The organism is Oligella sp. HMSC09E12, assembly GCF_001808505.1.
In the GTDB taxonomy this organism is placed as follows: Bacteria; Pseudomonadota; Gammaproteobacteria; order Burkholderiales; family Burkholderiaceae_B; genus Oligella; species Oligella urethralis.
Genome location: NZ_KV793615.1, coordinates 258,172 through 315,842, shown reverse-complemented (window position 1 = coordinate 315,842; position 57,671 = coordinate 258,172). Strand labels below are relative to the sequence as shown.

50 protein-coding genes (1 of these 50 running past the window's edge) are annotated in these 57,671 nt (G+C 48.2%); 25 read left to right on the top strand and 25 right to left on the bottom strand.

The genetic code is table 11. The features are described from left to right. Window positions 1–302 carry the 5' portion of a TlpA family protein disulfide reductase gene (locus HMPREF3179_RS11530; protein WP_231552477.1) on the bottom strand. 253 nt of this gene lie to the left of the window's left edge, so only the first 302 of its 555 coding nucleotides appear in the window; the start codon lies at window positions 300–302; its stop codon lies off the left edge, out of view. 176 nt (window positions 303–478) lie between these two features. On the opposite strand from HMPREF3179_RS11530, the gene mpl reads away from it, so the two are divergent. From mpl to HMPREF3179_RS11505, 5 genes are read left to right on the top strand one after another with little or no spacing between them, the layout of a single operon-like run. Continuing rightward, a complete protein-coding gene (mpl, locus tag HMPREF3179_RS11525; RefSeq protein ID WP_070471338.1) occupies window positions 479–1,891 on the top strand; it encodes a UDP-N-acetylmuramate:L-alanyl-gamma-D-glutamyl-meso-diaminopimelate ligase in 1,413 nt (470 codons plus the stop codon). Window positions 1,892–1,895: 4 nt separating this feature from the next. After that, window positions 1,896–2,468: a YqiA/YcfP family alpha/beta fold hydrolase gene (locus HMPREF3179_RS11520; RefSeq protein ID WP_070471335.1), complete on the top strand. Its 573-nt coding sequence runs from the start codon at window positions 1,896–1,898 to the stop codon at window positions 2,466–2,468. A gap of 50 nt (window positions 2,469–2,518) precedes the next feature. Further along, on the top strand, window positions 2,519–5,380 hold the full coding sequence (gene aroE / locus HMPREF3179_RS11515; RefSeq protein WP_070471331.1) for a shikimate dehydrogenase: 2,862 nt from the start codon (window positions 2,519–2,521) through the stop codon (window positions 5,378–5,380). A 42-nt stretch (window positions 5,381–5,422) separates the two neighbouring features. Then, window positions 5,423–6,574, top strand: a complete 1,152-nt coding sequence (lptG, locus tag HMPREF3179_RS11510) for an LPS export ABC transporter permease LptG (RefSeq protein ID WP_070471329.1) — start codon at window positions 5,423–5,425, stop codon at window positions 6,572–6,574. Further along, the gene (locus HMPREF3179_RS11505; RefSeq protein WP_244912561.1) at window positions 6,567–7,532 is read left to right on the top strand and encodes a symmetrical bis(5'-nucleosyl)-tetraphosphatase; all 966 of its coding nucleotides are present in this window, start codon (window positions 6,567–6,569) and stop codon (window positions 7,530–7,532) included. The genes lptG and HMPREF3179_RS11505 overlap by 8 nt, the downstream gene beginning before the upstream one ends. Before the next feature lie 13 nt (window positions 7,533–7,545). Here the strand turns inward: HMPREF3179_RS11505 and HMPREF3179_RS11500 are convergent, their stop codons facing one another. Genes HMPREF3179_RS11500 through HMPREF3179_RS11470 form a run of 7 tightly spaced genes read right to left on the bottom strand, consistent with a single transcriptional unit; the run spans window position 7,546 to window position 12,367 of the window. Further along, the gene (locus tag HMPREF3179_RS11500; protein WP_083290764.1) at window positions 7,546–8,307 is read right to left on the bottom strand and encodes a lysophospholipid acyltransferase family protein; all 762 of its coding nucleotides are present in this window, start codon (window positions 8,305–8,307) and stop codon (window positions 7,546–7,548) included. Next, entirely contained in the window at window positions 8,304–9,596 is a 1,293-nt protein-coding gene (locus HMPREF3179_RS11495; RefSeq protein WP_018025585.1) for a dihydroorotase, read from the bottom strand. Before HMPREF3179_RS11495 ends, HMPREF3179_RS11500 begins: the two co-directional genes overlap by 4 nt. Next, on the bottom strand, window positions 9,596–10,549 hold the full coding sequence (locus tag HMPREF3179_RS11490) for an aspartate carbamoyltransferase catalytic subunit (RefSeq protein ID WP_018025584.1): 954 nt from the start codon (window positions 10,547–10,549) through the stop codon (window positions 9,596–9,598). Before HMPREF3179_RS11490 ends, HMPREF3179_RS11495 begins: the two co-directional genes overlap by 1 nt. Next, the gene (gene pyrR / locus HMPREF3179_RS11485) at window positions 10,542–11,099 is read right to left on the bottom strand and encodes a bifunctional pyr operon transcriptional regulator/uracil phosphoribosyltransferase PyrR (protein WP_018025583.1); all 558 of its coding nucleotides are present in this window, start codon (window positions 11,097–11,099) and stop codon (window positions 10,542–10,544) included. The genes HMPREF3179_RS11490 and pyrR overlap by 8 nt, the downstream gene beginning before the upstream one ends. Window positions 11,100–11,146: 47 nt before the next feature. Next, window positions 11,147–11,584: a Holliday junction resolvase RuvX gene (ruvX, locus tag HMPREF3179_RS11480; RefSeq protein ID WP_070471328.1), complete on the bottom strand. Its 438-nt coding sequence runs from the start codon at window positions 11,582–11,584 to the stop codon at window positions 11,147–11,149. A 3-nt stretch (window positions 11,585–11,587) separates the two neighbouring features. After that, window positions 11,588–12,202: a YqgE/AlgH family protein gene (locus HMPREF3179_RS11475; RefSeq protein ID WP_070471326.1), complete on the bottom strand. Its 615-nt coding sequence runs from the start codon at window positions 12,200–12,202 to the stop codon at window positions 11,588–11,590. Next, entirely contained in the window at window positions 12,203–12,367 is a 165-nt protein-coding gene (locus tag HMPREF3179_RS11470; RefSeq protein ID WP_026156731.1) for a rubredoxin, read from the bottom strand. It abuts the gene before it with no gap. A 117-nt stretch (window positions 12,368–12,484) separates the two neighbouring features. Here HMPREF3179_RS11470 and thiE point away from each other — a divergent pair, with 117 nt between their 5' ends. The 7 genes from thiE (at window position 12,485) to proB (ending at window position 19,414) form a co-directional block, all read left to right on the top strand. Next, window positions 12,485–13,150, top strand: coding sequence for a thiamine phosphate synthase (gene thiE / locus HMPREF3179_RS11465; RefSeq protein WP_018025579.1), 666 nt, complete (start codon window positions 12,485–12,487; stop codon window positions 13,148–13,150). A 26-nt stretch (window positions 13,151–13,176) separates the two neighbouring features. Then, window positions 13,177–14,457, top strand: coding sequence for a glutamate-1-semialdehyde 2,1-aminomutase (hemL, locus tag HMPREF3179_RS11460; protein ID WP_036558163.1), 1,281 nt, complete (start codon window positions 13,177–13,179; stop codon window positions 14,455–14,457). A gap of 149 nt (window positions 14,458–14,606) precedes the next feature. Continuing rightward, window positions 14,607–15,830 carry a bifunctional glutamate N-acetyltransferase/amino-acid acetyltransferase ArgJ gene (gene argJ, locus HMPREF3179_RS11455; RefSeq protein ID WP_070471324.1) on the top strand — a complete coding sequence of 408 codons (1,224 nt, stop codon included), beginning with the start codon at window positions 14,607–14,609 and terminating at the stop codon, window positions 15,828–15,830. Window positions 15,831–16,108: 278 nt separating this feature from the next. Further along, window positions 16,109–16,420 carry a 50S ribosomal protein L21 gene (rplU, locus tag HMPREF3179_RS11450; protein WP_018025576.1) on the top strand — a complete coding sequence of 104 codons (312 nt, stop codon included), beginning with the start codon at window positions 16,109–16,111 and terminating at the stop codon, window positions 16,418–16,420. Between the two features lie 33 nt (window positions 16,421–16,453). Continuing rightward, window positions 16,454–16,714: a 50S ribosomal protein L27 gene (gene rpmA, locus HMPREF3179_RS11445; RefSeq protein WP_018025575.1), complete on the top strand. Its 261-nt coding sequence runs from the start codon at window positions 16,454–16,456 to the stop codon at window positions 16,712–16,714. A gap of 195 nt (window positions 16,715–16,909) precedes the next feature. Beyond that, entirely contained in the window at window positions 16,910–18,172 is a 1,263-nt protein-coding gene (gene obgE / locus HMPREF3179_RS11440; protein WP_036558158.1) for a GTPase ObgE, read from the top strand. A 105-nt stretch (window positions 18,173–18,277) separates the two neighbouring features. Continuing rightward, the gene (gene proB, locus HMPREF3179_RS11435; protein WP_018025573.1) at window positions 18,278–19,414 is read left to right on the top strand and encodes a glutamate 5-kinase; all 1,137 of its coding nucleotides are present in this window, start codon (window positions 18,278–18,280) and stop codon (window positions 19,412–19,414) included. A gap of 75 nt (window positions 19,415–19,489) precedes the next feature. Here proB and ppc read toward each other — a convergent pair whose 3' ends face one another. The 3 genes from ppc to HMPREF3179_RS11420 all read right to left on the bottom strand — a co-directional run bounded on the left by ppc (window position 19,490) and on the right by HMPREF3179_RS11420 (window position 25,442). Next, window positions 19,490–22,450, bottom strand: a complete 2,961-nt coding sequence (gene ppc / locus HMPREF3179_RS11430; RefSeq protein ID WP_081941495.1) for a phosphoenolpyruvate carboxylase — start codon at window positions 22,448–22,450, stop codon at window positions 19,490–19,492. 121 nt (window positions 22,451–22,571) lie between these two features. Next, on the bottom strand, window positions 22,572–24,440 hold the full coding sequence (gene ilvD, locus HMPREF3179_RS11425) for a dihydroxy-acid dehydratase (protein ID WP_048767804.1): 1,869 nt from the start codon (window positions 24,438–24,440) through the stop codon (window positions 22,572–22,574). Between the two features lie 21 nt (window positions 24,441–24,461). Then, a complete protein-coding gene (locus tag HMPREF3179_RS11420; protein ID WP_036558153.1) occupies window positions 24,462–25,442 on the bottom strand; it encodes a polyprenyl synthetase family protein in 981 nt (326 codons plus the stop codon). A 321-nt stretch (window positions 25,443–25,763) separates the two neighbouring features. Here HMPREF3179_RS11420 and HMPREF3179_RS11415 point away from each other — a divergent pair, with 321 nt between their 5' ends. The 4 genes from HMPREF3179_RS11415 to HMPREF3179_RS11400 all read left to right on the top strand — a co-directional run bounded on the left by HMPREF3179_RS11415 (window position 25,764) and on the right by HMPREF3179_RS11400 (window position 29,562). Next, window positions 25,764–26,609, top strand: coding sequence for an ATP-binding protein (locus HMPREF3179_RS11415; protein WP_070471384.1), 846 nt, complete (start codon window positions 25,764–25,766; stop codon window positions 26,607–26,609). Between the two features lie 34 nt (window positions 26,610–26,643). Next, window positions 26,644–27,627 carry a Nudix family hydrolase gene (locus tag HMPREF3179_RS11410; RefSeq protein WP_070471322.1) on the top strand — a complete coding sequence of 328 codons (984 nt, stop codon included), beginning with the start codon at window positions 26,644–26,646 and terminating at the stop codon, window positions 27,625–27,627. Window positions 27,628–27,782: 155 nt separating this feature from the next. Continuing rightward, a complete protein-coding gene (locus HMPREF3179_RS11405; RefSeq protein ID WP_018025567.1) occupies window positions 27,783–29,027 on the top strand; it encodes an NnrS family protein in 1,245 nt (414 codons plus the stop codon). Between the two features lie 34 nt (window positions 29,028–29,061). Continuing rightward, window positions 29,062–29,562: an RrF2 family transcriptional regulator gene (locus tag HMPREF3179_RS11400; RefSeq protein WP_018025566.1), complete on the top strand. Its 501-nt coding sequence runs from the start codon at window positions 29,062–29,064 to the stop codon at window positions 29,560–29,562. A gap of 146 nt (window positions 29,563–29,708) precedes the next feature. Here HMPREF3179_RS11400 and HMPREF3179_RS11395 read toward each other — a convergent pair whose 3' ends face one another. From HMPREF3179_RS11395 to gcvH, 3 genes are all read right to left on the bottom strand, one after another. Beyond that, complete coding sequence (locus tag HMPREF3179_RS11395) at window positions 29,709–30,776, bottom strand: YkvI family membrane protein (protein WP_048767797.1); 1,068 nt, start codon at window positions 30,774–30,776, stop codon at window positions 29,709–29,711. Between the two features lie 102 nt (window positions 30,777–30,878). Then, entirely contained in the window at window positions 30,879–32,132 is a 1,254-nt protein-coding gene (locus HMPREF3179_RS11390; protein WP_018025564.1) for a D-amino acid dehydrogenase, read from the bottom strand. A gap of 291 nt (window positions 32,133–32,423) precedes the next feature. Continuing rightward, a complete protein-coding gene (gene gcvH / locus HMPREF3179_RS11385; protein WP_018025563.1) occupies window positions 32,424–32,798 on the bottom strand; it encodes a glycine cleavage system protein GcvH in 375 nt (124 codons plus the stop codon). A gap of 379 nt (window positions 32,799–33,177) precedes the next feature. Between gcvH and HMPREF3179_RS11380 the strand changes: the two genes are divergently transcribed. After that, window positions 33,178–33,519 (top strand): GrlR family regulatory protein, encoded by a 342-nt coding sequence (locus HMPREF3179_RS11380; protein ID WP_070471320.1) that lies wholly within the window; start codon window positions 33,178–33,180, stop codon window positions 33,517–33,519. 56 nt (window positions 33,520–33,575) lie between these two features. Here HMPREF3179_RS11380 and HMPREF3179_RS11375 read toward each other — a convergent pair whose 3' ends face one another. The 6 genes from HMPREF3179_RS11375 to apbC form a co-directional block, all read right to left on the bottom strand. Further along, window positions 33,576–34,820, bottom strand: coding sequence for a BaiN/RdsA family NAD(P)/FAD-dependent oxidoreductase (locus HMPREF3179_RS11375; RefSeq protein WP_070471382.1), 1,245 nt, complete (start codon window positions 34,818–34,820; stop codon window positions 33,576–33,578). An 11-nt stretch (window positions 34,821–34,831) separates the two neighbouring features. Beyond that, window positions 34,832–37,093, bottom strand: a complete 2,262-nt coding sequence (locus HMPREF3179_RS11370) for an arginine/lysine/ornithine decarboxylase (RefSeq protein WP_070471318.1) — start codon at window positions 37,091–37,093, stop codon at window positions 34,832–34,834. 110 nt (window positions 37,094–37,203) lie between these two features. Beyond that, window positions 37,204–37,767, bottom strand: coding sequence for a dCTP deaminase (dcd, locus tag HMPREF3179_RS11365; protein ID WP_018025557.1), 564 nt, complete (start codon window positions 37,765–37,767; stop codon window positions 37,204–37,206). Between the two features lie 96 nt (window positions 37,768–37,863). After that, window positions 37,864–44,019 carry a translocation/assembly module TamB domain-containing protein gene (locus HMPREF3179_RS11360; RefSeq protein WP_246824460.1) on the bottom strand — a complete coding sequence of 2,052 codons (6,156 nt, stop codon included), beginning with the start codon at window positions 44,017–44,019 and terminating at the stop codon, window positions 37,864–37,866. A gap of 10 nt (window positions 44,020–44,029) precedes the next feature. After that, a complete protein-coding gene (locus HMPREF3179_RS11355; protein ID WP_070471314.1) occupies window positions 44,030–45,961 on the bottom strand; it encodes an autotransporter assembly complex protein TamA in 1,932 nt (643 codons plus the stop codon). A gap of 32 nt (window positions 45,962–45,993) precedes the next feature. Beyond that, window positions 45,994–47,118 (bottom strand): iron-sulfur cluster carrier protein ApbC, encoded by a 1,125-nt coding sequence (apbC, locus tag HMPREF3179_RS11350; protein ID WP_018025554.1) that lies wholly within the window; start codon window positions 47,116–47,118, stop codon window positions 45,994–45,996. A gap of 103 nt (window positions 47,119–47,221) precedes the next feature. Between apbC and HMPREF3179_RS11345 the strand changes: the two genes are divergently transcribed. The 5 genes from HMPREF3179_RS11345 (at window position 47,222) to lysM (ending at window position 51,985) form a co-directional block, all read left to right on the top strand. Further along, window positions 47,222–47,530 carry a hypothetical protein gene (locus HMPREF3179_RS11345; RefSeq protein ID WP_070471312.1) on the top strand — a complete coding sequence of 103 codons (309 nt, stop codon included), beginning with the start codon at window positions 47,222–47,224 and terminating at the stop codon, window positions 47,528–47,530. Between the two features lie 106 nt (window positions 47,531–47,636). Next, on the top strand, window positions 47,637–49,724 hold the full coding sequence (gene metG / locus HMPREF3179_RS11340) for a methionine--tRNA ligase (RefSeq protein ID WP_070471309.1): 2,088 nt from the start codon (window positions 47,637–47,639) through the stop codon (window positions 49,722–49,724). Window positions 49,725–49,740: 16 nt separating this feature from the next. Next, window positions 49,741–50,475 carry a tRNA (guanosine(46)-N7)-methyltransferase TrmB gene (gene trmB, locus HMPREF3179_RS11335; protein WP_070471307.1) on the top strand — a complete coding sequence of 245 codons (735 nt, stop codon included), beginning with the start codon at window positions 49,741–49,743 and terminating at the stop codon, window positions 50,473–50,475. A 3-nt stretch (window positions 50,476–50,478) separates the two neighbouring features. Next, a complete protein-coding gene (gene pip / locus HMPREF3179_RS11330) occupies window positions 50,479–51,417 on the top strand; it encodes a prolyl aminopeptidase (RefSeq protein ID WP_070471305.1) in 939 nt (312 codons plus the stop codon). A 133-nt stretch (window positions 51,418–51,550) separates the two neighbouring features. Then, window positions 51,551–51,985, top strand: a complete 435-nt coding sequence (gene lysM, locus HMPREF3179_RS11325) for a peptidoglycan-binding protein LysM (protein ID WP_036558121.1) — start codon at window positions 51,551–51,553, stop codon at window positions 51,983–51,985. Window positions 51,986–52,086: 101 nt separating this feature from the next. Here lysM and ffh read toward each other — a convergent pair whose 3' ends face one another. After that, window positions 52,087–53,589: a signal recognition particle protein gene (ffh, locus tag HMPREF3179_RS11320; protein WP_036561080.1), complete on the bottom strand. Its 1,503-nt coding sequence runs from the start codon at window positions 53,587–53,589 to the stop codon at window positions 52,087–52,089. An 82-nt stretch (window positions 53,590–53,671) separates the two neighbouring features. On the opposite strand from ffh, the gene HMPREF3179_RS11315 reads away from it, so the two are divergent. Genes HMPREF3179_RS11315 through ampD form a run of 3 tightly spaced genes read left to right on the top strand, consistent with a single transcriptional unit; the run spans window position 53,672 to window position 55,505 of the window. Then, window positions 53,672–54,517, top strand: a complete 846-nt coding sequence (locus HMPREF3179_RS11315; RefSeq protein WP_036561078.1) for a cytochrome C assembly family protein — start codon at window positions 53,672–53,674, stop codon at window positions 54,515–54,517. 21 nt (window positions 54,518–54,538) lie between these two features. Next, on the top strand, window positions 54,539–54,781 hold the full coding sequence (locus HMPREF3179_RS11310) for a PP0621 family protein (protein ID WP_018025546.1): 243 nt from the start codon (window positions 54,539–54,541) through the stop codon (window positions 54,779–54,781). Between the two features lie 34 nt (window positions 54,782–54,815). Further along, window positions 54,816–55,505: a 1,6-anhydro-N-acetylmuramyl-L-alanine amidase AmpD gene (gene ampD / locus HMPREF3179_RS11305; RefSeq protein ID WP_018025545.1), complete on the top strand. Its 690-nt coding sequence runs from the start codon at window positions 54,816–54,818 to the stop codon at window positions 55,503–55,505. A 16-nt stretch (window positions 55,506–55,521) separates the two neighbouring features. On the opposite strand, the gene HMPREF3179_RS11300 is transcribed toward ampD, so the two are convergent. From HMPREF3179_RS11300 to HMPREF3179_RS11285, 4 genes are all read right to left on the bottom strand, one after another. Continuing rightward, window positions 55,522–55,821, bottom strand: a complete 300-nt coding sequence (locus tag HMPREF3179_RS11300; protein WP_018025544.1) for a LuxR C-terminal-related transcriptional regulator — start codon at window positions 55,819–55,821, stop codon at window positions 55,522–55,524. 16 nt (window positions 55,822–55,837) lie between these two features. Then, entirely contained in the window at window positions 55,838–56,059 is a 222-nt protein-coding gene (locus tag HMPREF3179_RS12310; protein WP_018025543.1) for a response regulator transcription factor, read from the bottom strand. Window positions 56,060–56,575: 516 nt separating this feature from the next. Continuing rightward, the gene (locus HMPREF3179_RS11290) at window positions 56,576–56,914 is read right to left on the bottom strand and encodes a helix-turn-helix domain-containing protein (protein WP_070471302.1); all 339 of its coding nucleotides are present in this window, start codon (window positions 56,912–56,914) and stop codon (window positions 56,576–56,578) included. Between the two features lie 306 nt (window positions 56,915–57,220). Beyond that, window positions 57,221–57,442 carry a hypothetical protein gene (locus HMPREF3179_RS11285; protein ID WP_048767784.1) on the bottom strand — a complete coding sequence of 74 codons (222 nt, stop codon included), beginning with the start codon at window positions 57,440–57,442 and terminating at the stop codon, window positions 57,221–57,223. Between the last annotated feature and the right edge of the window lie 229 nt (window positions 57,443–57,671).

Below are 57,671 nucleotides of genomic sequence, written 5' to 3'. Positions count from 1 at the left end.
TCATGCGCCTGATGGATCGCTGCTAAATCCGGCATTTCTTCAACACAAGGTGGGCACCAACTCGCCCAAAAATTAAGCACGATCACCCTATCTTGATAATCGCTAATACGGATGGCTTCACCCGCAAGATTCATTAAGGGTGTATTGAGTAGATGCGCTAAGCTCTCTCTGTCCACCTCGGCAGCTGTGAATGGTTGCAGCTTTAAGGGCGTCGCCTGAACCGGGCTCGACGGCAAACCCAGCGCTACCGTCATCACCAGTGCCGAAGCTGCCATCACGGATAAGGAAACAAGCTTAGCCACAAGGCCCTTGAGCCTAGTTAAGAAGCGACTTTTTTTGCTTGCAAAGCCTCTTTTTAAAATTATCATGGGGCTACAAAAAAATTGGTACATAATGGATGATTTTAGCCATTCCCGAAGGAATAAAGCGGCAGACTGTTTAAAAAGCTTAAAATACTAGTCCGCAGGAGAGATTTTTTATGCACATTCATATTTTAGGTATTTGTGGTACGTTTATGGGCGGACTAGCACTCATTGCGCGTGCTGCTGGCCATCGAGTGACCGGTTGTGATATGGCGGTCTATCCGCCCATGAGTACACAGCTTGAAGAGCAAGGGATTGAGCTGATTGAGGGCTACGGTGCCGAGCAACTGGCATTAAAGCCCGATTTATTTATTATCGGCAATGTTGTTAGCCGAGGTAACCCCTTGATGGAGGCCATTCTTAACGAGGGGCTGCCCTACACCTCAGGACCGCAGTGGTTGGGTGAGCAGATCTTGCGCCAACAGCATGTCTTAGCGATTGCCGGTACGCATGGCAAAACCACCACCTCCTCCATGTTGGCGTGGATTTTACAATACGCCGGTTTAGCGCCGAATTTCTTGATTGGCGGTATTGCCCAAAACTTTGGTATCTCTGCACGCTTTGATGCAGCACAACGCTACTTTGTCATTGAAGCGGATGAGTATGACACCGCTTTCTTCGACAAACGCTCTAAGTTCGTGCACTACCGTCCACGCACGGCGGTACTGAATAACTTAGAATTTGATCATGCCGATATTTTTGAAAATCTGGCCGCCATTCAAAAGCAGTTCCATCATTTAGTGCGCATCATTCCCCAGCAGGGACGTGTCATTTATCCTGCGGCCGATCAGGCGCTGCAGGAGGTGTTGGCGATGGGCTGCTGGAGCGAGCAATGCAGCTTGGGCAGCGGTCTGGCGCATAAGCATGACCATGCCAGTGACCCTAAAACCACGTGGAATGTCCGCCTCATTGAGGCCTCAGGCAGTCAGTTTGAAGTGCTCCATGGCGCAGAAGTGATTGCCACCATTGAGTGGTCATTGATCGGTTTACATAATGTACAAAATGCGCTGGCGGCAATTAGTGCGGCCGAGCATATCGGCGTCGCCCCAACGCTTGCTTGTGAGGCTTTGAGCCATTTTGAAGGTATTAAACGGCGCATGGAATTACGAGCGACCGTTCAAAACATTGCCGTTTACGATGATTTTGCACATCATCCAACAGCGATTAGTACGACCCTAGCGGGTTTACGCAAGCAAGTCGGTGATGCACGCATTATTGCGGTGCTTGAGCCACGCTCCAATACGATGAAATTAGGCACCATGTCAGCGCGCCTACCAGCATCACTACAAGAAGCCGATTTGCTCTTTTGCTATAACGAAACCCAGGGTAAACACAGCATTCACTGGGATGCAGAGCGTGTTTTTGCCACTATGTCACAACCCACCGAGGTCCATCATGATTTAGAGCAATTAGTGCAAGCCGTAGCCGCAGCGGCACAACCCGGCGATCATATTTTGGTGATGAGTAATGGCGGCTTTGGTGGCTTTCACGACAAACTTATTAGCAAGCTAAAGCAAAAATATAGTTAAGACGATGATTTTATACCTACACGGATTTCGTTCTTCGCCACAGTCCACCAAAGCGCAGCTTATGGCTCAGGCCATGGCAGAGCGAGGCTTATCGGCACAGTTTTTTATGCCGCAATTACCCTCCTCACCGGCAGCAGCCATACGCCTTTGCGAAGCCTTGATTGCCGAGCAGCACGATGGCCAGCAGCCCTTAACCATTATCGGTTCGTCTTTAGGCGGGTATTATGCGACCTATTTAGCGGAGCAACACGACTGTCGCGCTATTTTGATTAATCCAGCAATTTACGCCACCCGTGATTTATCAACCCAATTAGGTCAGCTACGCTATTTCCATGATGACCGGCCCTTTCAATTTACCCTCAAGGATTTATGTGAATTAAGGCCCTTATTCCGGGCGCAAATCAAGCCCGAGCGCTATTTTTTATTAGCGGGTGACCGTGATGAGGTGTTGGATTGGCAGGAAATGAGCAAACGCTATGCCGGTGCCAAGCAAATCGTGGTACCCGGCATCGATCATAGTTTCAGCTGCTTTAGCGACTATATACAAGATATATTTGCCTTTGCCTGCTTAGCCTAGACCCCAACCCTTTTTCAGCACCCTTTGCCCTATCACCGAGTGAAATCAGCATGAATGTTATTTTTGAGGAAAGTGGCCAGTTCAAAGTTGCCCGCATTCTTTCCGAAACCGAAGCCAATTATCAGATTGAATTAAGCACCGGTAAACGCAGCAAACTAAAACGCAGTCATGTCATTTTCGAATTTGATAAAGCCCCTTGCACCTTAAGCGAGCTCATTCCTACCGCAGAAAATCTAGCCGCAGAGATGGATCCCGCTTTTTTATGGGAATTTGCGCCGCCAGAGGACTTTAGGGCGGAGGATTTGGCCGAGGATTACTACGGTCATGAACCAAGCATTATTGAAAAACTAGCGCTTTTAGTGCGCCTACACGGCTCGCCGGTTTATTTTCATCGCCGGGGCAAAGGGCTGTATAAAGCTGCGCCGCCAGACATTCTTGAAGCGGCACTAGCGGCCATTGAGAAAAAGCGCTTACAGGAGGAATTGCAAGCACAATGGGTTGAAAGCTTAGTTAATTTCGAAATCCCTGACGCCATGCGTGAGGACCTAAACACCTTCCTAAGCCATCCGAATAAAAACACCATGGCCTGGAAAGCCTTTGAATCCGCGCTTTCACGAAGCGGTTTAGGTATTAAGGAAATGCTACTCAAACTCGGGGTTTATCAAGACGAACTGGCAATTACCTTGGCTAGCTTTTGCGAAAAATTTCTGCCCAAAGGTTATGAGGCGCCGGAGCTTGCGATACCGAGTTTGCCTGAACTACCCATCGCCGAGGTGGAGGCCTATTCCATTGACAATGACTCAACCACGGAAATTGATGATGCTTTTTCGATTAAACAGATTGCCGATGACACCTATCAATTCGGGGTGCATATTGCCGCCCCTGCACTTGCGGTAAGTAAGGATTCCGAGCTAGACCTAGCCGCCCGTAAACGCATGTCCACCATCTATTTGCCGGGCAAAAAAATCACCATGCAAAGTGCGGCCTTGGTGGATGCCTTTTCGCTGAATGCGGGTGCAATTAAGCCTTGTATTTCCCTTTATGTGGTGGCAGATCTTAGCACTGGCGACATTATTAGTGAGGAGAGCAAGGTAGAAAGTATCTACATCAAGGAAAACCTACGCCTATCACAATTTGATGAGACGCTCCTCAGCCGAGAAAATCTGGCTGATGAATCGGTGGACATGCCCTATGCTTTTTTACTCCGCCCCTTGTGGCGCTTAAGCCAGCACCTTAGCGCCAAGCGTGACGAGCTACGCGGCTACCCTGAAAAGCACCAAGGTATTGAGTTTAGCGTTGAGCTAGCAGGCGACTGGCGAGATCAGAACGCTAAGGTACAGTTAATACCTCGCCGCCGCGATAATCCTCTGGATCTGATGATAGGTGAAATGATGATTTTCACCAATGTGGTTTGGTCCGGGATGTTGAGTCGCTTAAAGGTCCCAGGCATTTTCCGTACCCAGCAATTTGGTCGCGCTAAACTAAGCTCACACCCCGTAGCACATCAAAGCATGAGGGTACCACAATATGCTTGGATGACCTCACCGCTACGACGCTATGTGGACCTCTTAAATCAACAACAATTAATCAGCGCCATTAACCATGGTGTGTCAGCGCCCTTGGTCGCTCCTTATAAACCTAAGGATCTCGATTTACTAAAGATAATGACGCAATTCGACACTTTGATTCAGCAATGGCGCCATTTCCAAGACAGCATGGAGCGCTTTTGGAGCTTGCGTTGGTTACAGCAACAAGGCATCACCGAAGCCGAGGCAAAGGTGCTACGCGATGATGTGGTGCGTCTCATCAATGCGCCCCTCAGCCTGACGGTCAGTGATATGCCGGCGTATGAGCGCGGCACCTTGGTAAAGATTAAGATTGATGGCATCAATTTGCTTAAACTTAAAGCCAACGCTCATTTTCTTGAGTTTATCGCCGCCCCTGAGATAGATGATGCGGCGACAGATGAGGATGAGGAGCTCTTCGACGACGCCCTTGATGAGGCCCTTGATGGCGACACCTTGAATGGCGTGACTGCAAGCGAGATTGACCCTGAACGAGCGGCAGAAACAGTACGTTGTGCCGTCTACGGTTACCCCATTGCGCAAAGTCTCTCACCCACCCTCCACGCCATTGCCGCGTCACACTGTGGCTTGCAACTCCGCTACGACAAGGTAGAGGTAAAGCCAGAGGATTTTGTGACAACGGTGCAGCAGTTTTTTGCCGACGGCGGTCGCGGCTTGAATATCACCATTCCATTTAAGCTGGAGGCCTTTGAACTCGCTAAAAATCACTTAAGCGAGCGCGCCAAGGCGGCGCAGGCGGTTAATACCTTGTGGACTGAAGAGGGTGAAATCCACGGTGACAACACCGATGGCATCGGCTTAGTCAATGATATTCAAAGCCATGGTCACACCATTCAGGGCAAAAGAATCCTCTTAATAGGTGCTGGCGGGGCCGCCCGTGGCGCCCTCTTACCTTTGCTAACGGCGGGCTGTGTCGCCTTACATATTGCGAATCGCACGGCCAGCAAGGCGCAGACCTTGGCCGAACAAGCGCAAGCCTTGGATAAGAACGACACAGCCATTAGTGCCAGCGCTTTAGATGACATCCCTGGGCAATGGGATATTGTGATCAATGCCAGTGCCAGTAGCTTAGAGGATGCGCCCTTGGCTATTCCTGCGACCATTTTTGCGGACAATGCGCTGGCCTATGATATGGTTTATCGCCCTAGCGGCAGCACCGCTTTTCTGGAGCAAAGTAAGCGCTTAGGTGCCAAGCATGTATTAGACGGTCTTGGTATGCTAGTTGCGCAAGGCATGGAGAGCTTTAGGATCTGGCATGGCTTAGAAGTCGACGCAACTCAAGTATTGCGTGAACTACGTCTGGCCATACAAGCGCCACAGTCATGATACGAATCGGCTAAAATGGCCTTTTGACCCTTTAAAGCTTTTATGAAAACAGCGCGTCGATACATTGCCAGCGAAATCTACCGTAGCACCATTGCAGTCACGCTTGTCTTGGTGGGTTTATTCATGTTTTTCGACATGATCGAAAACCTCGACAATCTTAATGAGCGTTTTACCTTCGGCTCCCTGCTATTGCTACAGCTCATGCAGATACCAACACGGCTCTATGATCTGCTCCCCATTGCGCTCCTTATCGGTGCAATCATTGCCTTAGCCGGTTTGGCGCAACGCAATGAGCTGGTGGTGCTGCGTGTTTCCGGCATTAGTAGCCGTCGTCTGCTCGGCATGTTATGGATGGGGACTATCCCGATTATGGTGTTTGCCCTGCTACTGTCAGAGGGCGTGACGCCTTATGCCGAGTCCAAAACGGGTCAACTAAACCTCCAGCTACTCGGTAAAAGCAGCGGAGCGCGTATGAATAGTGGTTATTGGTTTAGAGAACCAACTGATAACGGCGCCCTGCGAGTGATTAATATCTCCCGCATCAGCTCCGAGCGCGAAGTAGAAAATATCCGCATTTATAACTTTGATGCCGAGGGCAAGTTCAAGGAGTTAATTCATGCCCAGCGCGGCCTATTCCAACATCAGGAATTACAATTAACGCAGGCCAAGCTGATCCGCACGGATTTTGATTTAGAAACTGCCTTAATGGATCCGGCTGCGCCGCTGACACCCTTAAGCACACAAACGATGCTAGACAGCTATACGATTAGCACCAGCTTGACCCAAGCGCGTTTATTAGCCAGTGAGCTACAGCCCGATCGCATGTCGATTATGGGCTTATTAGACTATATTCAATATTTAGAGGATAATCATCTACAGTCTAATCGACAAGTGGTCGCCTTATGGCGTAAGGGGGTCTATCCCTTTACCCTTTTGGTGATGATTACCTTGGCCGCTCCCATCAGTTTTATGCAAACACGCAAGGGTGGCGCCGGACTTAAGGTCTTTGGTGGTATCTTAATTGGGGTCGTCTTTTTTATGATCAACCAATTGGCGCTTAACCTTGGTATGCTGAATAACTTACCACCCTGGTTAACGGCACTTGCGCCTAATACCATCGCCCTCGTCATTGCGAGCCTAGCCTTGTATTTAATTGAAAGAAAGAATCGCCCTAAGCGCAAGACTCATGCCTAAAAAAGCTACCAAAAAATCGACTGCACAATCTGCTATTGAAACAAGCACCACTGCCAATTCGCTGCTGGACTTAAATCCAGCCTCAGCAATGCCTAATATCTGGGCAATTGGCGATGTACAGGGTTGCTATCAACAACTGGAGAGCTTATTAAATCATCCGGAAATTAGAAACGATCCAAACTGTAAGCTCTGGTTTGCTGGAGACATTATTAATCGCGGCAAGGACTCCTTAAAAACGCTCAAATGCATTATGGACTTGGGCGACCGTGCGATTACCATACTTGGCAATCACGATATTCATTGTTTAGCCGTGGCTGCCGGCTTTAGGCGTGAGCATCATAGCGATACCATCGGCGAGATTTTAAAGTCCAAAAACCGTAACGATTATATCGAATGGCTACGCACCCGTCCGCTCGCCCATTATGCCTATGGCCACCTGATGGTGCATGCCGGCGTGATGAAGCCGTGGACAACGGCAAAGGCCTTGGAACTCGCAGAGGAGGTCAGCACCAAGGTCTTACGCTCGGATAAATGGCAGCAAAAGCTCGCACAGGTGTTTGGCAACGAGCCTAATCAGTGGGACGACTCCTTAAAAGGCAGTAAGCGTCAACGGGTCGTGATCAATGCCTTTACCCGTATGCGCATGTGCTTTTTAGATGGTGCCATGGACTTTTCCTATAAAGGGGCACCGCAATTGTACCCACTTCATCACGGTGTCAAGGTACTGCCATGGTTTGAATTGGACCAGCGCCAAACGACCGACACCACGATTATCTTTGGTCATTGGTCTACGCTCGGCTTATTAATTCGCCCGCATCTATTGGCCCTAGATACAGGCTGTGTTTGGGGTGGGCGGCTCACGGCCATTCGCTTAAACGATAGAAAAGTGATCCAAATCCCCTATACCGAGGGTACCGTTGATAAGCTAGGTTCAAAAATTTGGTCGATAAAAAGCTAAACGTCCACAGTGGCTAATGTGTGCCATCTACCACATCGCGCTCCACCTCTGTTTTAATCAGTTCATAGCAACGCTGTGCCGCTTCGACCCGATTCATCCCCGCGCCACTTAGGGGTTGTAAATAGCGTACCGTCACCGAAATACCAAAATTACTCAATAAAACCCAGATATTGTGCACTAAGGTCTCATCACCAATAAAAGATGGATAGCCACTACGCTCGCCCTTAAAGTACAACAAAATCGCCACCGGCTGTAACGGCACCTGTGCCTTTAGTGGTGCGTCCAATAAACCACCAAAAAAGCTTTTAACACTTAAACCGTCAGAGGTCGTACCCTCGGGGAATAGACCCGTACACATACCCTGCGCATAGCGACTAGCCAACTGCTGATTCACCTCGCGCATCGCGGAGCGACTGCTGCGATCCACAAAAATCGTGCCCGCTTGTGCCACTAAGCGACCAACAATCGGCCACTGCTTAATTTCTTGCTTAGCGACAAAGGCGGTGGTGCGACAGCTATTGAGAATAAAAATATCAATCCAGGACACGTGATTTGCCACCAACATCACCGCCGTTTGCTGCAATGGCGCCCCCTCAATCCTGACCTTAACCCCCAAGACCAAAATTAAGAGCTTGGACCAAGCCTTAATAATCGCTTCGCGCTGAGACTGCTTTAGCAAGGGGAAGACCAAACCGGTAAAAAAAAGGCCGATCACCAGTAGCAACACAAGTAACACTAATCGAATTAAAAAGCGCAGCACTCGAATTAGAATCACTTGCCTTCCTCCCACATCACGCAACCGCTCACAACGGTCAGCTTGACGCGACCTGGTACTTGGTAATTAATAAATGGCGTATGCACACTTTGACTCAGTAGGTTGTCGCGATTCACCGTCCAGTACGCCTCTAAATCCACTAAAGCCAAATCAGCCGGTGAGCCCACCGAGAGCTGACCGCAAGCAGAAAAGGCCGGCGCCGCTTGCTGTAGAATAGAGACCGGTCCGCAAGTGACCTTGGTCAGCGCCTCCAATAACGGCACCTCATTTTCTTGAGCCCATTTATAGACCAGAGAAAACAGTAATTCCACACCGGAAGCGCCGGGAACCGCCTCGGCAAAGGGGACTAATTTATCCTCGTCATCTAGCGGAATATGATCCGAACAAATCGCATCAATGGTGCCGTCCATCAAGCCACGCGTAATGGCATCACGGTCTCGTTGACTGCGTAAGGGCGGATCCAAGCGGTAATTACTGTCAAAATAACCAATATCTACATCGCTCAAATGCACATGATTGATGGAAACATCACACGTCACCGGCAGACCCTCAGCCTTGGCTTGACGCACCAACTCAATGCCTTGAGCACTGGACAGACGACATAGGTGTAAACGCACGCCAATACTACGCTGCAATTCAAAGAGCGCATGTAAGGCAATGGTCTCGCTCTGCACTGGAATACCAGCTAAACCGAGACGCGAAGCCACTTCACCACTAGCGGCCACCCCGTTAGCGCTAAGACTGCGTTCGTGCGGCCTTAACCATAAACTGTAATCAAAGCTCTTGGCATATTGCATACATTGCTTCAGTGTACCCAGTTCCGGCAAGGGACGATTCGCTTGTGAAAAAGCCACACAACCGGCACGAGTCAATTCGGCCATTTCGGTGATGCGTTCACCATTTAACCCTACCGTCATCGCACCCAAGGGGTACACATAGGTTTGATTTAATGAGCGGGCACGATGCTTTAGCATCTCGACCAAGCCCGGTTCATCCAAGGTTGGATCGGTATCCGGCGGTAAGACCAGACGAGTCACGCCACCGGATAAGGCGGCCATTAACTCATTTTCCAAGGTATCGCGATGCTCATAACCGGGTTCACGCAAACGCACGGATAAATCCACTAAGCCCGGAATCACCACCAAGCCACTCGCATCAATTACGCGCTCTGCCTCAAAATCCACCGGATCAATGGCGACAATACGCTGACCCGCAATGGCAATATCATGCACCGCATCTAATTTATTTTTAGGATCCAGTAAGCGACCGTTTTTAATTAGAATATTCATTATTCAGAAGCTCCTGCAACAATACTCATCACTGCCATCCGTACAGCAATACCAAAGGTCACTTGATCTAAAATCACGGCCTGCGGCGAATCAGCCACATCGGTGGCAATTTCGACCCCGCGGTTCATTGGCCCAGGGTGCATCACAATCGCATCGTCCTTGGCTAGCGCTAATTTCTCCATGGTCAAACCGTAATTTTTAAAATACTCATGCGATGAAGGTAAAAAGGCACCGCTCATACGCTCATTTTGAATGCGTAACATGATCACCACATCCACATCACGTAAGCCCTCATCCATATCATGATAAATCCGCACCCCCATCGGTGATAAATCACCAGGAATCAAGGTCTGCGGACCAATCACACGAATTTCCGGCACCCCGAGCGTGGTTAAGGCGTGGATATTAGAGCGAGCAACCCGCGAATGCAGCACATCCCCCACAATTGCCACCGTCAAATTACTGAAGTCCTTTTTGAAATGACGAATGGTATACATATCCAATAAGGCCTGCGTCGGATGCGCATGCCTACCATCACCTGCATTGACCACATGAATATGCGGTGCCACATGCTGCGCAATCAGATAAGGTGCGCCACTGGCTTGGTGCCGCACAACAAAAATATCCGCTTGCATGGCGGTCAAATTGGCAATTGTATCTAATAAGGTCTCGCCCTTGGCGGTGGAGGAGACGTTAATATTTAAATTATAAACGTCGGCGGATAAACGCTTAGCAGCAATTTCAAAGGTGGTACGGGTACGGGTTGAGTTTTCGAAAAACAGATTAAAAACGCTTTTACCACGTAATATGGGGACTTTTTTAACCTCACGCTCAGCCAGGGGCACAAAGGTCTCTGCGGTATCAAGAATATGGGTAATCACATCATGCGGTAAGCCCTCGGTGCTGAGCAGATGCACTAATTCACCATGCTTATTTAATTGCGGGTTAGTCATGTTCAACCTCTTTTAAAGCAATATCAAATACATGCTCTTCATCCTGCGACAATACAAAGCGCTGTGTCTTAGGTAAAGTAAATACCTCACCTACCACATCGGGCTGTACCGGTAGCTCCCGCCCACCCCGATCAATTAACACCGCCAAGGCAATGGTGGCCGGACGCCCAATATCAAACAGCTCATTCATTGCGGCGCGAACACTACGACCGGTATATAAAATATCATCCACCAAAATCAGATGCTTATTCGTCACATCAAAAGGCACCGAACTGGGTAGCTTTTGCGTGTGCAATCCAATCCTACGAAAATCGTCGCGGTAGAGGCTGGTATTAATTAAGGCATTGTCCGTCGTAATCGCCAAATCCTGCTTAAGGCGCTGAGCTAACCACGCACCACCTGAATAAATACCGACCAAATGCACCTCATCGGCCGGGTGTGCAGCGATTAACTCAGCAACACCTTGTTTTAAGCGCTGATATAGCTCCTCGGCCTTAGGTAGCTCATCCAAGCTACGCTGCTTCGGCTGCTTAGGGGATCCATTTTGCATGATTATTCCTGAGTTTAAATGATCTAGTTAGCCCGCTATTTTATCACTTAAGAGGCGAGGACATCTAAATGTCGTTGTAAGATAACTGCAGCCGCCACTGCATCATCCTCAGTTGCAAAACGACGTGCTGACTTGGCATCAAACTGCTGATATTGGCGAATGAGATCTTGCGCTTCCATGCTGGAGTACTGCTCCTCAACCAAGACCACCGGCAAGCCATAACGACCATGTAATTGATTAGCAAAACGCCGCGCCCGCGCCGAGGCCTCCTGCTCCTCGCCCGCCAAGGTGAGTGGCAAACCCACCACTAGCTGATCGGGCTCCCACTCACTGAGCAAGGCCTCAATTTGCGCAAAGCGTTGCTGCTTCACTTCCGACTTAATAATGGCAAGCGGTCGCGCCTGCCGTATCAATGAATCACCAATCGCCACACCAATTTTTTTTAAGCCAAAATCAAAGGCTAAAAAACGTATTTCTTGCTTCATCACTTAGGCATGGCCCGCTTGTGTCGACAAATGACTAATATCAATGCCCAAACTGGCTAAGGCAGCCTGATAACAATCGTAGGGTGGTCGCTTAAAAATCAGATCATGGTCTGCCGGCACAGTTAACCAGACATTTTCTCTTAACTCGCGCTCTAACTGACCCTCATCCCAACCGGCATAACCAAAGCAAATAAACACATCCTCGGGGCCCTTGCCAAGTAAATAATCCTGCAACATATCGGAGGAATTACTGATTTGCAAAAGCTCATCCTTGTGGTTGGTCGTACCATCATCGTCAGCAGTTTTCAGCGGTGGATGTAATACAAAGCCACGCATCGGCTGCACCGGGCCACCAAAAAAAATGGTTTTATTGACATAATCGGCCGGCGCTTCCAACTCGAAACGCTCGACTAAATCACTTAACTCAATATCGGTGGCACGATTAACAATCACCCCACCCGCACCCTCGGGCGAATGCTCAAATAAATAAATCACCGTGCCGTTAAATAAATCGGAATCCACACCTGGCATGGCTAATAAAAACTGACCACTTAAGTCGGTAAAATGCTCAACATTGCGCTCGTCGCTTGATGAGTGTTGCTTATCAAAGCTTCCCATTTAAACCTCCACCATCTCAAAATCCACCTTGCGCGCTGCGCATTCGGGACAGATCCAATCATCGGGGATATCCTCCCAACGGGTACCGGGTGCAAGCCCCTCATCAGGGGCGCCTGTCGCTTCATCGTAGACCCAGCCACAAATCAAACACATCCAAGTTCTCATTTAAAACCAGCAAAAATTTATTAAGATAAAGACGCTATGTTCTAATTGTACTGTTAACATTCTAAACTGTTGACTGGAACGGCATATGTTGAGAGGAATTTTCCACTGGATTAAGCGATGACACAAGTAACTAAACGCTTTGCAAACGGTCTTTACGGGATTACGCCTGAGTGGCAGGATCACGCCAAACTGCTGCACGCCATTGAGGCTGCCTGCCGCGGTGGCATGCGGGTTTTACAATGGCGCCAAAAAAAGCTCAGCTATGCCGACTCCTTGGCGCTAGCGTTAGAGGCCAAAGCGATTTGTCACCAATATCAATGCCAATTTTTTGTCAATGACTCAGTGCAACTGGCCCTAGACTGTCGTGCCGATGGGGTACATATCGGTCGTGACGACGGCTCCGTCGAGGCGCTACGTAAAGCGTGCCAAGCACAGGGACAAAGCTTATTCATCGGCGTAAGTTGTTACAATGATATTAATTTAGCGCAGCAAGCGATTAAGGATCAGGTTGACTACTTAGCCTTTGGTGCGCTCTTCCCCTCCTCGGTCAAGCCCGAGGCAGTGGTTGCGTCGTTGGACTTATTTGCGGCAGCCAAAGCCGTGATGCAAGCGCATCAACTAGGGGCCACCGAGCGCCCGGCACTGGTCGGTATCGGCGGCATTGACTGCCATAATGCACGCTCTGTGGTTGAGGCTGGCGCAGATAGCATCGCCGTCATCAGCGGATTATTTGAGAGCGATGAGATTGAAGCAACGGCACGCTACCTTAGTAATTTATTTTAAATGTAAACTATTTAATAGGCATCTTCATGACAACAAATCAAGCTTTATTTGACCGCGCCTGCTTAACTATTCCTGGCGGCGTTAACTCACCTGTGCGTGCATTTAAATCCGTTGGCGGCACCCCGCGCTTTATTGCCAAAGCTGAGGGCGCTTATATGTGGGATGCCGAGGGTAATCGCTTTATCGATTATTTAGGCTCATGGGGTCCAGCCATTGTGGGGCACGCTCACCCCGAGGTGGTTGAAGCGGTACAAGAAGCGGCGGCACGTGGTCTATCCTATGGCGCTCCCACCGAAGCTGAAATTTTACTGGCTGAAAAGATCACCCAGTTGCTTGCCCCAGTGGAAAAAGTTCGCTTAGTCAGTTCCGGCACGGAAGCCACCATGAGTGCGATTCGTTTAGCTCGCGGTGCGACCAATCGCAACAAGATCATTAAATTCGAGGGCTGCTATCACGGTCACTCCGATAGTTTATTGGTAAAAGCTGGCTCTGGCCTACTGACCTTCGGCAACCCCTCTTCTGCCGGCGTACCGGAGGAGTTTGTTAAACACACCTTAGTGCTAGAGTTTAATAATTTAGACTCGGTACGTGCCGCTTTTGAAGCCCATCCAGAGGATATTGCTTGCATTATTGTAGAACCCTATGCTGGCAATATGAATTTAATCAAAGCTAAGGCCGGCTTTTTAGAGGGCTTGCGTAGTTTATGTGATGAGTACGGCGCCCTACTTATCTTTGATGAGGTCATGACTGGTTTCCGTGCCGGTCCTAGAGGAGTACAGGGTATTACTGGGATTATGCCCGATCTTATTACCCTAGGTAAGGTCATCGGCGGCGGGATGCCAGTGGGTGCCTTTGGTGGTCGTGCGGATATTATGGAGCACATTGCACCACTCGGCGCAGTGTACCAAGCAGGCACCCTATCCGGTAACCCAGTCTCAGTTGCCGCTGGTTTAAAAACACTCGAAATCATCACGCGTGACGGCTTCTATGAGCAACTGACTGCGCAAATGGAAAAGATGATCACTGGCTTAGTCGAGGAAGCGAAAAAGGCTGGCGTCACCTTTAGTGCAGATTTTGCAGGCGGCATGTTTGGCCTCTACTTTACGGAAAAGGTGCCGACCAACTTTGCCGAAGTATCCGCCAGCGATCAGGATGCCTTTAATCAGTTCTTCCACCATATGCTAGCGCACGGCGTACACCTTGCTCCCTCAGGTTTTGAGGCAGGCTTTATCTCCGCCGCGCATAATGACGAGGTCATCGAAGAAACGCTACAAGCCGCTCGCGCCAGTTTCCAAAAGCTCGCTTAACAAGCAGCCCTCCTAGTAAAAACCCTAGATTTTTTTACTCAAAATCCTCCACCATAAAAGTGGAGGATTAAACTAAGTTACAATGAATGGATTCAGGGGCACCTACTTCGGGTGAACCGAAATTTGTTGTGAGTTTTATGGGAAGTTAAATGGCTGTTAATTTTCATATCCCCAGTCCAGAAGCTATCCATGCAGTACCAGGTGTTGAGATTGGTATTGCATCTGCGGGTATCAAAAAAGCTGGTAAACGCGACTTAACCGTTTTTAAATTCACTCCGGGCACCACGGTTGCTGGTGTGTTTACACGCAATCGCTTTCGTGCGGCACCGGTACTGATTTGCGAATCACGTCTACGCTGCGATAAAGAAATTCGTGCTCTACTGATTAATACGGGCAACGCAAATGCCGGCACCGGTAGTGAGGGTATGGATCGTGCCTTGCAAACATGCCAAGCCTTAGCCAAAGAGCTGGGTCTTGATCAGCACCAGATATTGCCATTCTCCACCGGTGTGATTTTAGAGCCACTACCTCAGGACAAGATCATCGCCGCTATCCCAGCCGCCGTGTCCGATCTGAATAAGCACAACTGGCTACCGGCCGCTTCCAGTATTATGACCACCGACACGGTCCCTAAGATCAGCTCCAAGCAACTTGAAATTAACGGTCGTATCGTCACCGTTACTGGTATTTCCAAGGGCGCAGGGATGATTCGCCCAAATATGGCAACCATGCTGTCCTTTATTGGCACGGATGCCGAGGTTGAGTGTCATTTATTAAAGCAAATCACCACCGAGGTGACGGATAAGTCGTTTAACCGCATCACCATTGATGGTGATACCTCCACCAATGACTCCTTTATTATTGCGGCAACGGGACAAAGTGGTATTGAGATCACCAAAGAAAGTGAGCATTATCAACGTTTTGTTGAGGCCTTAACCGAGATTGCCATCGATCTGGCCCAAAAAATTGTGCGTGATGCCGAGGGTGCGACCAAGTTTATTACGGTTCAGGTCGAGTCCGCCAAAGACCAGGAGGAAGCCTTAAAAGTGGCTTACTCCATCGCACAATCCCCCTTGGTCAAAACCGCTTTTTTTGCCAGTGACCCGAATTTAGGTCGAATCCTGGCGGCCATTGGCTATGCCGATATTGCTGATTTAGACACCTCCACGATCAATTTATGGTTGGGCGATGTGTTGGTAGCCAGCAATGGCGGGCGCCATCCGGACTATGTTGAGGCAGATGGTGATCGTGTGATGCGAGAGCCTGAGATCGTCGTACGGGTAGCCTTAAATCGCGGTGAAGCCAGCGAAACGGTCTATACCTGCGACTTCTCCTACGATTATGTAAAAATTAATGCGGAGTACCGCACCTAAGCAAGCAAATATGTTTGCGCAACATCCACGGCGGCGCCCCTTGCTTAAGGGAGCGCCGTTTTTTACATAGTAAGCGACAAAGCGTACGTCAAACACCACAAAAAAGCACAAAATCCTGCTAAATCATTGACAGATAAGTGGTTTTATGGGAAAATTTGCAGCTTAGCTCAAACTTTTCTGGTAGATCCAGTGATTCTACAGAGCCTCGATGTACTGACATTAGGCATAGAGCTAAGACTATCAGTTTATTAATCAATTTATTTTGAGGTTAAGTCACAATGTATGCGGTCATAAAAACCGGCGGCAAGCAGTATCGCGTGAGCCCCGGCCAAAAACTTAAGGTAGAACAGATACCTGCAGACATCGGGCAAGAAATCTCTTTAGACCAGGTACTATCCGTTGGCGAAGGTGAATCACTCAAAGTGGGTTCTCCTTTAGTTGAGGGTGCTACTGTTACAGCTAAAGTTCTTGCGCACGGTCGTCACGATAAAGTTAAAATTTTCAAGATGCGTCGTCGTAAGCACTACAGAAAGACTCAAGGGCATCGTCAAAATTTCACCGAGATCGAAATCTCAGCGGTTAATGCTTAATTAGCTTATTCGCTTTTTTTACAGGAGTAAATCATGGCAACCAAAAAAGGTGGCGGTAGTACGCGAAACGGCCGCGACTCACAGGCGAAACGCCTAGGTGTTAAAGTATTCGGTGGTCAAACAGTTCCGGCTGGTTCTATTATTGTTCGTCAACGCGGTACTCGCTTTCATGCAGGTGACGGCGTAGGTATGGGCAAGGACCACACGCTCTATGCCTTAGTGGATGGACAGGTTCAGTTCACTAGCAAAGGCGCTTTGAAAAAGCCAACTGTACAAGTCATCGCTGCTGAGTAGTTTTAAGCTCAACTAGCCTTAGCTTTACACAGCTTTTACACAGTGATAACGCCGTTTACTTTTAACGTAAGCGGCGTTTTTTATTGTGATTAACATCACACCGTGCATAACGCCTCCAGCCTATCAACACAAGCACTGCAATACGCTACACTATAAGCAGCAGCTATTTTTTATAATTACACCACAATCATTACGATGAAATTTGTAGATGAAGTTACGATTGAAGTCATTGCCGGTAAAGGTGGTAATGGCTCAGCCAGTTTTAGACGCGAAAAGTTTATCCCCAAAGGCGGGCCAGATGGGGGCGATGGCGGCCGCGGCGGCAGCATTTTTGCCTTGGCGGATCGCAATCTTAATACCCTAATCGATTACCGCTATGCCCGTTTGCACCGTGCCAAAAACGGTGAAAACGGTCGTGGCTCGGATCAATACGGCGCCGGTGCCGATGATATTATTTTAAAGGTACCCGTGGGCACCGTAATTTATGATGCAGAAACCGGTGAGCAGCTATTTGACTTGGATCGGCATGGCGAGAAAGTCACGCTAGCGCAAGGCGGTGCCGGCGGTTTGGGTAACTTACACTTTAAATCGAGCACTAATCGTGCACCACGGCAGTTCACCTACGGTAAGCCGGGCGAGCATAAGCACTTACGGATGGAGCTTAAGGTCTTAGCGGATGTGGGCTTACTCGGTTTACCTAATGCTGGTAAATCCTCTTTTATTGCCAAAGCCTCGAATGCCAAGCCCAAGATCGCTGATTATCCCTTTACCACACTGTATCCTAATCTCGGTATGGTGCGTACCTCCGCCTCTCGTAGCTTTGTCATTGCCGATATTCCAGGCTTAATTGAGGGCGCTTCTGAGGGTGCTGGCTTAGGTCATTTATTCCTCCGTCATTTAGCCAGAACACGAGTATTACTGCATATTGTCGATATTTACACGATGGACCCCGATATTGATCCGGTGGCCAAAGTGGCGGCTGATATTGAGGCGATTGCTGCTGAATTAAAGCTCTATGATGAGGCGCTGTATCACAAACCACGCTGGTTAGTGTTAAATAAAGCCGATATGGTTGAAGATGCCGAGCAATTCAAACAAGCACTGTGTCAACACATCGGCTGGGAAGGTCCGGTATTTACCATTTCTGCCTTAAGCGGTGAAGGTACAGAGCAGCTAATCTATGCACTCCAGGATTTTGTAGATGAGGTCAAGGCCGCTGAAAACTACGCTGCCGATAAGGCTGCCGGTGTGCTGACGCATGATGACCCACGCTTTGATCCAAACCGTCAGGCGGCAGAAGCTTTAGAAGACGATCCTCGTTTTAGTAACGTTGCAGAGCAAAACGCTAGCAAGCTTGAGCCACGCTACGATCCGCATTCGCCCGCCTATGATCCACGCCTAGACCCTAATCATCCGCTCTATGATCCGCGCATTGATCCCGATGATCCTAATGCCTAAGTAGCGCGTTGGTGCATGGAAAAATGATAAGATAGCAGGCTTAAGTAGATTTTTCTTAAGCCTGTTGTCACTTAAGCAACCCTAATGTAGAACGTCTTATTCCCCATGTCAGAACTTCATCAAACCGCCTTAGTTAAAGATGCCAAACGAGTTGTCATCAAAATCGGCTCCTCGCTCCTAACGAATAATGGCAAGGGCATCGATAGCCGAGAAATTGCCCGTTGGGCCGCCCAAATTGCGCATCTGCATCAAGCTGGGCAACAGGTGATACTGGTTTCCAGCGGCGCCATTGCCGAAGGGATGGCGCGTCTAGGGTGGGCTCAGCGACCTAAGCTAGTGAATCAATTGCAGGCAGCCGCCGCAGTCGGTCAAATCGCCCTAGCCCAAGCCTATGAGACGGCCTTTAATGAATACGGCATCCAAACCGCACAAGTCCTCTTAACGCATGAGGATTTAGCGGACAGACACCGCTATTTAAACGCTCGTTCAGCGCTTAATACCCTATTAGAATTAAACGTGATCCCTATTATTAATGAAAATGACACGGTGATTACCAAGGAAATTCGCCTGGGTGATAATGACACGCTGGGTGCCTTGGTGGCGAATTTACTTGAAGCTGAGGTCTATGTGATTTTGACCGACCAAGAGGGTCTCTATGACAGTGACCCGCGTAAAAATAGCAATGCCCAGTTTATTCACCGTGCCGAAGCGGGTGATCCAGCCCTTGAAAAAATGGCCGGTGGTGCTGGTACGCACGTGGGTACCGGCGGCATGCTGACCAAGGTACTGGCAGCCAAGCGCGCGGCTCGTAGCGGCGCCCATACCATTATTGCCAGCGGCCATGTGGACAATCTACTCCCGCGCTTAATGCAGGGCGAGTCCATTGGCACCGAGCTATTAGCTAAAATCCCCATCCTCTCAGCACGTAAGCAATGGCTGGCAGCGCATTTACATGTGAGTGGCTATTTGGTGCTAGATGAGGGTGCCATTCAAGCCCTGACCCGCCAGGGTAAAAGCCTGCTACCTATCGGTATCACCGAGGTACGGGGCGACTTCGGACGGGGCGACCTCGTGGCCTGTATCGATCAGGAGGGTAATGAATACGCCCGTGGTCTGGTTAGTTACAGTGCAGAAGATGCGCGGAAGATTATTGGTAAGCCGAGTTCACAGATTGAAAGCATTCTGGGTGCGGTGACCGCCACCGATATGATTCACCGCGACCATATGATTATTCATCACTAACTAGCTTCACAGCTCAGCTACAGCTCAATCAAGGCGCCCACAGGCGGCGGGCGCCTTCTAAAGCACACGCTTCAATCAACCCGTATTGCGTAAACCAGTGGCAATGCCATTAATCGTCATCAACACCGAACGGGCAATACTACCACGCTCGGCGGCGCTCTCAGCCGTATCCTCGCCCACTTCACGCAAACGATGTAGTAGCTTCACTTGCAGATAGTTCAAAGGATCGACGTAAAGAAAACGCTCCTGTAAAGCATTTTTAAGATTGGTATTATCAGCCAATAAATCGTGCTGCACTACCTCTTTAAAATAGCTTAAGGTTAAAGCGAGCTCTTTTTCTATCTGGCTAAATACCGCCTCTCGTAGTGCCTTATCCTGCACCAAGGTGCTGTACTGACGACCGATGGCGATATCGGTTTTGGCCAAGACCATTTCCATATTAGATAAGAGGGTATTAAAGAAAGGCCATTCCTGCGCCATGTTACGCAATAGTTGCAGTCGTTCTGCGCGCGACCATGCCCGATAGTCATGCCCCTCCGCATCTACCATCCCCTCTTCAATAAAGGCTTGTAGTGCCGTACCCATACCGTACCAACCTGGAATCATTAAACGACACTGTGCCCATGAGAAGGTCCATGGTATCGCACGCAAGTCCTCAATCCGGTGCCCAGCCTTACGGGAGGCGGGACGAGAGCCGATATTTAACTCGGCAATTTGACGCACGGTGGTACTCTCAACAAAGTAGTTTGCAAAGCCCTCGGTGCCATAAACTAGCTCACGATAGGCTTTTTCCGAGCACGTGGACATAAACTGCACCACCGCATGATAACCTCGCTCTGCGCAAGCCTTTGCATCTAAGGCGCAGGCCTCCTCACCAGTTTGCGCCGCGTTTTTACTTAATAAACTGGCTTGCAAGGTGGCAGTCACAATCTGCTCCAAGTTCCACAAACCGGTTTGAGGTGTTTTATACTTAAACTGAATCACCTCACCCTGTTCGGTTAGGCGAATCTTACCCTGCACAGTACCTGCTGGTTGCGCCAAAATCGCTTCATAAGTTGGACCACCACCACGACCGACAGAACCGCCGCGACCATGAAACAAGCGTATGGCCACACCATGCTTTTTAAAGACCTCTACCAAGGCTAATTCCGTTTCATAGAGCGACCAGTTGGAGGTTAAATAACCACCGTCTTTATTGCTGTCGGAATAACCTAGCATCACCTCTTGTATGCCGCCCTGCGACTCCATAATGCGCTGCTTGACCCATGGAATGGAAAGCCATTGGTCCATAATCTTTGCGCCCGCTTGTAGATCAGGAATGGTTTCAAAAAGCGGTACTACAATTAAGCCTTCATTGGCCTTAAAAGGGAGCAACTCGCCCTGAGCATCCATGGCCACAGGCAATAAACCGGTTTCTTGCTGTAATAACAAGAGCTCAAGCATATCGCTGAGCGTCTCGGTATGGGAGACAATGCTTTGGGTAATGGCACGATAGCCGTACTGCTGACGAATCGCCGCTGCGGTTCGCAAAATCTCTAATTCACGCTCGGTCTCTTCGCTATATTCCTGCCAAGCAGCCACTAAAGGACGAATCTCCGCTAATTCCTTAAGTAAAAGCTCGCACTTTTGCTCCTCACTCAACTCGCTATAAATGAGCTTTTTACCGTTAAACCGCACCCCGGCACGCAAAAACACCTCTTCTAACACACGTTCATGCACATCGGAGCTTTGACGCAAGTCAATGGTGGCCAAGTGAAAGCCAAAGACATTGACCGCATAAATTAAATTTTTTAAACGCAGATCGGTTACCCGCGCCGCATGATAGGTATTTAAGGAATTGGCGACGATAGTTAAATCATGCAAAAACTCCTCGGCACTTTCATAGACACGCCCAAACTCTGCCTGCGCTAGGCTAATTTGCCCATTGCTCAGGCGCTTAGCCGTTGCTGCCAAACGCGCATACATACCAATCATGGCTCGACGATAGGGTTCATCCTCACGATGCGGTGAGCGGTCATGGCTACGTTCAGCCAATTCACGCAACTCCTCCGAGGCTGGGGCAAAGGCTTCACTTAAGGACAACTCAGTACCCAAGGCATGTACTTCGGCTAAATAATGATTAAAAATTGTTGCCGCCTGCTTGGAAATCGCCATTTTTAAGGTATCGGCATTGACAAAGGGATTACCGTCACGGTCACCACCGATCCAAGAGCCCATGCTCAAAAAGCGCGCAACCTTTGTGCTATCAACCTTAACATCCTTGCTCAGGTACTTATACATCTTGCTGTAAAGCTGTGGTATCACCTGCAGGAAAGTGGAGTTATAAAAATTCAGCGCATTATCAATTTCATCGGCAACGGTCAGCTTATCAAAGCGCAGCATACGCGTATACCACAACAATTGAATCTGCCCCAAAATACGCTCCGCAATAGCTTCCTTTTGGCGCGGCTCATCAATAAGATGATACTCACGTAGGGAGTCGGAAATGACTTGATGACGATCCAAGATACTTTTACGCTGTACCTCCGTAGGGTGTGCGGTCAGTACCGGTACAATATTTAATTCATCCAAATAATCATAAACCGTCTGGCTTGATACGCCGGCCTCATTTAAACGCGCTAAGGTCACGCTTAAACCATGCATATTGGGTCTATCCACTTGGTGGTCCAAATGGTCCAAACGCCGCTGCAATCTATCCTCGGCAATATTGGATAAGTGCATAAAATAGCTAAAGGCACGACTTAAGGACTTTAACTCCTGATCGCTTTTTTGATTGATTTCATCAATCAAGGACTGCATGACTTCCTGCTTTTTCGCCTCATCGCCCGTCTGCTCAACCACCGTTCGACGTACACTCACGGCTTGACGGCGCAGATTCTCAATCTGCTCAAATAAAGCTTGACCCTCGGATTCCTGAATACTTAAACCTAATAGGCGCCCCAAGAAACGAATATCATTTTGCAGCTCCTGATATAAGATCTCGCTTGACTGCTTGGCGCCCTCATGCTGTGTCTGAATTTCCTGTTGTGCAAGCATGCTACGCTACTCCTAATTGATTTTTCATCTAAACGAAAAAAAGAGCGATACACCCATGCGGTGACCGCTCCCTAGCCTACGCTAATCCTCAAAAACCAAGCTTCAAGGCCTTGATTAAGGTCTAGCGTCTGCGCTCTACCTGAGAGACATCCCTAACCGCACCGCGGTCCGCCGAGGTGGCCAACGCGGCATAGGCACGAAGCGCTTGCGATACATAGCGCTCACGTTGCAGTGGCTTCCAGGCATCCGCACCACGCGCTTCCATACGCTCGCGTCGCGCTGCTAATTCCTCATCACTGATGGCTAAGCGGATGGTGCGATTCGGAATATCGATCTCGATGCGATCGCCCTCTTCTACTAAGCCAATATTGCCACCTTCTGCCGCTTCTGGTGAAGCATGGCCAATCACCAAACCAGAGGAACCGCCGGAGAAGCGACCATCCGTCAACAACGCTGCCTTAGCGCCTAAGCCCTTAGACTTAAGGTAGGAGGTGGGATACAGCATCTCCTGCATACCGGGCCCGCCCTTAGGACCCTCATAGCGAATAATCACCACATCGCCCGCTTTGACCTGATCGCCTAAAATGCCCTCAGTTGCCGCATCCTGACTCTCAAAAATTACCGCTTTACCGGTAAAGGTTAAAATACTTTCATCCACGCCGGCCGTTTTAACAATACAACCGTTAGGGGCTAAATTGCCATAGAGGACGGCTAAGCCACCATCCTGCGAATAGGCATGCGCCTTGTCACGAATACAACCAGCAACACGATCGGTATCCAGCTGCTCATGGTAGTTATTTTGACTAAAGGCCTTGACCGTACGTACACCACCGATACCAGCACGGTAGAACTTCGCCGCTTCCTCGCTACAGCTCTCCGACATCACATCCCAGCGCTGTAAGACATCCGCCAGATCCTGGCCTGCCACGTGCTTTGCTGTGGTATCCAACAAACCGGCACGATTTAATTCCGCCAAAATACCAATCACACCACCGGCACGGTGTACATCCTGCATATGATATTGCGAGGTTGCTGGTGCCACTTTACAGAGGCAAGGCGTATGACGCGAGATGCGATCAATGTCCTTCATGGTAAAGTCCACTGCTGCCTCTTGCGCTGCCGCTAAAATATGTAAAACCGTATTAGTTGAACCGCCCATGGCCACATCAAGGGTCATGGCATTTTCAAAGGCCGCCTTGGTCGCAATACCACGCGGCAAGGCTGAGCTATCGTCATTTTCATAATAGCGCTTGGTCAATTCCATGATTTTACGACCAGCCTCTAAGAACAGCTCCTTACGTGCTGCATGGGTTGCTACGATCGAGCCATTACCCGGTAGGGCTAGGCCCAAGGCCTCGTTTAAACAGTTCATGGAGTTAGCAGTAAACATACCGGAGCACGAACCACAGGTAGGACAGGCATTTTGCTCAACCAAGGCCGTTTCTTCATCAGACACCTCAGGATCGCCTGCCTTAATCATGGCATCCACTAAGTCAAGCTTAATCACCTGCTCACCACTTGCCGCCGCAGGCATCTCGCCCGCTTCCATCGGACCGCCAGAAACAAAGACGGTAGGGATATTTAAGCGTAAGGCCGCCATCAACATCCCGGGGGTGATTTTGTCGCAATTCGAGATACAAACCATGGCATCAACACAATGCGCATTAATCATATACTCGACGGAATCAGCGATTAGTTCGCGCGATGGTAATGAGTACAACATACCATCATGCCCCATGGCAATCCCGTCATCCACGGCAATGGTATTAAACTCCTTGGCGATACCACCGGCCGCCTCAATCTCACGAGCCACTAATTGACCCATGTCCCTTAAGTGGACGTGACCCGGCACAAACTCAACAAATGAGTTAACCACAGCAATAATCGGTTTGCCGAAGTCCTTGTCCTGAATACCGGTGGCGCGCCATAGTGCACGCGCACCCGCCATATTACGCCCATGGGTGGAGGTTTTAGAACGATAAGCAGGCATGGCTATCTCCTTAGTAATAAATTAATTGTCTCGCTCAATGGCAAAGCGAGCTAATTGAAGGAGTGACTGTTTAAAAATAGAATCGGGGAAATCGGCAATCGCCTCTTCGGCTAACCTAGCCTCACGCTCTGCCAAGGCACGGGTGTATTGCAAAGCATCCGTCGACTGAATGGCAACGGCTACCTCGGCAAAATTCGCATCACCCGTCTCAATGGCATCGCGAATCAGTTTAACTTGCGCCGCATCACCTACTTCCATCACACGAATTAGGGGCAAGGTTGGCTTACCCTCACGTAAATCATCACCGACGTTTTTGCCAAGCGCCTCGGCATCACCAGAATAATCCAGCACATCATCAATCAACTGGAAGGCGGTACCCATATGGCGACCATACGCAGCAGCCGCCTCTCTTAGCTCAGCGGACACATCGCAAATAATCGCGCCAATCTCGGCTGAAGCCTCAAACAGCTTGGCTGTTTTGTAGCGCACCACCTGCATATAACGCTCAACCGAGACGTCCGGATCATGAACATTGAGCAGCTGCAGCACCTCGCCCTCAGCAATCACCGTGGTAGCTTGGGAAAGCACTCGCAAAATCTCCATGCGGTCCACCGACACCATCATCTCAAAAGAGCGTGAGTATAAGTAATCACCCACTAGCACACTGGCGGCATTACCAAAGACGGCATTCGCCGTTTCCCGACCGCGACGTAGATCGGACTCATCTACCACATCATCGTGTAATAAGGTTGAGGTATGAATAAACTCCACCGTTGCTGCCAATAAATGATGATCCTGAAACTCCTGCTCTCTCGGCTGATAGCCCAGTGCATTGGCAATCATCAGCACCAAGGCCGGGCGCAGTCGCTTGCCACCGGAACCGATAATATACTCACCAACGGTGCGAATCATCACGACTTCTGAATTCAAATAGGAACGTATAACGAAGTCAACTGCTGCCATATCCTGCGAGATAGGACTTAAAATCTGCGTAGCGCTCAAGACTCTTCCTGATAATTTAAAATTAAATCAAAAACTTTATTGAATGATAAACAAGTAAGGACCGCCTGTATGCTTTTTTATCGCAACTCGGCTGCGCTGCCTACCCCTCAATAAAATCTTTGAAATTAAAATCATTCTATTATAGGGGAAATTTTGCCATTTTAAAAATTAGCGGTGCTAATCTTGTAGCCATCCCTTCAAATTATCATTGTATAGCCCAAGATTTTATATTTTATGACGAAGCACAAAAAACTTAAGAAAGCACTCAATGAGCCACACCACGCTCACACCGATGAAAGCACGCCCAGTTTGCCAGAGTTGATGCAAACAGCGCATCAGGTGTTATTACAATTACAAGCGTGGTTACCGCCCACCCCACCAGCGACCGATTGGAATGCGATTGCTTATCGTTGGCGGCGCAAGGGCAATACGGCCTGGTTAGCACCCATTTATAAGATCGACACCATTGAACCGGTTGATTTATTGCATATTGAGCGTCAAAAGGAAATTTTAGAACGTAATACCCGTATGTTTGTACAAGGCAAACCAGCGAACAATGTCTTAATGACCGGCACTCGCGGCACGGGCAAAAGCTCCTTAGTGCGCGCCATGCTGAGCCAATTTGCCGATGCGGGCTTACGCTTAATCGAAATTGATAAGGATGATTTAGCTGATCTCAGTGAAATTGCCGATCTGGTACGTGAACGTGCCGAGCGCTTTATCATTTTCTGCGATGACTTATCTTTTGAGCAGGGTGAATCGGGCTACAAGGCTTTAAAATCTATTTTAGACGGCTCCATCGCCGATAGTGCCGACAATTTACTGATTTACGCCACCTCCAATCGACGTCATTTGATGCCCGAATATCACACGGAAAATCTAGAGCACAGTAGCGGACCACAGGGTGAGATTCATCCGGGCGAAGCAGTGGAGGAGAAAATCTCACTCTCCGAGCGCTTTGGTATCTGGCTATCATTCTATCCATTTAGCCAAGACCAATACTTAGCCATTGTCAGATACTGGCTACAACAAATGGGCTGCCCACAGGAGCACATCGAAGCAAGCCGCACCGAGGCCTTACAATGGACGCTTGAGCGTGGCTCACGTTCCGGTCGGGTGGCACGGCATTTTGCCCGTGATTGGACCGCTCGACACCTAAAAGACTAGTCGATGATATTCACTTATTCTTGCGGGAGCGCCTATGTCTGCAACCAAACCCTTTCTGAATGTCGCTGTCGGTGTATTAATTAATGCCGCCGGTGAGGTGTTATTAGCTCAACGACCTAGGGATAAGTCCTGGCCCGACTGGTGGGAGTTTCCAGGCGGCAAAATCGAAACCGGGGAAACGGCACTCGCAGCCCTTGGGCGCGAACTGAAGGAGGAGCTGGGTATTCAAATCACCACAGTAAGCCCATGGGTATGCTATGACTATGAATATCCTAAAACCCGCGTCCGCTTAGCCTTTTTCCTTGTCACTGCCTGGGACGGTGAGCCTAAAGGCATTGAGGGTCAACAGGGTGTACGCTGGTTTAAAGCCGAGGATGCGGCCACCTTGGATAAGCTACTCCCCGCCTCAATTGCACCCTTGCGCTGGTTAAGTGAGCTTTCTGCCTTATATGCGATTAGCCCCGCTTGGCATCCGGAGAGTGATCCCGAGGAGCTAAGCCAATACGTGGCACAGGCAATTCAACGAGGCGTGCGCTTATTTCAGTTCCGTCAGCCCCAATGGCCAACGGGGACTGCTTGCCCTAAGCTAAAGCGACTATTTGAGCATATGCTGGCACTTTGTCATGCTCAAGGGGCCAAATTACTCATTAATAGCGTGCACCCCAAGGCCTGGTGGGCAGCGGCAGATGGCGTACAACTACGCGCCGCTGATGCCATCCTGCTTGAAGAGCGTCCCCTGGCAGAGAGCAAACTACTCGGCGTTTCCTGCCATCATCTCGGCGATATCCTAAATGCACGGCGATTGGCGGCGGATTTTATGCTCCTAGGGCATGTACTAGCTAGTAGCAGTCATCCAAATGAGGCCGCCATGGGGTGGCACAAATTTGCCGAACTGGCCGCCCAAGCCTCCCGTCCCGTCTATGCCATTGGGGGATTGCGTCCTACTGATCTGGAAGTTGCCCAAGCGCATCATGCCCATGGGATTGCAGCAATTAGTGCCTTTAAACTATCGCAATAACAGCCAGTTTAGCCATTTACCCTAAAAAGAAGACGCTGCAGAGAAAATCAAGCCGCCGATAGTCATCATTGTCCTTTTACTTAGACAAAGCAACGTCCTCAGCGTATAATATGCAGATAAAATACATAATATAATAATTGTCTTAGGAGTCTACTATGCTGCAAATTCATGCCCCGGGACCCAAGCCTTCGGCACCGCACCCTATCCTGAATATGGGATTCAGGATCTTTTTTGCGAGTGGTGCCCTCTTTGCGATCATCACCATGTTCCTGTGGATATTTGTTTTTACCGGGAAACTAAGCTTAGCTGCTCAGATATTTCATCCCTTTTATTGGCATGCGCATGAGATGTTTTATGGTTATACCATGGCCATTGTGGCAGGTTTTTTACTGACCGCAGTACAAACATGGACCGGTGTCACCATGCCCTATGGCTATCGCTTACTCGGCATCTTTGCGCCGTGGGCTGTGGCACGTTGTTTATGGGCAGTAGTCGCTTTTAATCCCGGCCAAGCCATCAGTTACAGCATGATGGTGATTGCTTTTATAGCGGATATGAGCTTTATGATTTTAATGTGCTATACCGTTGTGCGGGCAGTACTTAAAGTAAAGCAAAAGCGCCAAGCCGGTATTGTAGCCAAGATTCTGCTGCTCACGCTCAGCAACGCACTTTGTTATCTTGCAATCTTCAATGGCAATATTGAATTAATGCGCATTGGTATTTACTTAGGTTTTTACCTCCTGATTGCCCTCGTACTCACCGTTGGTCGTCGGGTCACGCCCTTTTTTATTCAAAAGGGTTTAAGCTACGACAATCCAACGATTGAACTGAGTATCCGCAATTCCAAAACGCTAGATAGCTTGAGTTTAGTGTTTTTCCTAGCCTTTATGATCTTTGATATCTTTTTCCCTAACCCCATCTTGGTCAGCGTCAGCGCAATCGCTACAGCGGTAGTGAATCTTATCCGTTTAAGGGGTTGGTATCACCCTGCCATTTGGACCAAACCCTTGCTCTGGTCACTTTTTCTGGGCTTCATTGGCATGTGTATTGGCTTAGTACTCTATGCCTTGCACTACTTATTTCATCTTGGCACGCATAGTATTGCAGTGCATGGTCTGGCCCTTTCTGGTATCGGCATGATCACCATCGCCATGATTTCTCGCGTTTCTTTAGGGCATACGGGGCGCAATATTCATCAACCACCTAAAACCGTACCGTGGCTTTTCATGTTGATGGTAATCGCTTTTCTCGCACGCGTTATCTTGCCGCTCTTTAGTATGGATCACTATATAATGTGGATTATGATTGCTCAGACCGCTTGGATTATTAGCTTTGCCTTATTCTGTGTGAGTTATATTCCAATACTTTGCAAAAATCGTGTTGACGGTCTTTTTGGGTAATCTACATCATTTTAAATAAAGAAAAGCTGAGACGATGCGCTTAACTACCTATAGTGATTACGCTTTACGCTGTCTGATCTTCTTGGCTATCCAAGAAGATCAAGAGAAATTGCTGAATATTAAAAATATTGCCGAGGAATTTGAGATCTCGCAAAACCACTTAACAAAAATTATCCACCAATTAGCGACCATTGGCTACATTGAAAGTGTCCGTGGTCGTAACGGCGGCATTCGCTTAGCTAAATCACCCGCCAGTATTAATTTAGCTGAGGTGATTAAGCAGACCGAGGTGGACTTTAACCTGGTCGAATGCTTTGCCCCCTTGGATAAGGAGTTATTCTTTAGGCCACAGCGCCAGGGGCAAGCGCTAGCAACAACTGAGCTAACGGCGAGCCACTGCAAGATTTCACCACGCTGTCAACTGAAACGCATCTTTTTTGAGGCTACGCAAAGCTTTTTAAATGTGCTTAATCAATATACCTTGGCAGATGTGATTAGTAATAAAGCTGAGCTTAGGGGTCTACTCGCCAGCTAAGCCGCCTGGGCGACCAATCAAGCCAGCGTAGACAAGCGTATTACGCCTCAATGCGTTCAGCGCCAACGCGTCGTCTTTAGCACCCCAAAAAAAGAAAAGGGACTGATGGCTTCAATCGCTTTACATCAGTCCCTTCATCGTTTAGCTTAAGCCGCTTTTCTGGTCTTTAGCCAATACCACATAATCGCGATAATAATCACGACACCCAGTACGCCCATCAGCGGATACACGGAACCCACTAATCTACCAAAGCCGAACTGACTTAAAACCACCCCAACCACAGTACTTAGCACTGCGATCACACGGAATTTACTGCTATTAGGAGCAGCCCAGCGTGAGGCGAAAGCAAAGAACATGCCCACCGCCGTACTGTAAATCATCGCAAACAGCGCAGCCACGGTAACATAGCCTAACAGCGGGTGCATTTGAGAAGAGAGTAAGAGGGTCGGCACTTCAATCGCATGCAATTTATCAATATTAAGATACAGCGCAATATTGAGGAATACGATTAAAACACCTAGACCTAAACCACCTATAATACCCCCTTGACCAGCAGCACTTTCCGATTTGGTCATACCGCCAATCACGGCTAACATAGGGAAACCCACGCCCACGTTAAAAGCGGCATAAAGCACGCCACTCATAAACCAACTAGGCACCTCCCAACCCAGTAAGTTAATCACACTAAATTGCTCGGCATGCAGGTCTTGCGCTGATACATCAAAGGTACCATTAAAAACAGCATACGCCATCACCGATAAAATCACCAGTAACAAAAAGGGAATCACTGCACTGATTAAATAAATGATGCTTTTCAGGTTCAGACATAGCGTTAATACAACCGCTAGCGCCATCACAATTGAGCCCGTCAACCTATCCCAACCGAACTGCTGCGCAAAGGTGGAACCTGCCCCTGCCAACATAATCACGCCAACGCCAAAGAGGAAAAATATCAATAAATAATCCACTAAGGCACCGCCGGTACTACCGAATAAACGAGCCAACACCTGATGATGTGATTTAGCCTGCATTCTGGAACTGATCTGAGCAATTTGCATACCGACAAAGGCAAATAAAAAGGCCGCTACCAATGAGCCACCTATACCCCATGCCCCATAGCCGGTAAAGAATTCAATCACCTCGCGACCCGAGGCAAAACCACCACCAATAACGACCGACATATACGCCATCGCAATTAAAAACTTCTGTTTCATATGGATCTCCTATGTATCTCCTATCCACGTATGGATTTTTTGTGCAACCTAAGCTAACCCCTTGTGCTCACACAAGGGGTTTCATAAACAATATAAAAAAGCTTAATAACGCGAAATATCTAAGCCCTGAATGCTGATTTCTGGCGTTTTATTAGCCAGTAAATGCGCTGATAACTGGGCCGAACCGCAGGCCATGGTCCAACCTAAGGTACCGTGACCGGCATTAATAAAGAGATTAGGATACTTCGTTTTACCAATGATCGGTGTGCAGTCAGGGGTTTTGGGTCTTAAACCTGTCCAGAACGAGACGTCACCACTTAAGTCACCGCCTTCAGGATAGAGATCCTGGCAAATCATTCTTAAGGTGGCTTCACGCTTCGGATTGAGGCTGTAATCAAAACCACGTAATTCAGCCATACCACCGATACGGATGCGATCATCAAAGCGGGTGACCGCAACTTTATAGGTTTCATCCAATACCGTAGATACCGGTGCCATTTCAGGATTGGTGATAGGTACGGTGATTGAGTAGCCCTTCATCGGGTAGATCGGCGCATTTAAACCTAATGGCTTAATAAACTGTGGTGTAAAAGAACCTAAGCAAACCACATAGTGATCTGCCGTTTCCTTTTTGCCATTAATAATCACGCCCTTGATGGCACCACGTTCTAATTCAAAACGCTCTAATTTTTGCTCAAAGCGAAATTCGACGCCGAGCTCCTTGGCTTTTTCTGCTAATTTCGTGGTAAATTTCAAGCAATCACCCGTTTGGTCACCGGGCAGTCGTAAACCGCCGGCAATCTTGTGTGAGACCTTGGCCAAGGCAGGCTCCACCCGTGCCACACCCTGCGTATCCAGGAGCTCATAGGCGACGCCCATTTCCCGTAGCACTTCAATATCCTTGGCTGCCGCATCGACCTGCTTTTGCGTACGGAACAGCTGCAAGGTGCCTAGTTGGCGCTCATCAAAGTGAATATCAATTTCTTGACGTAGCTTATCCATCACGTCACGACTATATTCTGAAATCCGTACTAAGCGCTCCTTATTAATCGCATAATCCTTGGCATTACAATGCATCAGCATTTGCCACATAAAGCGATACTGACTCATATCCAAGGTCGGCTTAATGGCTAAGGGCGCATGCTCTTCCATCAGCCACTTAAGGGCTTTTAAAGGAACCCCAGGGGCGGCCCAAGGGGTTGAGTAACCCGGCGAGATTTGTCCCGCATTTGCATAGCTGGCCTCGTGAGCCACCTGTGATAAGCGCTCAATAACGGTTACTTTAAAACCCTCACGAGCTAAATAATACGCGGTGGTGGTACCAATAACACCAGCACCTAACACTATCACATGCATTGATTGACTCCTACTGTCTTTTTCTGCCGCTACCGGCAAACCTGTATAAATGACGTTACGCTGACCGTGTGCCTAAGCCATCAGCAAGTACTTGCAGTACGCAAAACCTTGCTAAAGACACGCACACCAAAGCCCACGATCAACAAATCGTTGTGCGAAAGCTGATGCGAGTTTCCAGTAACGGTCTGTAACTAGCAAAGTATAATGCTCGCGCGCATGCTTGGCAAGGCACGTAGCCTATGGCGCCACATCACACCCAGCAGGCTGCGATTAAACCCTGTGGACGTGCTTTTATTCACGCTCAGTAAGGTACGCTGCCCCATCTAAAAGGCCATCCAGATCATCAGGATTATCCACCTTCATTTTGAAAATCCAATGGCCATATGCGTCATCATTGATTAAATTTGGCTCAGCATCTAAGGCCTCGTTAAACTCAATAATTTCACCCGCTACCGGCGCATAAATATCTGAGGCGGCTTTAACCGATTCTACTACCGCAGCCACTTCCTTAGCCGCGAGCTTTTTACCCACTTCCACTTCACCAACAAAGACGATATCACCTAATTGCTCTTGTGCATGGTCGGTGATGCCTACAATATAAGCATCACCCTCTGCCTTAATCCACTCATGCGTTGGCAGGTACTTACGATCATTAGGTAAAGACATAATTTCTCCTTAACAACGTAGCGTCCGAGGCTTAGTCCATGGACGCTTAACATTCAAACAATCTAACAAGGGATTTTAAAGCAATTCGGCCGCTTCGTGGCATTCCTTTCAAGGACTGCACATCAAATCAATACAGCCATTGATTAGCTGCCACGCCCTTGCTGATATTTAAAATAATTAACAGAAAATAAGCGCTATAGCCATAGCAAAGACAGATTTTGATTACAAATAAATACATTTAAATTATGACAATTCATAATTTTCTGGTATCGTAACTAAGCAATTCATACATTTAATAAAAATGTAACGATCACCGCTTACACTTTTAGCGTATATTTTGGGGTCCTGCCCTAATCACTGAGGATCAAGGAGTGAGTTAATGGATAACGGTTTCTACACAACATTGGTTGAGGGCTCAACCGCAAAGGCAGGTATTACGGTCATCGAAGATAATCGTATTCGTGGTGGTGATGATGAGTTTTTATACTCAGGTACTATTACTACCGAGACTGCTGGTGGCAATGTCGTTGCCAGTCTTCGCTTCCGCTCGTATAGCGCCAGCGATGAAAGTGATTTTTTCGGCTTTACCGAAAGGGATTTTGAGCTCTCTCTAAGTGGTGAAAAAACGGAAGAGGGCTTTAGAGTCACAGGCTACAGTCCCAGTGGTCGCGAGATGGTGATCTTAGGTAAGCGCCTCTCGGCCATTGACTTTAGCGATTAATCTACAGCGATACCACCGCTAGCGCCGTGCTAAGCAAGGGCAAGGCCACTTATCATTTACTGAGTGGCCGCCATGGCATCGGCACAGACCACAGCGCTGGACCAAGCCCACTGGAAGTTATAGCCACCTAGCCAACCGGTGATATCAACCACCTCGCCGATAAAGTAGAGCCCCGCTACCGCCTTGGCCTCCATCGTTTTTTGGTTTAAGGCCTCGGTGGAGACACCGCCACGCATCGCCTCGGCTTTTTTATAGCCTGCCGTAGCACTTGGTTTAAGCGACCAGTTTTCTATCGCATAGGCGAGTTCACGCAGGCGCTTATCAGCCACTTCCGCCAGCCGTATATCCGTTTTAAAGCCTAGCTGCTGTGGCCATAATTGAGCCAAGCGTTTAGGCCAAATCGTACTTAACAGCGTCAATAACTGTTGTTTGCTACGACGCTTTTCCTCTAATAGCCAATGCTCGTTATTACTTTGATGGTTTAAATTTAAATAAATCGGTGACTGCCCATCCCAGTAAGAAGAGATTTGCAAGACCCCCGGACCTGATAAACCGCGATGGGTAAAGAGCACGTCCTCCACAAAACGTTGCGCCTTTTTGCCCTGCCCATTCGCAATCAGTACCTCCAATGAGATGCCTGAAAGCTCAGAAAACCTTTGCCATTGCTCTGCCTGAAATAGCAAAGGCACTAAGGCAGGTCGCGGCTCCACGACTTTGATACCGAATTGACGTGCCAAGCTTAAGCCAAAGTCAGTCGCCCCCAGCAGCGGGATCGCCATGCCACCCGTGGCCACCACCAAGTTTTCTGCGCTTAACACGCCAGCCGTGGTTTGCAGCCTATACATCGGCGCCGCACCAGCTGGCACCATGCGCTCCACGCCTTCAACCGCACAAGGCATACGCCAACGGACACCGGCCACATCACATTCATTTTTCAATAAATCAATAATGTCCTGCGCCGAATGATCGCAAAAAAGCTGACCCTTATGCTTCTCATGCCAAGGGATTTGATAGCGTTCCAACAAGGCCAGAAAATCACTCGGCCGATAGTAAGTTAAGGCATAGCGTGCAAAGCGCGGGTTTTGCGAGACATAATTTTCCCAGCTGGCGCCGAGATTAGTAAAGTTACAACGACCACCCCCAGAAATGCGTATTTTTTCACCTAACTTTTGTGCATGGTCGAGTAACTGCACCGATAATCCAGCTGCCGCAGCACGGGCCGCACACATCATGCCTGCCGCCCCTGCGCCGATAATAATCACATCACTATGCGTATTGGACGCTACCTTTGACCTACTCATGCCTAGGCCAATCACTTATCCACTAAGCAATCAACGTAGTAACGAACGCTGCCATCCTCACCTTGCTCCATGCTTAAACCGTGCACAATGGTCTCAAAGCCCGGGAAAGATGCATTAAACTCGCAGGCAAACTGCAAGTACTCCACAATGGTGCGATTAAAACGTTCACCCGGAATCAACAAGGGAATACCCGGCGGGTACGGTGTTAATAATACCGCCGTAATACGTCCCTCAAGCGCATCAATATCTACCCGTTCAATTTCACGGCGCGTCATCTTATTAAAGGCATCGGCTGGACGTAGTGCAGCCTCCATCTCACTTAAGTAGACCTCGGTCGTAATACGTGCCAGATCATGACGGCGGTACGCTTCATGCGCTAGTTGACATAAATCACCCAAACCCATTTTTTCATAGCGTGGATACTGCTTAACAAAATCAGGCATACAACGCCATAAAGGCTGATTACGATCATAATCATCCTTAAACTGCTGCAAGGCAGTCACTAAGGTATTCCAACGACCCTTGGTAATACCGATGGTAAACATAATAAAGAAACTATATAAACCCGTTTTCTCTACCACAATACCATGCTCTGCCAAATACTTACTGACCAGTCCTGCTGGGATCCCCTGTTCACCGAACTCACCGGAAATCTCCAGGCCTGGGGTAATAATGGTCGCCTTAATCGGATCCAGCATGGTAAAGCCCTCACTGATATTGGCAAAACCGTGCCATTCATCATCCGGCTCCAGCAACCAATCCTCCTGCTCCCCAATATCATCATGCACTAAGCGTGGCGGCCCCCACACCTTAAACCACCATTCGTCCTTACCATAATCGGAAGCGACCTTGCGCATGGCGCGACGGAAGTCCATGGATTCGCGAATACTTTCCTCGACCAAGGCCGTGCCACCCGGCGGCTCCATCATTTGCGCCGCCACATCACAAGAGGCGATGATGGCGTATTGCGGTGAGGTGGAGGTATGCATTAAAAAGGCTTCGTTAAAAATATTACGATCTAATTGACGCGTTTCGGATTCTTGCACCACAATCTGTGAGGCTTGCGACAAACCGGCTAAGAGTTTATGCGTGGAATGGGTTGCAAAAATTAAGGGCTCCTGTGGCCGCGGGCGGTTCTCACCGATAGCATGCATATTTTCATAAAAGTCGTGGAAAGATGCGTGCGGCAACCATGCCTCATCAAAGTGCAGATTATCAATGGTGCTGCCAAGCTTTTCCTTAATCATTTCGACGTTGTACAAAATACCGTCATAAGTGCCCTGTGTCAGCGTCAAAATCCGTGGCTTTTTATTTAAGGCCTCACGCGCAAAAGGGTTAGCTGCGATCTTGGCTGCAATACTGGCTGGCTCAAACTCAGATAATGGAATTGGACCGATAATGCCCAGATGGTTACGGGTTGGACGTAAAAACACGGGAATCGCCCCGGTCATGGTAATGGCGTGCAAAATCGATTTATGACAGTTACGATCCACCACCACAATATCGCCCTCGGCCACCGTACCGTGCCAAACGATTTTATTGGAGGTTGAGGTACCGTTGGTCACAAAGTAGCAGTGATCGGCTTTAAAAATACGCGCTGCATTACGCTCCGATTCGGCGACAGGACCAGTATGATCTAATAACTGACCTAACTCTTCCACCGCATTACAGACATCGGCGCGCAGCATATTTTCACCAAAGAACTGGTGAAACATTTGCCCCACCGGGCTTTTTAAAAAGGCCACCCCACCCGAATGTCCTGGGCAATGCCAAGAATAAGAACCGTCCTGCGCATAATTCACCAGGGCGCGGAAAAATGGTGGCGCTAGGGTGTCTAAGTACTTTTTAGCCTCATGAATAATATGTCGCGCCACGAATTCCGGTGTATCCTCAAACATATGAATAAAACCGTGCAACTCACGCAAAATATCATTTGGCAAATGCTCACTGGTACGCGTTTCCCCATGCAAATAAATCGGAATTTCATCGTTGCGAAAGCGTAACTCGGCAATAAATCCGCGCAACTGACGAATCGCACTGGCCACCTCTTCAGGTGAATCCGAATCGAACTCCTCATCATCAATCGATAAAATAAAGGCACTGGCGCGACTTTGTTGCTGCACAAAAGAGGTTAAATCACCGTAGCTGGTCACCGGTAACACCTCCATCCCTGCTTCCTCAATCGCATCCGCCAAAGCACGGATACCAAAACCAGACGCACTGTCAGAACGAAAGTCCTCGTCAATAATTACAATAGGAAAACGGAACTTCATGTATAACCCCTATGGTCAAAGCTTAATTCCAAAAAAAGAAACCATAGCACAGCAAATGCTTAGGTGCTATGGCTTAACGACTACCTAGCCAATGGCTCGCATGCCTGCATTTAGGTTTTAGGCAGGGTCACACCTGTCTGACCCTGATACTTACCGGCACGATCCCGATACGAGACCTCGCACACCTCATCCCCTTCAAAGAAAAGCATTTGGGCGCAGCCCTCACCCGCATAAATTTTGGCAGGTAAAGGGGTGGTATTAGAAAATTCCAAGGTCACATGCCCCTCCCACTCTGGCTCTAAAGGCGTGACATTGACAATAATCCCACAACGGGCATAAGTACTCTTACCCAAGCAAACGGTAAGTACATTACGCGGGATACGAAAATACTCTACCGTACGCGCTAAAGCAAAGGAATTGGGTGGAATAATGCACACATCCCCCTCAAAATCCACAAAAGACTTTTCATCAAAGGCCTTAGGATCAACGATAGTGGAATTGATATTGGTGAAAATTTTAAATTCACGCGCACAGCGTACATCATAGCCGTAACTACTGGTACCGTAACTGACAATTTTCTCGCCATTTATCTGACGCACCTGACCCGGCTCGTAAGGCTCAATCATGCCCTGCGCAGCCGCTTCGCGAATCCAACGATCATTTTTAATACTCATGCTACCCTGCTCAACTTAATACCTTAAGAATGTATAGCTCATTAGTTTACTATGCTCTGTCGCTCAACAAAGCTTAGCGACAGGCTGCCGCCCAATCTAATCTCTAAAGAAACGACGATAGACCATTTCCAGCCCATTTACGGTACCAACCTTGGCATCGACGGTGAGGTTACGAATAAGGGTATAACTCACTCTGGCCACGGTGCCCGAGCCTGATAAGGCCTGCTCAATACTTAAATCAATGCCTTCCTTTAGACGCTTCGTAATTTTAATAAACTGCTCAGCAATATCATCCTGCCCCTGATAAGCGGTACTATCGCCTACCGTACGACGCGGCAAGAGCGAACCAGACTCACCTACATCACCTTTGCGAATGGCAATATCATCAATCCCTAGCTGCTTATATATCGGTTCACTCTCCGGATCACCGCCGATTAAAGAGGTACCGACGCTGAGCAGCATCGCTAAATCCCCACCGCTACTATCCGGTCCGCGCCCCATAATCAACCACGAGAGCTTTTCTACCTCACTCACATCAGGATAGGACACTAAGGTAATTTTAGGGTTACGGGCATTACCTACTACTCGCAAACCAGCTTCAACTTCCAAATTACGACGCAAGGCCTCAATATCTAGTACCGGATTCGCAATATCCCCTTGGAAAGCAATGCGTCCACGACGAATCTGCAAACGCTGACCATAGGCCTCAATCGCACCCCCACGGGTATTAAACTGACCCTCGGCACTTAGCTCATGCTGCGCCTGCTTAATCGTAATGGCACCTACTAAACCTGCATCTAAGCCAAAACCCACCACATAAAAGCGCGGCCCTAAGTCCACCGTAAAATTCAACAGCAAATCCAAGTCAGATTGCTTAGCGACTGGCGCTTCCTCACCCTTACGCACCACAATCACATCCGAATCCAAGGTGGGTGCGGTGCCTTTAATATCCACACTGACCCAACCGGCATCAGCAGTCACCTTGCCGTCCACCACAATACGCGGTAAGGCCGCATCAACCGCCACCTGACCGCTCATCATGGCAAAACGATCCGTACGTTGCAAAATAGGATAATGATCTAATACGACATTCACCTTACCACGTGAGGTCTGTAGATTCCATTGACCGGTGATATTGAGACTACCGTTTTGCGCCGGTGGATTTTCTTCAATCCACTGACGCGTACGCCACTCTTTAGGCACAATACGAATCACACTAGGGAAGTAAAGACGATTAATTACCACATTATTGCCATTAAGCCCTAGATCTAAGGTGCCGTTGAGGAGACGAATCCCATTTTCCACCTCCACAATACGCAAATCCTGCGCTTTCACCCCACCTGCAGTGAGCCAACGACCACCACGATAATTGGCCTTGACATCCACATCCACACGACCACCTAATTCCAGCAAGTCGCCCGTGAGGCCTGTCAGCCAAGAAATATCATCCATATGACCGACGATCTGCGCTTGGGTGCTGTTATCAAAAACCGGACTAAAACCGTCCAAATGCAGTTGCGCATTGCCTTTAAGATGCCCCTTGGAGTGGGTGGCTAGATTCAGATCAGCCGTCAACAAACTACGAGTGCCGCCTTGTGACCGGCTGCGGATACGTAAATCCATCGTCTGCAAGCCTAAGGCCACTGGTGGATCGCTAGGCAAAATAAAATCACCACGGCGATGTAAAATAGCGGCGGTGCCGTTTAACGCGCCATCAAAGTCCACATCCCATTCCACATCAAAAACCGGTGGATTCGTCACCGGCGTTTGGCGTCCCCGCACAATAATGCCATGGTTAAGCGATTTACCCTCCGCATCGGTACCTAAAGTAATGCCGAAGGCATCCGTCACATCCTCCAATAACTGTGGGGTAAGTGTGAGCCCACGGATAGCCCCTTTGCTATCGAACTTACCGTCTTTACCTTTGGAACCGCCTTGTTCCAAGCTGATACGATGGTTGCCCGGTAAAGTAATCTGCACGGTTGAGGCGCCCACATCCCACTCGGGTTTAGCATTAGCGCCTTGAGGAATAAAGCTTAAGCTAATACTTTCCGGCTGATTAATAGCAAAGCCAGCATGCGCCACATCAAGCCGTTCGATCACCCCAGACCAGCCCTCATAGCCATCCGCTAAAACTTTCCAACCACCATGCGCTGCCACATCAAAGTCGATGGGCGCTTTACCCACCTCCTTGAAATTACCCTGACTAAAACGACCCTTGGCGCTCAGATGATTATCGCTAATGCTGCCATCCAAGCGTAAATCCAAATCAATCGCCCCCGGTAAATCCGGCCACAACTCACTCAGGCTTGGTGCTTTTATCGATAATTGCAGACGATCATCGGCCTGACCAAAAGCACCCACAGAGACAATCCGACTTTTACCTAAACGCAGATCAATATCGGCCTTGCTTACACTGAAATCACGCTCATTTTGAACATACAGGCCGACATCAATTTTGCCCTGCAAGGGCTGACGATTCCAACGACTGCTAGGCTGAAACTCACCCGTGACATAGGCCTGTAACGGTGTATTATCCTCTTTCAATAACAGATTAAAGTGAATATCCCCGTTTATCATGCCGGGCGGCACCGCACCGTAACTAAGCTTTTCTAGTGGAATGCCTTTGGTCTGCAACAGACCGTATAGACGGGTCTGCTCCAAATAATTGCCGGCACTACCCGTAAATACTTGGGCATTTAACTCGGAATCATCGGGCAGCGTTAAATTAAGCTGCGCACGTTCCAACATAAAGGGACTGGCTGGGTGCAAATATAACTGCGCATCTAACTCAGACTTCGGCCCTGCGCCTTGCGCCACAATGTGCATACCCTCGGCGCTAAAGCCTTGATTATCAGCGCTTGCCTCATTGGGATTATCCTCAATCGTTAGCTGTAAATGATCAAAATCCAAGGGCACTGGGGTCGGAAAGGGCCATAAACCGGAGCTCTCTTGACGTTGTAGCTGAAAGCTACCACTCAGTTGATCTTCTTGCTTTAAATGCCACTCCGCATCAAAAACCAATTCATCCTCAGGCTTCACCGCAGCAAGTGGTGCTAATACCTTCTTATGCTGTAGACTATCCGCCGCTGCCTGTAAGTACTCATAGAGAGTCATGCTAGCGATTAGATGCTTGAGCGTTCCTTGAGTCTGCCAATGGGATGCCTGGCCCTCACTGTGTTGATGGTAAATATGGCTTTGACGGGCATCGGGATAAGTTAAGTTTAGCTCCGTCTCACCCACACGCCAGCTTAACTGCTGCTTATCGGTAGGCAGCATAAACTGTAGCGGCACCGGCTGTTGATTACTAAGCGCCATACCGGCATAGGAGGCATATAACTGCGCCAAGGATAAGCCCCAGCGCTGCGCTTGCCCGCTATCAAAGCTCACACCGCCATCCGCTTCAAGCGCTAGTAACAAGGGCTGTGCTTTTTTATCGGCACTTAAAAAGGCGTCATAAAGACCTTTTATATTTAAACTATGCCGCTCAACATCACCTCGAAGCGTCAAATCCAACTGTGCCTGACCCGGCGTCTGCGGCCACCATTGCGCCAAAACAGGTATCTCTGCGCTTAACTTAAGCTCACTCTCAGGCTGACCCACATCCCCATGTAACACAATTTTCGACTGCGCTAAATCAATCACCGTATCCACGTGATTGAGTTTAAGCTGATACCACTTCGGTGTAGCGAGGGCCTTATCTAAAGCAATTTGCTGCGGCAAGGCAAAGACCCCTGCCAAATCCACCTCGGCTTTAATTTGACCAATTAAATCCTGCGTATTCCAACGACTACCTGGCTTAATTTTCAGATCAGGTTGTAGCCTTAAGATTTGCACTCCTTGCAACACAGTCGCCGCCACCGTCCCCTCTAAATTTAAGGTGGACTGCTGCGGTAACTGCCCCAAGCTAAAGGCACTTAGATCAAACTCGCTCGCCTCAATACGAGCAAGCCATTGCCTTACTTGATGCTGACTAAGGTCGGGCGTGGTATCAATATCCACCGTTAACGATGCCTTATCTGTGCTGTCTACGTGGATGCTCGCTTGACTCAAGGCCATGGCAAAGCCTCTTTCAAGGCTCAGATCGGCAGTTAGCGCCGACTGCTCACCCTCAGCTGCGGCCTTAATCACTAATTGCTTAGCCCCTTCTTCATTCTGCGCTGGGGCTAAATTAATGCTTATTTGCTTAAAATCTAAAGGCAAAGGGTGCACTAAAGGCAGGATGGTGGCACCGCTTTGGCGTTGTAAATTCAATGTCCCCGTCACTTCCGGCTGTGCTTTTAAATCCCACTCCCCATCATAGTTAATGGCCTGAACCCCGCGTTGCGCTGCCATCGTTTTACGCAGTTGCGCCAAGGCTTGCTGCTGCGCTTTACGTTCAGGCGCCTTTAAGGCGGCCAGTGGCTGCGCTTCCAGGGCGGCTAAACGGGCATCTAACTTAGGCTCCAGCCCGACTAATTGCATGAGTTGATTAGCCAGCGTCAGATTCTTAAAATCCCCCTTGCTGGCCCATGAATTTGCACTCAGCGTGGTGCGATGATGATGTACCATCGCCTCATGCTCGCCGGGCATGGTTAAGGCCAAATCGACCGCGCCAATCGCCAGTAAAAAATCATCTGCCGTTTGCTTAAAGCTTAGATCCAGCGTATCCTGTTGCGCGAGCTTAAAGCCAGCGTGGGAGGCTTGTAATTGATCCAAATCAGCCTGCCATTGATAGCGACCCGCTGCACTACTTAATTGACCTTTTAAATCAAAATGCATATCCAGTGGTGCTTTGCCCAAGCCTTCCTGTGGCACCGCAGCTGAACTAGCAGCAGCCACTGCTGGTTCATAATGCAATTGCGCTTTCATATCATGCGCACTGAGACTGCCCAACATATTCAGTTTAAATGCTGCACGACCAGCGGCCGTGGGTGTCACTTGCGATAAATCCTGCAAATCCACATCTAACTGTAAACCCTCATGGGCGGTTTCCGAGCGACCAAACTGCCCCTTGGACTCAATACGATTAGTACCTAAACGCAATAAAATATCGGCACGATTAACACTTAGTTTGTCCCAAGCCGTTATCTCTGGCTCTGGAAACACCTCGCTAAAATCCAAATCAATATTAATCCCGCCATTTAAAGCCTCGGAATTCCAACGACTGCCGCGGAAAATACCACCCTTAAACAGCAAAGATTGGGGCTTAGCATGCGCATCCACATCCACTGCAAAATCAAAGGCTGAATCTAAACGTGAACCGTCCTGCACTAGATCCAACACAAATTTATCCGTCTTCAGCGTCCCTTCTAAGCGACGTGGGACTTTTTTATCGGCTTCTGCGCTCACCTCACTAGACGCTAAGGGCACGGAATGAATATCCGCCTCCAAGCGCATATCCTTTGCCACCGTTAAATCAATCACGGCCTTGGTTAAAGGAATGGTGGACTCAATATCTAGTCCGGCATCAAGGTTTAAATCCAAACCCTGCTCTACCCCATTGGCTTTAATTTGCAACGCCAAATCGTCCAAACCACCATCGGCCTGTACCATCGCATCTACCTGACAACGGGTTTGAATACGCATATCGCCTGTTTTGCCGAGCAGGTAGTTTACGCACAGCGGAGACTGGGTATGTAGCCCCTGATTCACCGTATCTAGACGCACATGCATCGGCCAAGGATAGGCTAATTTATCCAGTGCTACGGTACCGCTTAACTCGCTTTCCACATCGGGATGAGTCACCGTCAAGCGCTTTAGCTCAGCCTTGGTCCCACGATCATCTAAGACTAAATTCTGTAGATCAAAATTACTCAAGCCAACGGGTAAATTCTTGCCCTGCGCATCGGTCATGGTAAATTTACCGACCGAAACCCGATTAACTTGGATACTAATCGGAAGACTTAACTCATCAGCCGGCTCTTCCTCAGCTTTAGGCCCCGTTGGAAAAAGCTCAAGACTTAAATCACCACTCACTAGATGCTCAACCTCTAAGCGCGCTCGCAACAAACTCAACCAATTAACTGCTAAGGCATTGTCCTTGGCAACCACCTTGAGCGATGGCGTGACCACCTCCAACTCTTTACTCTCAATACCGCTCCAGATGGTGCCTTCAATCTGTAACATTCGCCCATTAATCTGTGCCATCACGGTATTTAACAGCCAGCGACTGCCAGACTGCGTGCCCACCAACAAGGCTAAAGCCATGAACAGCAGGATCAAAATAGCAGCGATAAGGCGGAGCCAAGTGAATCTAAAAAAACTCATCATCTTCTTTTGTTTAGAACGCCATACCTAAGGAGAAATGCCAACGTATTTTGCGATCACGATGGCCATAGGCAATATCAAAAAAGAGCGGACCAGCGGGTGTTTTAACCCTTGCGCCCACTCCGGTACCTAGATGCAACTTCATATCTTTAAACTTACGTGCAGCATCACCGGCATCCACAAAATAGGCCATGCCGAAGGTATTATTAAAATAATGGGTGTACTCCACACTCGCCACCGCTAGCGCACGGGTACCAATGATACTTTTATAGGACTGTTCACCAATACCAAAGTAGCGATAACCACGAATTGAGCCTGCGCCCCCAGTACGATAGCCGAAATCATCGGGGATTCGGGTGCTATCTTTAGCATGCACATAGCCAAGCTCGGCTCGTACCGTGATATTATCCCGACGCCCTATCGGCCACCATTGCTGCGCACGCACCGAAGTCCGCGCAAAGGGATCGCCACGCTCCAAATCAGCGCCGACACCCAAACCTAAGACAATTAAATTACCGGATCGCGGATCGAATTTACTATCCACATCACGGCGCAATAAATCGTAGGTCAACACCGCATTAGGCAATTCAAATTTAGGCTGCCCTTTACGCTTGACCGAATCATAAGCAATCGCTGCCGAATAACGACTCTCAAACTCGACCCGACTGGTCGGATCCAATTTAAATTCATGGGTACGTTTCCAACCCAAGGCAGCGCGACTGACCTCCTCATCAGAGTAATCCGAATGGCGCGCCATAATACCGAAGCTATCAACCGTCCCATCGTAGTTCGGTGCTCGGTAAATATCAAAATAACCGCGCTGCTCCTTAAGTCCCAGACTAGCACCAGCCTCCATGGTCACCGCTTGATTCCACACCACATTTTGACGGTATACGCCCTCAACCCGGAAGGTGTTCACCTCATCAATACCCACCGCAGCGGACATAATGCGGGCTGGCCCCTCAGTGACGCGCACCAAAACAGGTAAGACCGCTTCGTCCTGCTCGTAAATCGCCGGATCGTCGGGCTTTTTAATCGTGACAAAGGCACCACGGAAAAAATTGGTGGATTGTAAGGTCTGCTGCCATTCGTCTAGCTTTTCCTGAGAAAACTCCTCACCCGGCTCATAGCGTATATAACGCCGAATTAAACTTATCGGCACCCGCCGTAAGCCCTGTACCTCCGTGTGACCTAAGCGCACCGCTGGTCCACTATCAATCACCGTGCTTAAATCCGCCGTGGCTTCATCAGGATCAATCAAGGCCTGTGAATGAGTCATCCGAGCCAGATAAAAGTCCTGACTTGCCACCGCTTGTAAGAGCGAGTTCTTAGAACTACTCCAGACTTTATTAATAAAGACCTTACCCTTAGGCAAGCCCCAACCCTGGCGTAGTTCCTCAATCCGTTGCTGATAGCTAGATGACTTAGCAATGGTACCGCTAAACTCATTGGAGACACGATTGACATGCGTGAGCTCGCCAGGCTCAATACTAATATCCCAGGTTTCACCCTCAAAGTCCTCACCTACCTCCAAGGTCACCTTAGGGTCAAAATAGCCTCGGGTGGCCAAGGAGGATAGCACCGCATCCCGGCCCCGTCGGCGAATCCTATCGGCCTCACGACTATCCTGATCATCAGCCTGACGCACCACCGAAGAAATGGCGGCATCCACCACCTCTAGATCTTCGGGACTAAGACCACCAGGCATAATGATCACTTCAGGCACCTTGATCTTGGCCTCGGCATTTTCAATCTCCAGGGCGTGCACCTCTGCTGCCCTCTCTCGCTCAGCCTCTTTGGCTGCAACCAATTGACGTTCGCGCTCATAAATCGGCCCACTCATCGAGTCGGACTCGCTCAGGGCACGCTCTGCGAAGCCTAAACTAAGCGCTCCCACTAAAAAAAGACGAGATAAGTTGGGCAGCGTATTGCTCTTAAATGCCATGCGTAATCAACGTTAAGTGACTTGGTTTAGGATTAAAGATTTTCCACAACTACTTTGGGGAAAGCACCGCTTCGGTCGATAGGCAATTCGGAAATATTATAGGCAAGGCGACGCGCAATCAAATGATAACGCTTAGCAGCTTCCGATTCGGGGTCAGAAACCACCGTTGGCTGACCAGCATCCGTTTGTTCACGTACCGCACGACTTAATGGCAATGCACCTAACCATGGCACTTCAAGCTCCTGCGCCATGTTTTTACCACCCTCTTCACCAAAGATATGCTCCGCATGACCGCAATGACTGCAAACATGTACGCTCATATTTTCCACCACCCCGAGAATAGGTACATTAACCCGCTGGAACATGCGTAAACCCTTGCGCGCATCCAATAAGGCCACGTCCTGCGGCGTTGTCACCACCACCGAACCGGTTAGCGGTGCCTTTTGCGAAAGGGTCAAGGCAATATCACCCGTGCCCGGCGGCATATCAATAATTAAATAGTCCAATTGAGGCCAAGCGGTCTGATTAAGCATCTGCTCAACCGCCTGCGCTACCATGGGCCCACGTAAAATCGCAGGGGCGTCAGTCTCGAGCATAAAACCAATGGAGTTCACTGCTAAGCCATAAGCCTCCTGCGGCTTCATGCCACCGCCCTGACTCTCATCCACGCTTTCAATTTTGGCGTCTTCGATATTTAAAATTAAGGGCTGGCTGGGGCCGTACACATCCGCATCTAAAATCCCCACCCGGGCACCGGCTTGGCATAGCGCTAAAGCAATATTCGTCGAGGTCGTGCTTTTACCCACCCCCCCTTTACCGGAGGAAACAGCCACAATATTTTTGACAGCTTTCAGGGGCTTGAGACCACCCTGCACCACATGGCTACGAATGGTATCTGACCACTCAATCTCGATCTCGGGAAAACCGCACTCCTGGGCGATTTGACGAATATGGATCAGGACCTTTTGCTTATCCTCACCTAAAAAATAACCCGGCTCGAACTTGAAATGTAGGGTGGAGCCCTTAATTAAAGACATCATGCCCTTTTTTAAGCTGAGATCGCGCTCTTTAATTTTATGGCCGATATTGATACCTAAAACGGGGTCCACTAACTCTTTTTGTAAGCGACTGTATAAGGTTGCAAGTTCTGCGTTCATTCTAAAGATTTTCCAAATTTATAAAGTAGAATTAATTATTAATAGCATGATTGTAGCTATTTAGACTACGAAAACCAGATCATTACACGGAGTATTTCGTAACATGAAAAACTTTTTTCAAAGCTTATTGGCTAATATAGCCTTTATTACCATCACCCTTATCGGTTTGGTATTGGCCTTTACATTTATTTTTACACTGCTTATCGGGGTAGCTGCTTTATATATCATCAATCGCCTCCGCGGTAAGTCATTTTCTGCACGCCAGTTTTGGCACGAACAAAGACAACGTGCTCGTACCAGAACAGCAAATTTTACCTCACATTATCAATATAAATACGGTCGTCAATCGGATAATTTTACACGACCGCCAGAGTCTGAGATCACCGATGTCGAATTCCGTGAGATTAGATAGCGACTCTCTTCTGCAAATCTAGCCCTTTCCTCAAATTATCCAAGCTCAATAGATTAGAATAAAGGATTAATTCCTTAATCCTTTATTTTTTTGCTTTTTAAAATCTATGTCTCGCACTTTATTCGTTACAACGGCTCTACCCTACGCCAACGGTTCGTTTCACATCGGTCATATTATGGAGTATATACAGGCTGATATCTGGGTTAGAGCATTACGAATGTCCGGTCACACAGTACACTTTGTTTGTGCGGATGATGCGCATGGCGCACCCATTATGCTCAAGGCCGAAAGTGAAGGCATCAGCCCCGAGGAGCTGATCTCCCGCATCGCTGCCGAACGGCCAAAGTACTTAGATGGTTTTCATATTAAGTTTGACCATTGGCATAATACCCACAGCCCAGAAAATACCGAGCTCTCCCAAACCATTTATAAGGAGCTCAAGCAAGCGGGTCTAATTAGTCAGCGTAGCATTGAGCAATTCTACGATCCTGTGAAAGGCATGTTTTTACCGGATCGCTACATTAAGGGTGAATGCCCGAGCTGCCACGCCAAGGATCAGTATGGCGATGCCTGTGAGCATTGTAGTACCGCCTATTCACCCACTGAACTGATTAACCCCTACTCCACCCTAACCGGGACCACACCCGTACTAAAAAGTTCCGAGCATTTCTTCTTTAATTTATCGGATCCGCGCTGCGTGGAGTTTCTCTTACAGTGGACGCAGAGCAACAACGCCCAAGATAAGCCACGTTTACAATCCGAGGTCTTAGCTAAAACCCGCGAATGGCTCGGTACCAGCTTAGAAGAAAGTAAGCTAGATGACTGGGATATTTCACGTGATGCGCCCTATTTCGGGATTGAAATCCCGGATGCGCCGGGCAAGTATTTCTATGTGTGGTTGGATGCACCAGTCGGTTATCTGGCCGCCTTCAAAGCCTATTGCGATAAGGTCGGTCTTGATTTTGATGCGCTCCAAGCACCGGACTCTGATACTGAACAATATCACTTTATCGGTAAGGATATCGTCTACTTCCACACCTTGTTCTGGCCAGCCATGCTGAAGTTTTCAGGGCGCAAGGTACCTGACGGGCTAAATGTACATGGCTTTATTACCGTCAGTGGGGAGAAAATGTCCAAGAGCCGTGGCACCGGCATTTCGCCGCTACGCTATCTGGATATCGGCATGAATCCTGAGTGGCTCCGCTACTATCTAGCGGCGAAGCTCAATAGCCGAGTTGAAGATATTGACTTTAACCCTGATGATTTTATTGCTCGGGTGAATGCCGACTTAATTGGTAAGTATATTAATATTGCCAGCCGTGCGGCGAACTTTATCAGCCGTCACTTTGCGGGTGAGCTTAATTATCTCGGTGATAAAGAGGCGCTAGCGGCCGAATATCAGGCTTTAACTGAGCAAATTGTGAGCGATTTTGAGGCGCGTGAATATGCGCGTGCGATTCGCACCATTATGGCACAAGCGGATAAAATCAATCAGGCTTTTGACCAGGCACAACCTTGGGTAATGGCCAAGGGCATTAGTGAGGCATCTGCCGAGCAAAAAGCGCAGCTACAGAATATTTGCTCACGCGCCCTCGCTGGCTTTAAAGCACTATCCGTACTCTTAGCGCCAGTACTGCCAGAATTAGCTTCACATGTTGCCAAGGAGTTGTTTGGCCTAGGACGCGATTTTATTTGGTCTGATGCAGCCGAACTACCGACCGCCATTGCACCGTTTAAGCACTTGATGAAGCGCGTTGAGGAAAAGCATTTAGACGAGCTACTAGCGATTGAGGCAAGCCCTACCGCCACCGCCCCCACCGACGAGGTCAAGCCTGGCGGCGAAGCAATTGCACCCACCATCAGCTACGATGATTTTCTAAAGGTGGACTTACGTATTGCGAAAATCATTGATTGTGCCGCGGTCGAAGGGGCTGATAAGCTGCTACGCTTAACCCTGGATCTGGGTGAGGGTCGCCATCGTCAAGTATTCTCTGGCATCAAATCCATGTATCAGCCCGAGCAATTAATCGGCAAACTGACCGTCGTGGTAGCGAACCTAGCGCCACGCAAAATGAAATTTGGCCTGTCTGAGGGCATGGTGCTGTCAGCGGCACACGCAGACAGCAAGCAAAACCCCGGTTTTTATGTATTAGAACCCTTTGAGGGTGCCGAGCCTGGCATGCGCATTCTCTAAGTCCTTGAGGTTTTATATGCAAACACATGATCACATGGACACAACACCAACAACGCCCACAGAGACCGAGGAAAAAAAGGACTGGGGTCACATTAAAAGCTATGTCCATCGGAGCACCCATATTACCCCCGGTCAACGCCGTGCGCTAAATGGCGAGCTCTACGAGCGCTGGTGCCTGCGCTATCAACCAGGCTTTATTCAGTATGAGGAGATCTTTGGTCGTCAGGCCGCGACGGTACTAGAAATCGGTTTCGGCATGGGTGAAACCACCGCCAAAATCGCTACCGCTGCGGCGGATAAAAACTTTATCGGGGTGGAGGTGTTTTCGGGCGGTGTCGGTTCCTTACTCAATCGCATTGAGGACGAGGGCATAACTAACATCCGCATTATTCAGCATGATGCGGTGGATGTGGTTAATCATATGCTAGCGCCCGATTCCCTTGACGGGGTACATATTTACTTCCCCGATCCATGGCCCAAGAAGCGTCACCATAAGCGTCGCCTCGTGCAATCACCCTTTATTAAGCAACTGGTGAGCCGCATCAAGCCCGGTGGCTATTTGCATTGCGCTACCGATTGGGAAGATTATGCGATGCAAATGCTTGAGGTGCTGAGCCATGAAGAGGCACTAAAAAATCGTTATCCCGACTTTGCGCCACGACCAGATTACCGCCCCTTAACCAAGTTTGAAAATCGTGGTCTTAATTTAGGTTACGGTGTGTGGGATTTAATTTTTGAGAAAAAGGCTTAAGCCATGTATCCACCCATTGAGCCCTATCGACACGGTTTTTTAGACACCGGTGAAGGTCACCAGGTTTATTGGGAGCTCTGCGGCAACCCCCAGGGTCAGCCCCTCATCTTTTTGCATGGCGGCCCGGGTGCTGGCTGCAGCCCTCAACATCGACAGCTTTTTGATCCCGAGCGCTACCATATTTTATTATTTGATCAGCGTGGTTGTGGGCGCTCAAAACCCACCGCCTCGCTGGAAAATAACACGACGCCACAGCTGATAAGTGATATGGAGCGCTTGCGCGCAGAGATTCTCCAGGTCGATCAATATGTTGTGTTTGGTGGCTCCTGGGGTTCTACCCTAGCCTTAGCCTATGCCCAAGCGCATCCAAATCGGGTCAAGGGATTGATTCTGCGTGGCATCTTTACGCTGCGCAAAGAAGAGGTTCAATGGTTTTATCAATCCGGTGCTAGCTTTATTTTCCCTGATGAATGGGAAAAATACCTCGCCCCCATACCAGCTGCCGAACATGATGATCTGGTCAGCGCTTATCATCGTCGCCTAACTGGCAATGATGAGGATGAGCAACTTCGCTGTGCGTATGCTTGGGCGCAGTGGGAAAGTAATACCATCTCCCTCCTACCTACAGCCGCCAAAGCACTGACGCTTGCTGATCGGGATGCGGTTCTCAGCTTTGCGCGTATTGAAAATCACTATTTCAAGCATGCGGGCTTTATGGAGGAGGGGCAATTGTTACGTGAAGCACACCGCTTAGCTGATATTCCAACCATTATTATCCAAGGGCGCTATGATTGCTGCACCCCTGCTAAAACTGCTTGGGAGCTGTCTAAGGCCATGCCTCATGCCGCCTTTCACTTAATTCCGGATGCGGGTCATGCCTTTAATGAACCCGGGATTTTAGCTGCTTTATTAGATGCCACGGATAAATTCGCTACGCTATAAAGCATCACTAGTTAAACGATACTCGCTGAAATTTAATAACCAATTAATACGTTAGTTACAAAACAATTTGCTAGAATCAAACTAGTCGTTTTCTTAGAGACGACTATTTATTCAATGACAAAAGGAGCAAATAATGGGTTTAATCAGCTTTGTTAAAAACGTTGGTGAGAAGCTATTTGGTGGCAGTGAAGCAAAAGCAGCAACCGCTGATGAGCTTAAAAAAGAGTTAGATAAGCACGGCTTAAATGCTGAGGGCTTAGATATTGCGGTTGATGGTGATAAGGTAGTGGTCAAGGGTAAGGCTGCCGATGCTGCGACTGCTGAAAAAATTGCCGTCGCCTTAGGTAATACGATCGGTGTTGCACAGGTTGATAATCAGCTAGAGGCTGCAAGCAATGAGGGCGAGTCTAATTTCTACACTGTAAAATCCGGTGATACCCTATCCAAAATTGCTAAAGAGCAATATGGTAATGCCAACGACTACATGAAGATTTTTGAGGCTAATAAGCCCATGCTTAGCCATCCAGATAAAATCTACCCAGGTCAGGTACTACGTATTCCAAAATAGGATAGCGTTTAATTAAATAAAGCCCTAAGTAAGTGATTACTTAGGGCTTTTGTCTTGCGCAGTCAACACGGCAGACCGTGCAGACCGTGAGTACTTCTCGACTAGCGACGACGCTTACGCTTAGTACTACCGCTACGGTTACGTCCCATGCCAGCTAAGCCAGACAGACCACCACCCATACCGGGTAGACCTCCTGCACCACCACCCATCAAGCCTCCCAGACCGCCTAAGCCACCAAGCGCACGCATCATTTTTTGCATACCGCCCTTTTTGAATTGCTTCATCATGGCTTGCATCTGTTCAAACTGCTTTAATAAGCGGTTTACCTCTTGCACCTGTACGCCCGCCCCCTTAGCAATACGCTGCTTACGTGAAGCCTTTAAGATCTCGGGCTTTGAGCGCTCCTCAATAGTCATGGAGTTAATAATGCCTTCGGTACGGCGCAATTGCTTTTCAGCCTCTCCGCCTTGTAATTGACCCGCCATGGCAGAAAATTGCGCCGGTAATTTCTCCATAATAGAGCCCATATCGCCCATTTTTTTGACTTGCTGCAATTGATCCAAAAAGTCATTTAAATCAAATTTATCGCCCTTTTTAAGCTTAGCGGCCATTTTCTCCGCTTCGGCAATATCAATATTGCGCTTCGTCTGCTCAACCAGCGAGAGAATATCGCCCATCCCTAGCACACGCTGCGCCATACGCTCAGGATAGAAAATCTCTAAACCGTCCAGCTTTTCCGAGGTACCGACAAACTTCAGCGGTTTACCCGTCACATGGCGCACAGAAAGGGCCGCACCACCGCGCGAATCACCGTCAAGCTTTGTCATCACCACGCCGGTTAAAGGCAACACATCGGAGAAAGCCTTCGCGACATTGACCGCATCTTGACCCTGCATGGCATCAACCACAAATAAGGTCTCAACCGGTTTTAAAAAGCGATGTAATGCACTGATTTCATCCATCATGTCCTGATCGATACCTAGGCGACCGGCCGTATCCACGATTAGGACATCGTAGAAATGACGCTTGGCATGTTCTAAGGCACTGTGCGCAATGTCTAAGGGCTTTTGTGAACCATCGGAAGGAAAGAAATCAACACCAACCTGCGCCGCCACCGTCTTTAGCTGCTCAATCGCTGCGGGACGATAAACGTCAGCACTAACCACTAAGACCTTTTTCTTATCGATTTTTTTGCCGTTTTGAGTGAGCTCACCCTCACGCAATAAGCGCGCTAACTTTGCTGTGGTCGTGGTTTTACCCGCCCCCTGTAAACCGGCCATTAAAATGACTGCTGGTGGCTGCGCCGCAAGTGATAACTCGGTCTCAGCGAGCGGCAAATCACCACCCATAATGCGCGTCAACTCATCACTCACGACACCCACCAAGGCCTGACCTGGGTTCAGACTACCTACCACCTCCTGACCCATGGCCTTTTCCTTGACCTCTTGGATAAACTCTCTTACAACGGGTAGGGCAACGTCCGCTTCTAGCAATGCCATGCGGACCTCTCGCAACATCTCCTGCGTGTTAGCTTCAGTCAGGCGTGCCTGACCACGCATAGTTTTTACAACTCTGGATAAACGATTGGTTAAATTATCAAGCATTATTCATCACTCTATGGTTAGGCAGAAAAGTATATAATGATTCTTAGTATTATTAATTTTTTAAGAGAAGCCTTTCTGCTTTATGTCTCTAGATATTGTATTGCACTATCTATCTGCGTTGGCGTATCTACTGCTAGCCGCCTCAATTTGGTATCCCCTCTGGCAAAACCGCGAGCTCAGCGCTAGCAGAGGAGGTCGCCATTGGGCACTGCTACTGATTTTACTATTGCACGGTGTCGCCGTCCACTATGCGATGCTTTATAGCGATCATATACGCATCAATTGGGCGCTAAGTATTTCACTTACGATTTGGTTTGGCATGATTATTTTCTGGATTGAAAGTAATTTTGTTTCCATCAAGGCATTATTACTGCCTTTGGGTCTAAGTAGTGCGCTAGGCTGCTTATTACCGGCTTTTTTCCCGACCTCTGACAGCGGTGTGGTGATTCAGGTTAATAGCGAGATCTTCCGCATCCACCTGATTATTTCACTATTAGCCTATAGTGTGATTGCGCTTGCCACGGTGCAAGCCTTGATCACCACGGCGCTTGACCGCTACTTACATACACCACATGATTTTGATTCCAAACAAAAGTTTTTAAATCGCTTAGTGGATGCGCAACCGCCTTTACTACTGCAAGAGCGTCTTTTATTTAGACTGGTTTGGATCGGCTTTGCCCTATTAACCCTCTCTATTGCTACCGGTAGTTGGGTCTCATGGCGCTACTATCATCAGCTCTTACCCCATGACCATAAGACCTTTTTTACACTATTAGCTTGGCTGGTCTTTGCCTTTCTACTGAGTGGTCGAGTTATTTGGGGCTGGCGCGGCCGCATCGCCCTACGTTGGAATTTACTGGGCTTCTTTTTATTGATGTTAGCCTATACCGGTTCGCGCTTTGTCTTTGAAATGATTCTCGGACGCTAGCTGGAACTTGCCGGAGCTTATATGAGACTTTTACTATTAATCATCATTGCCCTCATCGCCTTAGTCTTGGTCAATCGCGCCTTAAGCAATGCACGCCGCACCATCCAAGCTAAGCAGGCAGAGGAACGGGCGCAAGCCACTAAAAGTATCCCCATGGCTCAATGCAACTATTGTGGCGTCCATATCCCTGAAAATGAAGCGGTACATTATAAAAATAAGACCTGGTGCAGTTTAGAGCATGCAAAAAGCGCAGACAAGGTGTAAGCTAGTTACAGCGCAATGGATTTAGGGATTTTCTATGAAAAGTGTGAGTGAGACCAAGAAAAAAACGCCGCTTTTGAAAATCGATCGTCATGGCTGGTTAAGACAGTACACGGGCCTTAGCTGTGCGGATTTGACACTACCATCAGCTACGCCTCGTAAAGCAAAGTTCAGAGTGCTTAAAAAGCCTAAGGAAGCCCTAGTTAAGCATGTAGCGTCGCCCAACTTTGCGAAAAGACCCAATGGTCTGCGGGCGAGCTTATTGGTGATTCATCATATCAGCCTACCGCCGAATGAGTTTGGTGGTCCCTACATTGAGCAGCTGTTTACTAATCAGCTCAATCCTAAGACACATCCGTTTTTTGAAGAGATTAAAGACTTGCGTGTATCGGCGCACTTTTTAATTCGTCGCAATGGCCAAATTGTGCAGTTTGTGAGTGCTGATGATATGGCCTTTCATGCCGGTCAATCCGATTTTGTCGGACGTGGACCATGTAACCCCTACTCCATTGGTATTGAACTTGAGGGTACAGGCTCAACGGCATATGAAGCGATTCAATATCATCACTTGGTGTTATTAACGCAGGCACTGAAGCGGCGCTATGGCTTGACTGCGGTAAGAGGTCATGAACATATTGCCCCCGGACGTAAACAGGACCCTGGTCCTAGTTTTGATTGGCAACGCTATGCCAAAGAGGCGGGTTGGCGCAGACGACAACTTCCCTAGCCCAGCACGTAATCCACTAGTGTAGCTTCTTCCCCTTGTCTAAGGCTTGATTGCTACGATAGACCAATTCAACAATATTTTTGACTTGGTACTTTTGAATGATATTGGCGCGATGTATTTCTACTGTGCGTACTGAAATACCAAAAGCAGCTGCACACTCTTTACTGGTTAGACCCTTTTTAGTCAAGAGGAAAATCTCTTTTTCCCGCGGTGTCATCCGGTCAAGGGTGTAATCCTGCGCTGGCATCGACTGCTTATTTCGCTGTGAGGAACTAGTTTTGCTGCGCTTTTTACGTATCAGATCTTTGTCCATCATTACTTTCTGAAGCCTCCTATACAAATAAATAACTGTAATCATGCTGCAATTCTGCTGCATTGCGCACATTAAGCTTTCTAAATACATTCGCACGATGGGTTTCGACCGTGCGCTCGGAGATATCCAGTGCTTGACTGATTTCCTTATTCGTGTAGCCTTGTACCACAAGACCACACACACTTAGCTCACGAGGCGTTAAGCTTGGCGGTTTTGAGGTATGTAAAGACATACTTTGCATATGAATCACCTTTATATATTTAAAAAATGTAGAAATATATTTTGGAAATAAAACTTCCGAATTCCTAAAACATAAAAGATCAACAGCTACAAATATAAAACCACGCATTTGCAGCCAATTTCATTAAACATGTTTTTTATATATAGGTAAACCCTAATTAAGAAAAAGCTTCTTTTTATAAGTAGTTTCCCTGATATCTTTAGGCTTTTTTGTGTTATAAATGCGACGATTAGTTTAAACTTCACTTATTAGCTCTTAAATTCGGCTAAATCTAGTTTAAATGCAAACTATTTAGCACTTAAGCTATTAATAAGCTGCTGCTTATAGTATATAACTTCATAAACTACCAAAAAGAAGAGGCAACAGCTTACGCCATTGCCTCTCTTTAATCATCCTTTAAGCTAGGAACACACCTATTTTTAATTCAATTGTTTTTTTTAAATCTTTGTCAAATTTTTAAGTTAAAAAATTATAAGTTTTAATTAAACAGAAAAAAAACTTTCTTTTCTATAATTTTTACAGTTGTTCCACTGAAATACCTAAGGCCTGTGCTATTCGTATTTTAGTCGCCTTACGTGGTTTAGCATCAGGAGCTTCCATTTGAGCATAGGTAGGCTGTGCAATATTAAGGCGTTGCGCTACCTCAGCCTGAGTAAGACCTAAGTACTCACCCCATGCACGTATACCACTCCAGCCATTATCCACTTCAAGCTTGACAACTTCGTGGGGAGTTGAACCATCAATGGGTATACGTGGTTCTTTACCTCTGGTTAACTGTAAATAATCAGCATATGGCAAAACAACATACTCCGGTTTGCCATTTTTACTAACTAATGTGTGGTTGGTGACATCCATACCTTACTCCCTAATAAGTCCGATCATCTCTTTTGGTGACTTCTTGTACATCACAATCTTTATTTGTGTTTGGACATCAAAAAAAACACGATAACGGCCAACTCTCAGACGAAGCTGCTTTTTTGCTCGGTTGACCGGTAGATATCATACATAGAATCTTCAATTTAATTATAGGTTTAATTATACCATAAGCTATTAAACCTATCTAGTTTGGTTCTACATATAGAACGCCAATTATTAAAATTTAATGAGTATGTGACAACTATCTCGACAAATACCGGAAAAATCATCGCTCATTCATAAAAGCTATAAAATTGGCAAATGCTTATATTTTTCGTCAATGTCTTTGATTTCCGAAATGAGCTTCTCGTAATTTATATCTGCATGAGAAGTGGAATATAAATCACTTCTTAATAAAGCAAGTTTTCTCTGGTCTTCATTGAAAGATAAGGGCAAGCGTCTCGCTAGCCCAGCTTGAACTTGTGCTAAAAATTGAATCAATACGTCTTTTTGCGCAACAGTACACATATTTTCGCCTTTAAATTAGATGTTCGTCAATTGTTGTTTTAGCAGGTAAACCATAGTTTTCACAGTTATTCCAGCGAAATACCTAAGGCCTGTGCTATTTATATTTTAGTCGCTTTACGTGGCTTTGCATCAGGTGCTTCCATTTGAGCATAGGTAGGCCGTTCAATATTAAGGCGTTGCGCTACCTCAGCCTGCGTAAGACCTAAGTACTCACCCCATGCACGTATAC

What these genes read in the sequence shown, in the direction of transcription:
- HMPREF3179_RS11355 (WP_070471314.1), bottom strand. Translation starts at nt 45,961, where the DNA reads ATGGCATTTAAGAGCAATACGCTGCCCAACTTATCTCGTCTTTTTTTA.
- mpl (WP_070471338.1), top strand. Translation starts at nt 479, where the DNA reads ATGCACATTCATATTTTAGGTATTTGTGGTACGTTTATGGGCGGACTA.
- dcd (WP_018025557.1), bottom strand. Translation starts at nt 37,767, where the DNA reads ATGAGTATTAAAAATGATCGTTGGATTCGCGAAGCGGCTGCGCAGGGC.
- rplU (WP_018025576.1), top strand. Translation starts at nt 16,109, where the DNA reads ATGTATGCGGTCATAAAAACCGGCGGCAAGCAGTATCGCGTGAGCCCC.
- HMPREF3179_RS11470 (WP_026156731.1), bottom strand. Translation starts at nt 12,367, where the DNA reads ATGAGAACTTGGATGTGTTTGATTTGTGGCTGGGTCTACGATGAAGCG.
- HMPREF3179_RS11370 (WP_070471318.1), bottom strand. Translation starts at nt 37,093, where the DNA reads ATGAAGTTCCGTTTTCCTATTGTAATTATTGACGAGGACTTTCGTTCT.
- hemL (WP_036558163.1), top strand. Translation starts at nt 13,177, where the DNA reads ATGACAACAAATCAAGCTTTATTTGACCGCGCCTGCTTAACTATTCCT.
- ppc (WP_081941495.1), bottom strand. Translation starts at nt 22,450, where the DNA reads ATGCTTGCACAACAGGAAATTCAGACACAGCATGAGGGCGCCAAGCAG.
- HMPREF3179_RS11285 (WP_048767784.1), bottom strand. Translation starts at nt 57,442, where the DNA reads ATGTGTACTGTTGCGCAAAAAGACGTATTGATTCAATTTTTAGCACAA.
- HMPREF3179_RS11345 (WP_070471312.1), top strand. Translation starts at nt 47,222, where the DNA reads ATGAAAAACTTTTTTCAAAGCTTATTGGCTAATATAGCCTTTATTACC.
- HMPREF3179_RS11310 (WP_018025546.1), top strand. Translation starts at nt 54,539, where the DNA reads ATGAGACTTTTACTATTAATCATCATTGCCCTCATCGCCTTAGTCTTG.
- HMPREF3179_RS11415 (WP_070471384.1), top strand. Translation starts at nt 25,764, where the DNA reads ATGCAAACAGCGCATCAGGTGTTATTACAATTACAAGCGTGGTTACCG.
- gcvH (WP_018025563.1), bottom strand. Translation starts at nt 32,798, where the DNA reads ATGTCTTTACCTAATGATCGTAAGTACCTGCCAACGCATGAGTGGATT.
- trmB (WP_070471307.1), top strand. Translation starts at nt 49,741, where the DNA reads ATGCAAACACATGATCACATGGACACAACACCAACAACGCCCACAGAG.
- HMPREF3179_RS11290 (WP_070471302.1), bottom strand. Translation starts at nt 56,914, where the DNA reads ATGGATGTCACCAACCACACATTAGTTAGTAAAAATGGCAAACCGGAG.
- thiE (WP_018025579.1), top strand. Translation starts at nt 12,485, where the DNA reads ATGACACAAGTAACTAAACGCTTTGCAAACGGTCTTTACGGGATTACG.
- HMPREF3179_RS11300 (WP_018025544.1), bottom strand. Translation starts at nt 55,821, where the DNA reads ATGATGGACAAAGATCTGATACGTAAAAAGCGCAGCAAAACTAGTTCC.
- HMPREF3179_RS11495 (WP_018025585.1), bottom strand. Translation starts at nt 9,596, where the DNA reads ATGAATATTCTAATTAAAAACGGTCGCTTACTGGATCCTAAAAATAAA.
- HMPREF3179_RS11395 (WP_048767797.1), bottom strand. Translation starts at nt 30,776, where the DNA reads ATGAAACAGAAGTTTTTAATTGCGATGGCGTATATGTCGGTCGTTATT.
- HMPREF3179_RS11405 (WP_018025567.1), top strand. Translation starts at nt 27,783, where the DNA reads ATGCTGCAAATTCATGCCCCGGGACCCAAGCCTTCGGCACCGCACCCT.
- HMPREF3179_RS11520 (WP_070471335.1), top strand. Translation starts at nt 1,896, where the DNA reads ATGATTTTATACCTACACGGATTTCGTTCTTCGCCACAGTCCACCAAA.
- HMPREF3179_RS11410 (WP_070471322.1), top strand. Translation starts at nt 26,644, where the DNA reads ATGTCTGCAACCAAACCCTTTCTGAATGTCGCTGTCGGTGTATTAATT.
- argJ (WP_070471324.1), top strand. Translation starts at nt 14,607, where the DNA reads ATGGCTGTTAATTTTCATATCCCCAGTCCAGAAGCTATCCATGCAGTA.
- ruvX (WP_070471328.1), bottom strand. Translation starts at nt 11,584, where the DNA reads ATGAAGCAAGAAATACGTTTTTTAGCCTTTGATTTTGGCTTAAAAAAA.
- ffh (WP_036561080.1), bottom strand. Translation starts at nt 53,589, where the DNA reads ATGCTTGATAATTTAACCAATCGTTTATCCAGAGTTGTAAAAACTATG.
- pyrR (WP_018025583.1), bottom strand. Translation starts at nt 11,099, where the DNA reads ATGCAAAATGGATCCCCTAAGCAGCCGAAGCAGCGTAGCTTGGATGAG.
- proB (WP_018025573.1), top strand. Translation starts at nt 18,278, where the DNA reads ATGTCAGAACTTCATCAAACCGCCTTAGTTAAAGATGCCAAACGAGTT.
- pip (WP_070471305.1), top strand. Translation starts at nt 50,479, where the DNA reads ATGTATCCACCCATTGAGCCCTATCGACACGGTTTTTTAGACACCGGT.
- HMPREF3179_RS11505 (WP_244912561.1), top strand. Translation starts at nt 6,567, where the DNA reads ATGCCTAAAAAAGCTACCAAAAAATCGACTGCACAATCTGCTATTGAA.
- obgE (WP_036558158.1), top strand. Translation starts at nt 16,910, where the DNA reads ATGAAATTTGTAGATGAAGTTACGATTGAAGTCATTGCCGGTAAAGGT.
- HMPREF3179_RS11380 (WP_070471320.1), top strand. Translation starts at nt 33,178, where the DNA reads ATGGATAACGGTTTCTACACAACATTGGTTGAGGGCTCAACCGCAAAG.
- HMPREF3179_RS11390 (WP_018025564.1), bottom strand. Translation starts at nt 32,132, where the DNA reads ATGCATGTGATAGTGTTAGGTGCTGGTGTTATTGGTACCACCACCGCG.
- apbC (WP_018025554.1), bottom strand. Translation starts at nt 47,118, where the DNA reads ATGAACGCAGAACTTGCAACCTTATACAGTCGCTTACAAAAAGAGTTA.
- lysM (WP_036558121.1), top strand. Translation starts at nt 51,551, where the DNA reads ATGGGTTTAATCAGCTTTGTTAAAAACGTTGGTGAGAAGCTATTTGGT.
- ampD (WP_018025545.1), top strand. Translation starts at nt 54,816, where the DNA reads ATGAAAAGTGTGAGTGAGACCAAGAAAAAAACGCCGCTTTTGAAAATC.
- ilvD (WP_048767804.1), bottom strand. Translation starts at nt 24,440, where the DNA reads ATGCCTGCTTATCGTTCTAAAACCTCCACCCATGGGCGTAATATGGCG.
- aroE (WP_070471331.1), top strand. Translation starts at nt 2,519, where the DNA reads ATGAATGTTATTTTTGAGGAAAGTGGCCAGTTCAAAGTTGCCCGCATT.
- HMPREF3179_RS11375 (WP_070471382.1), bottom strand. Translation starts at nt 34,820, where the DNA reads ATGAGTAGGTCAAAGGTAGCGTCCAATACGCATAGTGATGTGATTATT.
- HMPREF3179_RS11360 (WP_246824460.1), bottom strand. Translation starts at nt 44,019, where the DNA reads ATGATGAGTTTTTTTAGATTCACTTGGCTCCGCCTTATCGCTGCTATT.
- HMPREF3179_RS12310 (WP_018025543.1), bottom strand. Translation starts at nt 56,059, where the DNA reads ATGCAAAGTATGTCTTTACATACCTCAAAACCGCCAAGCTTAACGCCT.
- HMPREF3179_RS11475 (WP_070471326.1), bottom strand. Translation starts at nt 12,202, where the DNA reads ATGGGAAGCTTTGATAAGCAACACTCATCAAGCGACGAGCGCAATGTT.
- HMPREF3179_RS11315 (WP_036561078.1), top strand. Translation starts at nt 53,672, where the DNA reads ATGTCTCTAGATATTGTATTGCACTATCTATCTGCGTTGGCGTATCTA.
- HMPREF3179_RS11490 (WP_018025584.1), bottom strand. Translation starts at nt 10,549, where the DNA reads ATGACTAACCCGCAATTAAATAAGCATGGTGAATTAGTGCATCTGCTC.
- rpmA (WP_018025575.1), top strand. Translation starts at nt 16,454, where the DNA reads ATGGCAACCAAAAAAGGTGGCGGTAGTACGCGAAACGGCCGCGACTCA.
- HMPREF3179_RS11400 (WP_018025566.1), top strand. Translation starts at nt 29,062, where the DNA reads ATGCGCTTAACTACCTATAGTGATTACGCTTTACGCTGTCTGATCTTC.
- lptG (WP_070471329.1), top strand. Translation starts at nt 5,423, where the DNA reads ATGAAAACAGCGCGTCGATACATTGCCAGCGAAATCTACCGTAGCACC.
- metG (WP_070471309.1), top strand. Translation starts at nt 47,637, where the DNA reads ATGTCTCGCACTTTATTCGTTACAACGGCTCTACCCTACGCCAACGGT.